Source organism: Ancylobacter sp. G4_0304 (genome assembly GCF_047501495.1).
GTDB lineage: Bacteria > Pseudomonadota > Alphaproteobacteria > Rhizobiales > Xanthobacteraceae > Ancylobacter.
Genome location: NZ_JAZDRM010000011.1, coordinates 55,896 through 112,232 on the forward strand (window position 1 = coordinate 55,896; position 56,337 = coordinate 112,232).

At 67.7% G+C, this 56,337-nt stretch carries 50 protein-coding genes (2 of these 50 running past the window's edge); 11 read left to right on the forward strand and 39 right to left on the reverse strand.

The features are described from left to right. From urtD to recJ, 13 genes are all read right to left on the reverse strand, one after another. Positions 1-178 carry the 5' end (the start) of an urea ABC transporter ATP-binding protein UrtD gene (gene urtD, locus VRZ77_RS08405; protein ID WP_414592273.1) on the reverse strand. 617 nt of this gene lie to the left of the window's left edge, so only the first 178 of its 795 coding nucleotides appear in the window; the start codon lies at positions 176-178; its stop codon lies off the left edge, out of view. Between the two features lie 26 nt (positions 179-204). Next, the gene (gene urtC, locus VRZ77_RS08410) at positions 205-1,359 is read right to left on the reverse strand and encodes an urea ABC transporter permease subunit UrtC (RefSeq protein ID WP_414592220.1); all 1,155 of its coding nucleotides are present in this window, start codon (positions 1,357-1,359) and stop codon (positions 205-207) included. After that, a complete protein-coding gene (gene urtB, locus VRZ77_RS08415; RefSeq protein WP_414592221.1) occupies positions 1,356-2,978 on the reverse strand; it encodes an urea ABC transporter permease subunit UrtB in 1,623 nt (540 codons plus the stop codon). Before urtB ends, urtC begins: the two co-directional genes overlap by 4 nt. A gap of 222 nt (positions 2,979-3,200) precedes the next feature. Further along, positions 3,201-4,511: an urea ABC transporter substrate-binding protein gene (urtA, locus tag VRZ77_RS08420; protein ID WP_414592222.1), complete on the reverse strand. Its 1,311-nt coding sequence runs from the start codon at positions 4,509-4,511 to the stop codon at positions 3,201-3,203. A gap of 254 nt (positions 4,512-4,765) precedes the next feature. Next, a complete protein-coding gene (locus VRZ77_RS08425; RefSeq protein WP_414592223.1) occupies positions 4,766-5,920 on the reverse strand; it encodes an aminotransferase in 1,155 nt (384 codons plus the stop codon). A gap of 83 nt (positions 5,921-6,003) precedes the next feature. Continuing rightward, on the reverse strand, positions 6,004-7,110 hold the full coding sequence (locus VRZ77_RS08430; protein WP_414592224.1) for a DUF1513 domain-containing protein: 1,107 nt from the start codon (positions 7,108-7,110) through the stop codon (positions 6,004-6,006). 8 nt (positions 7,111-7,118) lie between these two features. Beyond that, positions 7,119-8,243: an imelysin family protein gene (locus tag VRZ77_RS08435; protein ID WP_414592225.1), complete on the reverse strand. Its 1,125-nt coding sequence runs from the start codon at positions 8,241-8,243 to the stop codon at positions 7,119-7,121. Positions 8,244-8,256: 13 nt separating this feature from the next. Continuing rightward, a complete protein-coding gene (locus VRZ77_RS08440) occupies positions 8,257-9,471 on the reverse strand; it encodes a di-heme oxidoredictase family protein (RefSeq protein WP_414592226.1) in 1,215 nt (404 codons plus the stop codon). A gap of 131 nt (positions 9,472-9,602) precedes the next feature. Beyond that, positions 9,603-11,054, reverse strand: a complete 1,452-nt coding sequence (locus VRZ77_RS08445) for a multicopper oxidase family protein (protein ID WP_414592227.1) — start codon at positions 11,052-11,054, stop codon at positions 9,603-9,605. Between the two features lie 10 nt (positions 11,055-11,064). After that, positions 11,065-12,351, reverse strand: coding sequence for an imelysin family protein (locus tag VRZ77_RS08450; RefSeq protein WP_414592228.1), 1,287 nt, complete (start codon positions 12,349-12,351; stop codon positions 11,065-11,067). 176 nt (positions 12,352-12,527) lie between these two features. After that, positions 12,528-12,815 (reverse strand): hypothetical protein, encoded by a 288-nt coding sequence (locus VRZ77_RS08455; protein WP_414592229.1) that lies wholly within the window; start codon positions 12,813-12,815, stop codon positions 12,528-12,530. Positions 12,816-13,140: 325 nt separating this feature from the next. Then, entirely contained in the window at positions 13,141-14,433 is a 1,293-nt protein-coding gene (locus VRZ77_RS08460) for an NAD(P)/FAD-dependent oxidoreductase (RefSeq protein WP_414592230.1), read from the reverse strand. Between the two features lie 94 nt (positions 14,434-14,527). Next, on the reverse strand, positions 14,528-16,348 hold the full coding sequence (recJ, locus tag VRZ77_RS08465; protein WP_414592231.1) for a single-stranded-DNA-specific exonuclease RecJ: 1,821 nt from the start codon (positions 16,346-16,348) through the stop codon (positions 14,528-14,530). Between the two features lie 186 nt (positions 16,349-16,534). On the opposite strand from recJ, the gene VRZ77_RS08470 reads away from it, so the two are divergent. Then, positions 16,535-17,890: an esterase-like activity of phytase family protein gene (locus VRZ77_RS08470; RefSeq protein WP_414592232.1), complete on the forward strand. Its 1,356-nt coding sequence runs from the start codon at positions 16,535-16,537 to the stop codon at positions 17,888-17,890. 54 nt (positions 17,891-17,944) lie between these two features. On the opposite strand, the gene VRZ77_RS08475 is transcribed toward VRZ77_RS08470, so the two are convergent. Continuing rightward, positions 17,945-18,823, reverse strand: coding sequence for a DMT family transporter (locus VRZ77_RS08475; RefSeq protein ID WP_414592233.1), 879 nt, complete (start codon positions 18,821-18,823; stop codon positions 17,945-17,947). Between the two features lie 239 nt (positions 18,824-19,062). On the opposite strand from VRZ77_RS08475, the gene VRZ77_RS08480 reads away from it, so the two are divergent. Both VRZ77_RS08480 and VRZ77_RS08485 read left to right on the forward strand, forming a co-directional pair. Next, positions 19,063-20,136, forward strand: coding sequence for a tartrate dehydrogenase (locus tag VRZ77_RS08480; RefSeq protein WP_414592234.1), 1,074 nt, complete (start codon positions 19,063-19,065; stop codon positions 20,134-20,136). 110 nt (positions 20,137-20,246) lie between these two features. Further along, a complete protein-coding gene (locus VRZ77_RS08485; protein WP_414592235.1) occupies positions 20,247-20,936 on the forward strand; it encodes an alpha/beta hydrolase in 690 nt (229 codons plus the stop codon). Between the two features lie 62 nt (positions 20,937-20,998). Here the strand turns inward: VRZ77_RS08485 and VRZ77_RS08490 are convergent, their stop codons facing one another. The 5 genes from VRZ77_RS08490 to VRZ77_RS08510 form a co-directional block, all read right to left on the reverse strand. After that, positions 20,999-21,340 carry a hypothetical protein gene (locus VRZ77_RS08490; protein ID WP_414592236.1) on the reverse strand — a complete coding sequence of 114 codons (342 nt, stop codon included), beginning with the start codon at positions 21,338-21,340 and terminating at the stop codon, positions 20,999-21,001. Positions 21,341-21,391: 51 nt separating this feature from the next. Next, the gene (gene glpX / locus VRZ77_RS08495; protein WP_414592237.1) at positions 21,392-22,387 is read right to left on the reverse strand and encodes a class II fructose-bisphosphatase; all 996 of its coding nucleotides are present in this window, start codon (positions 22,385-22,387) and stop codon (positions 21,392-21,394) included. An 11-nt stretch (positions 22,388-22,398) separates the two neighbouring features. Then, complete coding sequence (locus VRZ77_RS08500) at positions 22,399-23,718, reverse strand: homoserine dehydrogenase (RefSeq protein ID WP_414592238.1); 1,320 nt, start codon at positions 23,716-23,718, stop codon at positions 22,399-22,401. 65 nt (positions 23,719-23,783) lie between these two features. Further along, positions 23,784-25,001, reverse strand: coding sequence for an LL-diaminopimelate aminotransferase (locus VRZ77_RS08505; protein ID WP_414592239.1), 1,218 nt, complete (start codon positions 24,999-25,001; stop codon positions 23,784-23,786). A 137-nt stretch (positions 25,002-25,138) separates the two neighbouring features. Beyond that, positions 25,139-25,513, reverse strand: a complete 375-nt coding sequence (locus VRZ77_RS08510) for a hypothetical protein (protein ID WP_414592240.1) — start codon at positions 25,511-25,513, stop codon at positions 25,139-25,141. Between the two features lie 992 nt (positions 25,514-26,505). Between VRZ77_RS08510 and phaC the strand changes: the two genes are divergently transcribed. Together phaC and VRZ77_RS08520 are read left to right on the forward strand one after the other, a co-directional pair. After that, positions 26,506-28,245, forward strand: coding sequence for a class I poly(R)-hydroxyalkanoic acid synthase (gene phaC / locus VRZ77_RS08515; RefSeq protein ID WP_414592274.1), 1,740 nt, complete (start codon positions 26,506-26,508; stop codon positions 28,243-28,245). A 38-nt stretch (positions 28,246-28,283) separates the two neighbouring features. Next, a complete protein-coding gene (locus VRZ77_RS08520) occupies positions 28,284-29,060 on the forward strand; it encodes a lysozyme inhibitor LprI family protein (protein ID WP_414592241.1) in 777 nt (258 codons plus the stop codon). 4 nt (positions 29,061-29,064) lie between these two features. Here the strand turns inward: VRZ77_RS08520 and VRZ77_RS08525 are convergent, their stop codons facing one another. Both VRZ77_RS08525 and argC read right to left on the reverse strand, forming a co-directional pair. Next, entirely contained in the window at positions 29,065-29,784 is a 720-nt protein-coding gene (locus VRZ77_RS08525) for a carbonic anhydrase (RefSeq protein ID WP_414592242.1), read from the reverse strand. Between the two features lie 98 nt (positions 29,785-29,882). Then, positions 29,883-30,938, reverse strand: coding sequence for an N-acetyl-gamma-glutamyl-phosphate reductase (argC, locus tag VRZ77_RS08530; RefSeq protein WP_414592243.1), 1,056 nt, complete (start codon positions 30,936-30,938; stop codon positions 29,883-29,885). Positions 30,939-31,160: 222 nt separating this feature from the next. Between argC and VRZ77_RS08535 the strand changes: the two genes are divergently transcribed. Together VRZ77_RS08535 and parE are read left to right on the forward strand one after the other, a co-directional pair. Beyond that, complete coding sequence (locus VRZ77_RS08535) at positions 31,161-31,445, forward strand: hypothetical protein (protein WP_414592244.1); 285 nt, start codon at positions 31,161-31,163, stop codon at positions 31,443-31,445. A 118-nt stretch (positions 31,446-31,563) separates the two neighbouring features. Further along, a complete protein-coding gene (parE, locus tag VRZ77_RS08540) occupies positions 31,564-33,615 on the forward strand; it encodes a DNA topoisomerase IV subunit B (RefSeq protein WP_414592245.1) in 2,052 nt (683 codons plus the stop codon). 15 nt (positions 33,616-33,630) lie between these two features. On the opposite strand, the gene VRZ77_RS08545 is transcribed toward parE, so the two are convergent. From VRZ77_RS08545 to VRZ77_RS08560, 4 genes are all read right to left on the reverse strand, one after another. Beyond that, positions 33,631-34,257 carry a LysE family translocator gene (locus tag VRZ77_RS08545; RefSeq protein WP_414592246.1) on the reverse strand — a complete coding sequence of 209 codons (627 nt, stop codon included), beginning with the start codon at positions 34,255-34,257 and terminating at the stop codon, positions 33,631-33,633. Positions 34,258-34,416: 159 nt separating this feature from the next. Further along, positions 34,417-34,785 (reverse strand): helix-turn-helix domain-containing protein, encoded by a 369-nt coding sequence (locus VRZ77_RS08550; protein ID WP_414592247.1) that lies wholly within the window; start codon positions 34,783-34,785, stop codon positions 34,417-34,419. Beyond that, entirely contained in the window at positions 34,782-35,228 is a 447-nt protein-coding gene (locus tag VRZ77_RS08555; protein ID WP_414592248.1) for a YtoQ family protein, read from the reverse strand. Before VRZ77_RS08555 ends, VRZ77_RS08550 begins: the two co-directional genes overlap by 4 nt. 77 nt (positions 35,229-35,305) lie before the next feature. Further along, entirely contained in the window at positions 35,306-35,791 is a 486-nt protein-coding gene (locus VRZ77_RS08560; protein WP_414592249.1) for a GreA/GreB family elongation factor, read from the reverse strand. 229 nt (positions 35,792-36,020) lie between these two features. Between VRZ77_RS08560 and VRZ77_RS08565 the strand changes: the two genes are divergently transcribed. Then, the gene (locus tag VRZ77_RS08565; protein WP_414592250.1) at positions 36,021-37,625 is read left to right on the forward strand and encodes a DEAD/DEAH box helicase; all 1,605 of its coding nucleotides are present in this window, start codon (positions 36,021-36,023) and stop codon (positions 37,623-37,625) included. Between the two features lie 80 nt (positions 37,626-37,705). On the opposite strand, the gene VRZ77_RS08570 is transcribed toward VRZ77_RS08565, so the two are convergent. From VRZ77_RS08570 to VRZ77_RS08615, 10 genes are all read right to left on the reverse strand, one after another. After that, entirely contained in the window at positions 37,706-38,533 is an 828-nt protein-coding gene (locus VRZ77_RS08570) for a mechanosensitive ion channel family protein (protein ID WP_414592251.1), read from the reverse strand. 52 nt (positions 38,534-38,585) lie between these two features. Beyond that, positions 38,586-38,954, reverse strand: a complete 369-nt coding sequence (locus VRZ77_RS08575) for a TfoX/Sxy family protein (protein WP_414592252.1) — start codon at positions 38,952-38,954, stop codon at positions 38,586-38,588. An 11-nt stretch (positions 38,955-38,965) separates the two neighbouring features. Beyond that, positions 38,966-39,352: a Fe-S cluster assembly scaffold SufA gene (sufA, locus tag VRZ77_RS08580; protein ID WP_414592253.1), complete on the reverse strand. Its 387-nt coding sequence runs from the start codon at positions 39,350-39,352 to the stop codon at positions 38,966-38,968. A 136-nt stretch (positions 39,353-39,488) separates the two neighbouring features. Beyond that, a complete protein-coding gene (locus VRZ77_RS08585; RefSeq protein ID WP_414592254.1) occupies positions 39,489-39,908 on the reverse strand; it encodes a VOC family protein in 420 nt (139 codons plus the stop codon). Positions 39,909-39,915: 7 nt separating this feature from the next. Continuing rightward, entirely contained in the window at positions 39,916-40,287 is a 372-nt protein-coding gene (locus tag VRZ77_RS08590; RefSeq protein ID WP_414592255.1) for an SUF system Fe-S cluster assembly protein, read from the reverse strand. Next, positions 40,284-41,540: a cysteine desulfurase gene (locus tag VRZ77_RS08595; protein WP_414592256.1), complete on the reverse strand. Its 1,257-nt coding sequence runs from the start codon at positions 41,538-41,540 to the stop codon at positions 40,284-40,286. Before VRZ77_RS08595 ends, VRZ77_RS08590 begins: the two co-directional genes overlap by 4 nt. 136 nt (positions 41,541-41,676) lie before the next feature. After that, positions 41,677-42,993 (reverse strand): Fe-S cluster assembly protein SufD, encoded by a 1,317-nt coding sequence (sufD, locus tag VRZ77_RS08600; protein ID WP_414592257.1) that lies wholly within the window; start codon positions 42,991-42,993, stop codon positions 41,677-41,679. A 10-nt stretch (positions 42,994-43,003) separates the two neighbouring features. Next, entirely contained in the window at positions 43,004-43,768 is a 765-nt protein-coding gene (gene sufC / locus VRZ77_RS08605; protein ID WP_414592258.1) for a Fe-S cluster assembly ATPase SufC, read from the reverse strand. Between the two features lie 124 nt (positions 43,769-43,892). Then, entirely contained in the window at positions 43,893-45,371 is a 1,479-nt protein-coding gene (gene sufB / locus VRZ77_RS08610; protein WP_414592259.1) for a Fe-S cluster assembly protein SufB, read from the reverse strand. 99 nt (positions 45,372-45,470) lie between these two features. Continuing rightward, complete coding sequence (locus tag VRZ77_RS08615; RefSeq protein ID WP_414592260.1) at positions 45,471-46,640, reverse strand: cysteine desulfurase family protein; 1,170 nt, start codon at positions 46,638-46,640, stop codon at positions 45,471-45,473. 339 nt (positions 46,641-46,979) lie between these two features. On the opposite strand from VRZ77_RS08615, the gene VRZ77_RS08620 reads away from it, so the two are divergent. Then, a complete protein-coding gene (locus VRZ77_RS08620) occupies positions 46,980-47,648 on the forward strand; it encodes an alpha/beta hydrolase (protein ID WP_241619148.1) in 669 nt (222 codons plus the stop codon). Between the two features lie 86 nt (positions 47,649-47,734). On the opposite strand, the gene VRZ77_RS08625 is transcribed toward VRZ77_RS08620, so the two are convergent. Both VRZ77_RS08625 and VRZ77_RS08630 read right to left on the reverse strand, forming a co-directional pair. Then, a complete protein-coding gene (locus tag VRZ77_RS08625) occupies positions 47,735-48,121 on the reverse strand; it encodes a hypothetical protein (protein WP_414592261.1) in 387 nt (128 codons plus the stop codon). A gap of 198 nt (positions 48,122-48,319) precedes the next feature. After that, a complete protein-coding gene (locus VRZ77_RS08630; RefSeq protein WP_414592262.1) occupies positions 48,320-49,480 on the reverse strand; it encodes an anhydro-N-acetylmuramic acid kinase in 1,161 nt (386 codons plus the stop codon). A gap of 86 nt (positions 49,481-49,566) precedes the next feature. On the opposite strand from VRZ77_RS08630, the gene tyrS reads away from it, so the two are divergent. Next, positions 49,567-50,826, forward strand: coding sequence for a tyrosine--tRNA ligase (gene tyrS, locus VRZ77_RS08635; protein ID WP_414592263.1), 1,260 nt, complete (start codon positions 49,567-49,569; stop codon positions 50,824-50,826). 249 nt (positions 50,827-51,075) lie between these two features. On the opposite strand, the gene VRZ77_RS08640 is transcribed toward tyrS, so the two are convergent. Further along, complete coding sequence (locus VRZ77_RS08640; protein WP_414592264.1) at positions 51,076-54,663, reverse strand: DUF3971 domain-containing protein; 3,588 nt, start codon at positions 54,661-54,663, stop codon at positions 51,076-51,078. 170 nt (positions 54,664-54,833) lie between these two features. Here VRZ77_RS08640 and VRZ77_RS08645 point away from each other — a divergent pair, with 170 nt between their 5' ends. Beyond that, complete coding sequence (locus VRZ77_RS08645; protein ID WP_414592265.1) at positions 54,834-55,301, forward strand: peroxiredoxin; 468 nt, start codon at positions 54,834-54,836, stop codon at positions 55,299-55,301. 91 nt (positions 55,302-55,392) lie between these two features. Here VRZ77_RS08645 and prfB read toward each other — a convergent pair whose 3' ends face one another. Further along, positions 55,393-56,337 carry the 3' portion of a peptide chain release factor 2 gene (prfB, locus tag VRZ77_RS08650; protein WP_414592266.1) on the reverse strand. 186 nt of this gene lie beyond the right edge of the window, so only the last 945 of its 1,131 coding nucleotides appear in the window; the start codon falls outside the window, past its right edge — the gene reads right to left on this strand; the stop codon is at positions 55,393-55,395.

Genomic DNA, 56,337 nt, shown 5'->3' on the forward strand with positions numbered 1-56,337 from the left:
TGCCGGCGCCGTTCGGGCCGATGATCGCGCGCATCTCGCCCGGATCGACGGTGAAGGACAGCGAATTCAGCGCGCGAAAACCGTCGAAGGTGACGGTGACGCCGTCGAGATAAAGCAGCGCCTCGGTCAGGTCCTTCTTGGCGATGGCGTCGACCGGCGCGGCTTCGGGTTCCAGCATGTCGGCAGTGCTCATGGTCGCCTCCTTCACTCCGCGGCCGTGGGTGCGGCGAGCGGCGGGGCCGCCTCATCCGGCGGGGGCCGACGCTTCTCGCGCCACTCGTAGAAGGTGCCGACGATGCCCTTGGGCAGGAACAGCGTGACCGCCACGAACAGGCCGCCCAGCATGAACAGCCAGTAGGGCGCCAGCAGGCCGGAGGTGAAATAGGTCTTGGCATAGTTCACCAGCACCGCGCCGAGCGCGGCGCCCACCAGCGTGCCACGCCCACCCACAGCCACCCAGACGATGATCTCGATCGAGTTGGCCGGCGAGAATTCGGAGGGGTTGATGATGCCGACCTGCGGCACGTAGAGCGCGCCGGCAATGCCCGCCAGCATGGCCGAGACCACGAAGGCGACCAGCTTGTAGTTCTCCGCGCGGTAGCCGGTGAAGCGCACGCGTGTCTCGGCGTCGCGGATCGCGACCAGCACCTTGCCGAAATGCGAGCGCACCAGGAAGCGGCACAGCACATAGCCGCCCGCCAGCGCCAGCGCGGAAAGGGCGAACAGCGTGGCGCGGGTGCCGTCGGACTGGATGTTGAAGCCGAGAATGTCCTTGAAGTCGGTCAGGCCGTTATTGCCGCCGAAGCCCATGTCGTTGCGGAAGAACGCCAGCAGCAGGGCGAAGGTCATGGCCTGGGTGATGATCGACAGATAGACGCCGGTGACGCGCGAGCGGAAGGCGAACCAGCCGAACACCAGCGCCAGCACGCCGGGGGCGAACAGCACCATCAGCGCGGCATAGGGGAACATGTCGAAGCCCCACCAGAACCAGGGCAGCTCCTTCCAGTTCAGGAACACCATGAAGTCCGGCAGCACGGGATCGCCATAGACGCCGCGCGTGCCGATCTGGCGCATCAGATACATGCCCATCGCGTAGCCTCCGAGCGCGAAGAACGCGCCGTGGCCGAGCGAGAGGATGCCGACATAGCCCCAGATCAGGTCCACCGAGAGCGCCAGCAGGGCGTAGGTGAGATATTTGCCCAGCAGCGAGACCACATAGGTCGGGATGTAGAACGGCGAATCCGGCGGCAGCAGCAGGTTCAGCGCCGGCACCAGCACGGCGACGCCGAGCGTGATGGCGAGGAAAATCTGGCCGCTGGTGCCGAGCAGGGCCGGCGGGCGGGTGTCGAGCGTGCTCATGATTCGATCGCCCTCCCCTTGAGAGCGAAGAGGCCGCGCGGCCGCTTCTGGATGAACAGAATGACGATAACCAGCAGCGCGATCTTGCCGAGCACGGCGCCGGCATAAGGCTCCAGCAGCTTGTTGGCGATGCCGAGCGACATGGCGCCGACCAGCGTGCCCCAGAGATTACCGACCCCGCCGAACACCACGACGAGGAAGCTGTCGATGATGTAGCTCTGGCCGAGGTTCGGCGACACGTTGTCGATCTGGCTGAGCGCCACCCCGGCGATGCCGGCGATGCCGGAGCCGAGGCCGAAGGTCATGGCGTCCACCCAGTTTGTGCGGATGCCCATCGAGGCCGCCATGCGCCGGTTCTGCGTCACCGCGCGCATCTCCAGCCCGATGCGGGTGAGCCGCAGCACGCCGAGCAGCGCGATGAACACCAGGAAGGCGAAGATCACGATCCACAGCCGGCCATAGGTGATGGCGAGGTGGCCGAGGTCGAAGGTGCCGGACATCCAGCTCGGCGCGCCGACCTCGCGGTTGGTCGGTCCGAAGGCGGTGCGGATCGCCTGCTGGATAATCAGCGAGATGCCCCAGGTGGCGAGCAGGGTTTCCAGCGCGCGGCCATAGAGGAAGCGGATCACCGTGCGCTCGATCAGCACGCCGATCAGGCCGGTGAACAGGAAGGCGATGGGGATGGCGATCAGCAGCGAGGCGTCGAACAAAGCCGGGTTGTAGGTGCGGATCAGCTCCTGCACCACGAAGGTGGTGTAGGCGCCCAGCATCACCATCTCGCCATGGGCCATGTTGATGACGCCCATCACGCCGAAGGTGATGGCGAGGCCGATCGCGGCGAGCAGCAGCACCGAGCCGAGCGAGACGCCGTACCAGACATTCTGCGCCGCGCCCCAGATGGCGAGATTGCGCTCGATCCCGGCAATGGCGTCGGCAGCGGCCTGCTTCACCTCGGGGGCCGCGCTGTCGGGCACGCTGCGCAGGATGGCGAGCGCCTCCTGATTGCCTTCGGCGCCTACCAGTTCCACGGCGGCGATGCGTTCGGCCGGCGGGATGCCTTCCTTGGCGATGACGATCGACGCGCGCGCCAGCGTCATCGCCGACTTCACGCGCGGATCGGTCTCCTTGGCCAGCGCGGTTTCCAGCGCCGGCAGCGCCGCCTCGTCGCGGGAGCGCCCGACCGCCAGCGCGGCGTCGAGCCGCTTGGCCGGGTCCGGGCTCACCAGCGAGAGCGCGCCATTGGCGGCGTCGATCGCGCGGCGGACGCGGTTGTTGACGCGCACGGGCTTCACCGCCGGAGCGTCGGCCACCGGCTGCAGGGTCACCGGGTCGAGCAGCGCGCCCTGCGCGTTGCGGATGAAGACCTGCCGGGTCGACGTGCTGAAGACGAGATTGCCATCGGCGAGCGCGGCGACGATGCCCGCGGCGGCGGGGCTGCCGCTGAGCGCCAGTTCGCCGAGCGCGGCTTCCGTGTTGCCGTAATTATCGGTCGCAAGCTGGCCGAGCGGGCCGCTCAGATCCTGTGCGTGGGCATGCGTGCCCGGCAGGCAGAAGGAGGCGACCGACAGCATAAAGGCCAGCGCGCAGCAGAAGCTACGAAATCGAGCGATGGAGGTCATCGTCATCCGTCGATGTGGCGCGTGGAAGAGGCCGGAGCAGGTCCGGCGGCGATCGGGAGACGGCAGCCGCCGTCCCGGCATGTTTCGTCACGTGGAGGGGGAACCGGCCGCCCGCAGGACTGCCCGCGGGCGGCCGGTTCGGATGTTGAGGCGCAGATCAGCCCGGCATCATCTGCCGAACATCACTTGCCGGCATCACTTGCCGGCATCACTTGCCGAACATCACTTGCCGGCGCCGCCGCACTTGCCGGTCTTCACGTTGAAGTTGCCGCAGTTCATCGGCGAGCGCCAATCCGCGATCAGGTCCTTCGACCCTTCGAGGTAGGGCGACCACTCTTCGGCGACGATCAGGCCGGGGGTCTGCTCGACCACGTCGAACTGGCCGTCCGCCTTGATTTCGCCGATCAGCACCGGCTTGGTGATGTGGTGGTTCGGCATCATGGTGGAGAAGCCGCCGGTCAGGTTCGGCACGGAGACGCCGATCAGCGCGGGGATCACCGCGTCGGGATCGGTGGTGCCGGCCTTCTCGACCGCCTTGACCCACATGTTGAAGCCGATGACGGTGGCTTCCATCGGGTCGTTGGTCACGCGCTTGTCGTTCTTGATGTAGCCGCGCCACTTCTTGATGAACTCGGCGTTCTCCGGCACGTCGACCGACTGGAAGTAGTTCCAGGCGGCGAGGTGACCGACCAGCGGGGCGGTGTCAATGCCAGCGAGTTCTTCCTCACCCACCGAGAACGCCACGACCGGAATGTCGGTCGCCTTGATGCCCTGGTTGCCGAGTTCCTTGTAGAACGGCACGTTGGCGTCGCCGTTGATGGTCGAGACGACGGCGGTCTTCTTGCCGGCCGAGCCGAACTTCTTGATGTCGGCGACGATGGTCTGCCAGTCGGAATGACCGAACGGCGTGTAGTTGATCATGATGTCCTCGGCGGCGACGCCCTTGGACTTCAGATAGGCTTCGAGGATCTTGTTGGTGGTGCGCGGGTACACGTAGTCGGTGCCGGCGAGCACCCAGCGCTTCACGCCTTCGTTTTCCATCAGGTAGTCGACGGCGGGAATCGCCTGCTGGTTCGGGGCGGCGCCGGTGTAGAACACGTTGCGCTCGCTCTCCTCGCCCTCGTACTGGACCGGGTAGAACAGGATGCTGTTGAGCTCCTTGAACACCGGCAGCACCGACTTGCGCGACACCGAGGTCCAGCAGCCGAACACCACCGCGACCTTTTCCTTCTCGATGAGCTCGCGCGCCTTCTCGGCGAAGAGCGGCCAGTTCGACGCGGGGTCGACGACCACGGCTTCGAGCTTCTTGCCGAGCACGCCGCCGGCGGCGTTCTGCTCCTGAACCATGAACAGCACGGTGTCCTTCAGCGTGGTTTCGCTGATGGCCATGGTGCCGGAAAGAGAATGCAGCACGCCAACCTTGATGGTGTCCTGCGCCATCGCAGGCACGGCGGCCCCGGCCATGGCGAGCGCAGTCGCGCCAAGCAGCGCGCGGCCGGCCACGGCCCGCGCACGGGTGAACAGGTTCGACATTTCTTGTCCCTTCTGGAGTTCGCACGCAGGACCCCCGTCCGCGTGCCAGCGACAGGTGTCTGCAACGGGCGTGCCAACACTGGGAAACCATGGCGGGCGCGACAGATCCCGACCTCACCCTCAGTCTAATGGCCGATATGCCGAATTTCGCGCCATATGCTCAGAGATTGTACGCAAAATGGAAATTGTCTGCATTCCGTCGTAATGTTGGCATACAAACTAATGGGGTATGCCCGGAATATCCGGATTCTGCCTCAAACCTGGACAGTGGCCCGCGCCAGGCGGTCGATGGCGGAGTCCAGAGTGGCGTCGGTCTTGGCGAAACAGAACCGCACGACGCTTTCCACGCGGTCCTGCGCATAGAAGGCGGAGACCGGGATCGCCGCCACGCGGTCGCGCGTCACCATCTGCCGGCAGAACGCCTCGTCCTTCAGGTTGATGCCCTGCGCGTCGAGATCGACATTGAGGAAATAGGTGCCGGATGACGGCAGAACCCGCATGCCGATCCCGGCCAGCCCCGCGCTCAGCCGGTCGCGCGAGCGCTGCAGCCCGGCGCGCATGGAAAGGAACCAGTCGCGCTCCTTCCCCAGCCCATAGGCCACCGCCGCCTGCAGCGCGGGCGGCGTGGTGAAGGTGAGGAACTGGTGGGCCTTGGAGAGCACCTGCATGAGTTCCGGCGCCGCGCAGACGAAGCCGACTTTCCAGCCGGTCATGCCGAAGATCTTGCCGGCCGAGCCGATCTTCACCGCGCGCCCGCGCATGCCGGGCAGCGCCAGCACGCTGGTGTGTTCCAGCCCGTCGAACACGACATGCTCCCACACCTCATCGCTCACCAGCACCGCGCCGTGGCGCACGCAATAGCTTGCGAGCAGTTCCAGCTCCTGCCGGTCGAACACGCGGCCGGTGGGGTTGTGCGGGTTGTTGAACAGCACCAGCTTGGTGCGCGGCGAGAAGGTCTCCGCCAGCGCCGCCTCGGTGATGCGCCAGGCCGGCGGCACGAGGCGCACCAGACGCGGAATGCCGCCCGCACGCTGCACCAGCGGCAGATAGGCGTCGTAGAGCGGCTGGAACAGCACCACCTCGTCGCCCGGCTCGATCAGCGCCAGCAGCGCCCCCGCCAGCGCCTCGGTCGCGCCGGAGGTCACCATCACCTCGCGCTCGGGATCGAGGTCGAGCCCCTGCCACAGCGCATAGTGATCGGACACCGCGCGGCGCAGCTCCGGCGTCCCCATCATCGGCGGGTACTGATTCCAGCCGTCGAGCACCGCCTCGGCCGCCTTCTCGCGCACATCGCGCGGGCCCGGATCGTCCGGGAAGCCCTGCCCGAGATTGACCGCCTCATGCTCGCGCGCGAGCCGCGACATGGTTTCAAACACGGTGGTGGGCAGCGAGGCGAACAGGCGGTTCATTTACAGGAAACCTGAGTACATAAAGGCGAAAGACGGACTGAGCCTGTTCTTATCCTCCCGCGCCTGGCAAAAGGAAAGAGCCCCTACCCCGCAAGCACCGCGTGATTGTCGAAGCGTGGCCCCCCCGAGCGCCGGGCGACCACCCCCACACCCTCGCTATCGGTCGCGATCAGCACCACCTCGCCGAGCCCGCTGGTGGCGAGGAACTGCCCCGCCTCGCGCGTGGGTGCGAGGCCGCAGCCGTCGACCAGCGGGATCGAGCCGAGGAAACGCCCATCGGCCCTCCACAGCATGACACGGTTGCCGCGCGGGCTGGCGGCGGCGACATAGCCGCCGGAACGGTCATAGGCGACCGAGCCGACATAGCTGCGCAGGCCCCGCCATTCCGCGTCCGGCGCGTCGAAGGCCCGCAGCCGTTCTCCCTCGACGGCGTAGAGCAATGGGCGAGCGATCTCGTCGGTGATCAGGTCCTGCGCGGCGACCGCCACCTGCCCGTCCGGCCCGCGCGCGAGATGGCGCAGCGACAGCGAAGCCAGATCGTCCGACAGCTCCGCCACCGAGCGCAGCTTTCCCGTCTGCGCATCCAGCAGCGCGATACTGGCGCCCGCGACCTCGGCGCCGATCGCTTCCGGCGTGTGCGGTTCGATACCGCCATTGGCCACCACCAGCGCGCCGCCCGACGGCAGCATGTCGTGCGGGCCGATCCCTGAGGATGCCCATTCGGCGACGATGGCAAACCCGGCCTCGACATCGCGCAGCGACACCACGCCCTCCCCGCCCGGCACCTCGATCTCCACCGCGAGGAAACGCCGCCCGCCCTCGATGAAGCGGCCATGGCCGGAGAAGACGCGGCCTCCACCCGGCTCGAAGGTCGCGAGCACCAAACCGTGCCGGCGGTCGAACAGCACCGCCATGGTGCCGGGCCGGCGGGCGACGGCGATCGCGGTCACCCCGTCGGGGCTCGGCTCCACCCAGTGCAGCCGCTGCATGCCGGCGCCCACTTGCGTCGCGCCGTAATCCGGCGCCAGCACGACAGGCGCGAATCCGTCCGCTACGCCGGCCGTCGCCAGCCACTCGGCCTCCAGCAGATGATCCTGCGCATGCGCGGTGCCGAACAGCACGCGCGGTGCGCTGGCAAGACCGCCGACAGCGGCCAGCAGCGAGCGGCGGGAGAGGTCGAACAGGCCCATGATGTGCCTCAATCGCCGTCGAGCGCATTGAAACCGAGCGGCACGCCGAGCCCGGAGGCCAGCGGATCGGCGACCTTGGCCTGCGCGGCCTTGAAGGTCGCGGCCGCGCTCTCCAGCGCCTTGCGACCCTGCGACGTGGTGGCGGCGGTGCCGATATCATCGGGCAGAGCCTGCGCGGCCTTGGCCGCGGCCTCGGTGGCGGCTGCGATCACGGCCTGCCCCTTGGCGTCGATGCCCTTGGAGAGCAGCACAGCGAGGTCGTCGGCGCTGGTAATCATCACGGCGATGGTCGCCTTCGACAGGCCGCTGCGCCGGCGGTCCGCGATCAGCGGCTTGGCCTCGTCGGGCGACTTGCCGAGCACCGCCAGCAGCCGCTGGTCGACCACGCGCTGATAGGCGCCGGCAAGGTCGGTGACGATCTGGCTGAGCAACGCGGACGGATCCGGAAAGAACACCGGGTCGGTCTTGCCGGCGAGGAGCTGGGCGAGCAGGCCGTGGCTCCGGTCGCCCCAGCCCTGCCGGATCTCGCCGGCCATAGTGTCCAGATTCACGCCGATCGCCTGGCCGATCTGGCAGCGCCTCGCCGCTTCCGGGCCGGCGAGCAGGGCCTGCGCCGCGCCCTCGTCATACAGAAGGCGCTCCAATGCCGGCAGCCCCTGCGCGGCGGCGCTCAGGCGCGCGAAGCGCTGCGGCGCCAGCCGCTCGTCGGTCGGGTCGGCAATCAGCTCGGTTAGCGAACGCCCGACAGCGTTGCGCCGTTCGGGAAACAGGTTGAAGCGGTCCGGCCGCAGCGACAGCATGACCGGGCCGAAGGTGATGAACTCGACCGAAGCCCAGGCATTCGACGTCGCCGCGAAGCGCTGCTTCAGTTGCTCCAGTCCGGCGGCCGAAGGGCTGGCGCAGAAAGCGTTCCATGCCTCTTTCTGCGCGCTGGTCGCGGCAAGCAGCGCGTCGTAGCGCGGTAGCAGCCATTGCTCGACCACCTCCGGCGCGGCGACCGGCGCGGCATGGGCGCGGACGCTGAAAAACTGCGCCACCAGCGTCGCCACCGTGGCGACGGTCGGCACGCCCAGCGCCGCCTGCCCGATCTGCGAGGCGAGCGCCAGAGCCATGGCGATGGGAGAGCGGGACATGATGGGCCTCGGATCAGAGAGAGGAAACATAGTCGAGCAGAGCGCGGCGCTCGCGCATGTCCAGCGCGTCGAAGCGGGCACGGGCGCGGGTCGCCTCGCCGCCATGCCAGCGCACCGCCTGCGCGACGTCGGCCGCCCGGCCATCATGCAACAGCCCCGCGCCGCGCGCGAGACCGCGCGACAGGCCGGCAAGCGGGGCCGTACGCCATTCGCCCGCCGCTGCACCCGGCACGCCGGCGGGATCGGCAAGGCCGTCGCCCATATCGTGCAGCAGCACGTCGGTGAACAACGCCACTGTTCCGCCGTCGCGCAAGGGCAGCTCCGGGCGATGGCAGGTTGCGCAGCCGGTCGAGGCGAACAGCCGAGCGCCGCGCCTGTCGGCGCCGCTTTCCGGGACCTTCAGCGCGGCGAGATAGGCGACGATGCGCCGGACGATGGCGTCGCCGATTTCAGGTTCGCCCTCGGCGTCGCGGCCATGGGGCGCGTTGCGGCAGGCCGTCTGCGCCTCACTGCAGTCGCCCCAGGGCTCCGGGCGCTCGGGGGTGGAAAGGCCAAGATCGAGCGAAAAGGCTTCGGCGGCCTGGCTGGCCAGCGTGGCATGGCTCGCCTTCCAGCCGAAACGGCCGATGGCCGAGCCGCCTTCGGCATGGTCCAGCCGCCGCGCACGGCCGCGCACGCCGTCGCCGTCGCGGTCATCCGGGTCCTCCAGCGCGAGGATCGCGGCGTCGTCCACCTGCTCCAGCAGGCCGCGTCCGCGCAACTGGGGAGCGGCACGCAGCGAGATGAAGGTGGCGGGGTCCAGCGGCCCATAGCCGGCATTCTCGATGCGCGGCACGCGGCGTCCCTGCTCGACGGCGACCGCGATCTCGCCTTCCGCCGGGACGCCGGGCAGAGTCATGGTTTCCATCCGACGGCCATAGACCGGATCGGCCGCGCCATCCTCCCGGATCAGCGACAGCACCAGGCCGAGCCCCTCCGGCCGTCCGGCGGCGTCGAGCGCGGTGGCGCCGCGCCCGGCGCCCGCCGGGTGGCAGGCAGAGCAGGAGCGCGCGTCGAACAGCGGACCGAGCCCATCATTGGCGCGGGTGGATGAGGGCGCGGGCACCCAGGGCCGTTCGAACAGCGCCTTGCCGATCGCCCGGTCGAGCCCGGCTTCCTCGGCATGGGCGAGCGCGGGAAGCAGCGCGAGCCCCGACAGCACGCCCCCCGCGACCGCGACCAACGTCACAACTCTCCGCCACACGGGGAAGCCGGCCGCGCGGCTTCCGGGCAAGGGCGCCGGCGCGGCGGGCCGACGCGGCCTCGTCCCGCCCCCTCGGGGAGAAGGAGCATGCCGCGTAATCTGCTCCGCGCGCGCCATCATACCACCCGGAAATAGCCCATCATGCCGGTCTCCATGTGCTCCAATATGTGGCAATGGAACACCCAGTCCCCCGGCGCGGCAACGAAGGCGATCTCCACCGCCTCCCCCGGCTGCACCAGCACGGTGTCCGCCAGATGACGCGGCAGCCGGTCGAGGCTGGAGGAGAGCACCTCGAAGGCATGGCCGTGGAGGTGCACGGGATGGGGGAACCGCGTCTCGTTCTTGATCTCGACGCGGTAGCTGGCATCGGCCTTCATGGTCGCGAGCGGCGGCGGCACGCTGCGGCGCTCGCCGGTCGGCCAGCTATTCTGATTGATGCCCCAATAGGTGGTCGAGCCGACGCACAGGCTGTCGAGCAGAGCCTTCGCCAGCGGATCGTCGGGCGGGAGGCTGAGCTCCTTCACCGCGCTGTCGGTCGCCTGCTGCAGCGTGAAGGAATGGCGCGTTGCCTTTTTGAGGTCGGCGCGCGGAATGTTGGCCTTGGGCAGGGCATAGGCCGGCTTGCCGCGCTTCACCCGGCCTTTCGCTGTCAGCGTGGCGAAGCTGTAGACCTTCGCGGCGCGATAATCGCCGATCGTCACCGGCGAGCCGTCCGTCGGCATGCGCAAAGCGAGGTCTATGCGCTGGGCCGGACCCATGCGCCAGACGCCATCCGGCAGCGAATCCAGGCTCACCGGCGGCAAGGCATGGCCGTCGACCGCGATCAGCATCGCCTCGGCACCCTCGACGCCGATATCCATGATGCGGGTCGAATCGACATTCAGGATGCGCAGCCGCACATCTCCACCCGCCGGGGCGGTGAGCGCAAGCGAGGGTGCGCCGTTCACCGAACGCGTGGCGCCGAAGGTGCCGGCCTTGGAGGCGCCGTCCGGCTCGGACAGATTGAGGAAGCTGCCGTCCTGCGCGAGCCGCCAGTCCTTCAGCGACAGCACATGCTCGGCGTCGAATTCGGGATCGCGCGGGTCCTCGACGACCAGCACGCCGACCAGCCCGCGCCCGGCCTGCCCGGTCTCGTCGCAATGGGGATGGAAGAAGAACGTGCCGGGATCGTCCAGCGGGATGCGGTAGACGAAGCGACCGCCGGGCTGAATCAGCGGCTGGGTGATGGTCGGCACGCCATCATATTCGTTCGGCATGCGGATGCCGTGGAAATGCACGGTCGAGCCCTCATCGAGCCCGTTCTCGAACGTCGCCTCAAGCCGCGTGCCGCGCGGCAGGCGCAATTCCTGAAAAGGGATTCCGTCATAGGCATAAATGCGCGTGGCGGGTCGGTCGGCGCCGAGCAGGCGGAAATCCATCTCGCCGGAGGCCAGCGTCAGGGTCTTCGTCGGCACGAAGGCGGCCGGCGTGCGGGCGACGCTGATGCGCGAGGGAGCCAATGCCGCCCCCGCGCCCAGTGCCGCCGCGCCGAGAAAGGCGCGGCGCGAGAGGCTCGCGCCGCGGGTCACGACCGGGCGCTCACTGGCCGACCTTGGAGGGATCGTCCAGGCTGTCGGAACCTTCCACCTTGATCTTCAGCTTGAGCGCGGAGACCACGCCTTCGATGGCGCGGGTCTGGGCGACGAGGGAATCGACGCCCTTCTGCACAAGGGCGTTGCCCTCAGCATTGCCTTCGGCGATCTGCTGGTCATAAGCCTGCTTGCCGCTGTCGGCCTCGTCCTTGATCGCCTTGAGCGCGGCGAGCGCGGCGTCGATCTTGGCCTCCGCCTCGTCATTCGCCTTGGGCGCCAGAGCGGCGGCATAAGCGGCGACCGACGGCCCCTCGACCACCGAGCCGTCCACGCGCGTGTACTTGCCGCGATAGATCGAGGCGATGCCCAGCTCGTCGTAATAATGCGAGTTGTGGGTGTTGTCGGAGAAGCAGTCATGCTCCTCCTCGGGGTCGTGCAGGATCAGGCCGAGCTTCATGCGCTCGCCCGCCAGCTCGCCATAGGAGAGCGAACCGAGGCCGGTGAGGATGGTGCCGAGCGCGGCCTTGCCCTTCTGGTCCAGCACCGCCTTGCGGGCCTTGCCCTTCGGACCCCACCACTTGGTCATGTCGGTGAGGTCGGTCACCAGCAGGTCGGTCGCGGCCTTGAGATAGGCGGCGCGGCGCTCGCAATTGCCGCCGGTGCAGTTCGAGGTCGAGTAATCGGTGGCAGGACGCTTGCCCGCGCCCGGCCCCGTGCCGTTCAGGTCCTGACCCCAGAGCAGGAATTCAATGGCGTGATAGCCGATGGCAACGTTGGATTCGACGCCACCCGCCTCCTGAAGGCTGTCCAGCAGCTTCGGCGTGATCTTCGAGGTGTCGATCGTCTTCTTGCCGATGCGCACCTTGGTGTTGGCGATGATGTTCGCGGTATAGAGCGGGTTCTCATCCGACGTATCGCCGTAGCTCTTGTCGACATAGTCGATGAGACCTTCGTCGAGCGGCCAGGCGTTCACGCGGCCTTCCCAGTCGTCGACGATGGCATTGCCGAAGCGGAATCCCTCCGTCTGCTGATAGGGAACCCGCGCGGCCTTCCACGCGGCCTTGGCGGCGTCGAGATTGGCCTCGGTCGGCGCGGCGATGAGGGCATTGACCGCGGTCTGGAGCGCCTTGGCGGTCGTCAGGCTGTCGCCATACATCGCCTCGGCGATATTGGCATAGGTGACGGCAATGTCCTTGGGCTTCGGCGCGGTATCGGCATGCGCCGGGGCGGCGACGACCGCGCCCAGCGCGAGGGCCGCGAGCAGCGGCGCGGCGAATGTCATTCGGGCTCGCATGGATGTCTCCTCCGGGCACCTCCGCGGCACCCCTAGCGAAGCATTCCTACGCCACCGGACGAAGAACCCGCAAGTCTTCACGCCTACATTAGAATGTTTATACGGTGAATGCTACGCTGCGTCAGGTTTGCTATTGACCTGGATCAAGCCGAATACTTTATGAAACGGCCCGCGTTTCACGCTCTAGAACTCGCCAGTGTTGCCAGCGCCTCTTGCAGGTCCTCGTCCGTCACGCTGGCCAGCGGGCGCAGCACCTTGGCGGCCTCGGTCTTGCGGCCGGGGCGCATCACGAGCACCACGGTCTCGGCGCCGCCACAGGCCGGATCGCCGCAGGCGATCTCGGTAATCGAGAGCGTGGTTTCCTCGCCGACGCCGAGTATCGCCCGCGCCTTCTGCGCCAGTTCGCGCGCGGCATCGGGCGCCGCCTCGCTGCCCTGCCCCCGGCGAAAGAACAGCCGTGCCATGCCTCAATCCTCATGCCAGCCGCGCGGGCGCCTGTGCACCAGCTAAGCGCGCCGCGTCCCCGGCGCAAGTCGCCGCAGCGGCCGGCAGTTTTGTCGAAGTAAAAACAATCAGCCTTCTTTAGAAATATAATAACAATCAAAGATAATCGTTGTGACGCTCGTCATGACGGAGTATTCATCTCTACGAAGTCGGTGACCGCGGCGCAACCCGGCAGCCATCGACCACCCTGACAGGTTCGCGAGACCGTTTTCCCGGCTGGTCTCGTGATCCCGCGCGGGACGGCGGCACGCGCTCCCTCAGCCGTCGTCCCGCGCTTTCAGGTCGTTATCCCGCGTCCGCCGCGCTCCACGGCCCGGTCCAGGGCGTCGGCTCCGCGAGCCCGAGATGGCGCAGCGCCCCGCAGGCCGCCGCATAGCCGGTCGCGAAACAGCCCTGAAGCAGATAACCGCCGGTCGGCGCCTCCCAGTCCAGCATTTCGCCGGCAACGAACTGGCCCGCGAGCGCATTCGACATCAGCTCCGGCCCGAGCGCGGAGCGGGTGACGCCGCCCGCCGAGGAAATCGCGCGCTCCAGCCCGGCGAGTCCCTCGACCGCGAGCGGCACCGCCTTGATGCGCGCCGCCAGCGCCTGCGGCTCGGCCGGCAGGTCACGCCCGGCCTCGCGCAGCAGCGCGCTCGCGGCCGGAGAGAGCGCCGCGGCCTTGCGGAGCCGGTTCGCCATGGATTCGCCCTTGCGCGTCGCCGCCAGCCGGGCGGCGAGTTCCGCCTCGTCGAGGTCCGGACGCAGGTCGACGGTAAGCTTAGCGGTGCCGTCCCACTCCGCCTCGTCGCGCAGGCGGGCGGAGAGCTCATAGACCGCCCCGCCCTCCAACCCGCTGTCGGTGATCATCGCCTCCCCGCGCACGCGCACGCCGCCGGCAATGAGCGCGATGCGCTTGAGCGGCTGGCCGGCATGGCGGGTGCGGAAGAACTCGCTCCATAGGATGCGCGCGCCGCTGTTCGACGGGCGCAGCGGGATGACACTCACCCCCGCCTCGCGGAACGGGGTCACCCAGCTCCCGTCGCCGCCAAGGCGCGGCCAGCTTGCCCCGCCGAGCGCGAAGATCACGACGTCAGCCGACACCACATGCTCGCCCTGCGGCGTGGCGAAACGCAGCCCGCCCTCTAGCGTCCAGCCGCACCAGTCGTGCCGCGTCTCCAATGTGACGCCGAGCGCACCAAGCCGGCCGAGCCAGGCGCGCAGCAGCGGGGAGGCCTTGAAGCTTTTCGGGAACACCCGGCCGCTGGTGCCGATGAAGGTCGGCTCGCCGAGCCCCTCGACCAGCGCGCGCAGCCGGGCCGGCGGATAGGCGTCGAGCATCGGCGCCAGCCAGTCGCGCGCGCCACTGTAGCGGGCGAGGAAAGTCTCGCGCGACTCGGAATGCGTGATGTTCAGCCCCCCACGCCCGGCGATGAGAAACTTGCGGGCTGGCGAGGCCATGCGCTCATACACGCTCACCCGGCATCCAGCCTCCGCCAGCACCTGCGCGGCGATGAGGCCGGCCGGGCCGGCGCCGATGATGGCGACGTTTCGCCTCCCGGCGGTGAAAGCCGAGTCGTCTCCGATGCTTGCGGTCACGGCTTCACTTCCTGATTCTGGGCGCCTCCGCGCTGAGAAGGCGATTCAACTTGCCGCCATTCCGATTCCGCTGCTGCGCGCATGTCGTTGTTTCTCAAGCCTGATCCGGGTCGGCGACATCGCTGATGCGCAGGCTGGCCTGCGAACGGCCCTGCCAGCTGTCGATGTCGAGCGTTCCGGCGACATGCATCTGCCGTCCCCGGGCCTCCAGCAGCGCCCGGCCCAGCGGCGCATTGGCGGCGCGGAAGGCGACGGCGGAGAGCGTCGCGCCGTCCGAGCCGCGCAGTCGCACCCGCACCTGATCAGTGCTGCCGACCTCCGCAAACACCACGCGATGGGCGGGAAAGGCGAAAACGGGCTGCGGGTTGCCCGCGCCGAACGGCCCGGCGCGCTCCACCGTCTCGATCATCTCCGGCGTCGCCCCGCCAGCCGAAAGCGCGCCGTCGATCGCCAGTTCGTCGACCGCGCGAGCGACATCCACCGCGCTGGAGAGCACCTCCTCAAGATAGGCACGCAGATCACCCAGCCGCTCGCGCTCGATGGTCAGTCCCGCCGCCATGGCGTGGCCGCCGCCCTTCACCAGAAGGCCGCGCTCCACCGCGCCGCGCACGGCGCGCCCGACATCGACGCCGGGGATCGAGCGCGCCGAGCCCGCGCCGGTGGCGCCGGTGAAGGCGATGGCGAAGGCGGGGCGTCCAAACTTTTCCTTCAGCCGCGCCGCCACCAGCCCGACCACGCCGGGGTGCCAGCCCTGCCCGCTGGACAGGATCACCGCCCCCTCCCCCGACAGGCCGAGCGCGGCCTCCGCCTCGGCTTCGGCCTGCGCGACGATGGCGCGTTCCACCTGCTGGCGCTCCGCATTGAGCCGGTCGAGTTCCACCGCGAGCGCCGCCGCCTCGATCGGGTCCTGGCAAAGCAGCAGGCGGGCGCCGAGCGCGGCATCGCCGATGCGCCCGCCAGCATTGATGCGCGGGCCGAGCAGGAAGCCGAGATGCCATGCCTTGGGCGGGCCGGAGAGCCGCGCCGCGTCCATCAGCGCCGTCAGCCCCGGCCGCTGGCGCTTGCGCAGCTGGATAAGGCCCTTGGTGACATAGGCGCGATTGAGGCCGACGAGCGGCACCACATCCGCCACCGTGCCGAGCGCCACCATGTCGAGCGCGGCGAGCAGGTCCGGCTCCGGCCGCGCGGCATTCCACCAGCCGCGACGGCGCAGCTCGCGCACCAGCCCGACCGCGACGACGAACACCAGCCCGACCGCACAGAGATGGCCGAGCCCGGACAGGTCGTCCGCCCGGTTCGGGTTCACCAGCGCCGCGACCTGCGGCAGTTCCTCGCCGGTCTGGTGATGGTCGATCACCACCACGTCGAGGCCGATCTCATGGGCACGGGCGAACGGCTCGAAGCTGGCTGTGCCGCAATCGACCGTCACCAGCAGTGTTGCGCCATTGGCCGCCAGCGCCTCGATGGCGGGGATGTTCGGGCCGTAGCCCTCGAAGATGCGGTCCGGGATGTGGAACGCCGGATCGAGCCCGCCGGCACGCAACACCTCCACGAGCAGCGCGGTCGAGGTGGCGCCGTCGACATCGTAGTCGCCGAACACCGCCACCTGCTCACCCGTCACTACCGCTTCGGCGAGCCGCGCGACGCAGGGCTCCATGTCGGTGAGCGTATCGGGATCGGGCAGCAGGCGCTTGATGGTCGGGTCGAGCCAAGCGTCTACCTCGTCGAGGCTAACGCCGCGCCCGGCGAGCACACGCGCCAGCAGTTCCGGCACGCCATGGCGCTGCACGATCGCCATGGTCGCCTGCGCGCCGCGCACGTCGAGGCGTTCGCGCCAGAAGCGGCCGGTCGCCGAGCGGGCAACGCCGAGGAACGGCCGGGGCGCCGGGGCGGCGGTGGGAAGAACGAGACTCATGGGGGAGAGATAAGCCTCAAGCGCGCGCCCGCGTCGAGCCCGGCGCGACGGGAAGCGGCCACATTCCGCGCCTGCGGGCCGGGAGACGTCATCGAGGGGTCACCTAGACGTAACGCAACGGACACGGATGACGGTCAGGAAAGCGGCGTCGGCCGATCGGTCGACCGTCGACAAGGAGAACCGCTGATGTCCCGCACCCGCCTGCTCGCCGGCGCCGCCCTCGCGCTGATAGCCTTCAGCACCGGCGCGATCGCCGACCAGACCTATCCGGCCACGCTCGCCGGCCATGCCGTGCTTTCGGCCGCGAGCTTCATCGAGATGCCGGCCGATGCACCCGAGGACCTGAAGACCTCCGGCAAGTTCACCACCGGCACCCGCGTCGAGGCCCTCGGCACGGTGATGGGCAAGTCGGCGGGGCGCCCGACCGGCATCTCCCTGCCGTTCAAGGGCCAGCCGCGCCAGGGCCATTCCGGCATCAAGACCATGCCCGACGGCTCGTTCTGGATCATCACCGACAACGGCATGGGCGCGAAGGCTAACAGCCCGGATTCCGCGCTCTACCTCAACCGGTACACCATCGACTGGAAGGCCGGCAGCTTCACCCCGGTCGAAACAGTGTTCCTCACCGATCCCGACAAGAAGGTGCCATTCCGTATCGTCCACGAGGGCACGGAAAAGCGCTACCTCACCGGCGCCGATTTCGATCTCGAAAGCTTCCAGATCATCGACGGGAATTTCTGGATCGGCGAGGAATTCGGCCCCTTTCTGATCAAGGCCGACATGAGCGGCAAGGTGCTCGGCGTGTTCGAGACCGTCGCGGGGGAAATGCCGGTGCGCTCGCCCGATCATTATGCCGTCGCCTCGGCCGGCGCGCCGAACGCCCCCGCCAGCTTCAATGCCCGCCGCTCCAAGGGGTATGAGGGCATGGCTGCCTCCAAGGATGGCCGGTTCCTCTACGCGCTACTCGAGGGCCCGCTCTGGGACACCGACAAGAAGGACTGGCAGAAGACCGCCGACGGCCGCGAGTTCCTGCCGATCCTCGAATTCGACGTGGCCGCGGAGAAATGGACCGGCCGCATGTGGCAGTACGTTCTGGAGCAGAACGGCAACGCCATCGGCGACTTCAACATGATCGACGGCACGACGGGGCTCATCATCGAGCGCGACAATGGCGAAGGCACCGCCGACAAGGCGTGCGCCGAGGGCACCAAGGGCCCGGACTGCTTCCACGACCTCGCGAAGTTCAAGCGCATCTATAAGATCGAGCTGACCGACACCAATGCCGGCGGCCCGGTGCGCAAGATCGGCCATATCGACCTGATGAAGATCGCTGACCCTTCCAGCCTGGCGCGCAAGCCGCTCAATGACGGCGTGCTCACCTTCCCGTTCTTCACCATCGAGAATGTCGACGTGGTCGACGCCAACCATATCGTGGTCGGCAACGACAACAACCTGCCGTTCTCCTCCTCGCGGGACCTCAAGCAGGCCGACGACAACGAGCTGATCCTGCTGGAAGTCGGCGAGTTCCTGAAGGCGAAGTGACGCCCGCACCAAGACGACGGCCTCCCCGGTGTGTCCGGGGAGGTTCGCGCCGTCTCAAGCCGTGTCGGGCAGGGTCGGCGCAGCCAACTTACCTGCCGGCCGGCGCAGGATCAGGGCGACGCCGACCAGCATGACCAGCGCCCCGGCGATCTTCACCGGCGAAGGCACGTCGCCGATCAGCACGATGCCGAGCAGCACGGTGAGCAACGGGTTCAGCATCGAGAACGGCACCACCGCATTGATCGGATAGCGCTGGAGCAGCCAGTACCAGGCGCCGTAGGCGATGATCGACGAGCCGATAGCGCTGTAGACCACGGCGAGCCAGCCGAAGGGGCTGGCATAGTTCGCGGTGAACCAGCGCTCGCCCTCCAGCAGCCAGGAGGCGGCGAGCAGTTGCGGGATCGCGAGCAGCGACGACCAACCCATCATCGCCATCGGCGAGACGCCGGGTATTGATTTGATGATGAGATTGGTCACCGCCCAGGCGGTGGCGCTGATTACTAGCAATGTGAAGGGCATAGGCGACGGCATGGTCGGCCCGGCCGCCAGTAGCGCGATGCCCGCGATTGAAATTGCGAGCCCCAGCAGCCGCAGCCGCCCCAGCCGCTCCTTGAGCACGAGGCAGGCGAGAACGGTGGCGATCGGCGCGCCGAGCTGGATCAGGATCGCGCTCGTGCCCGCCTCGGCCCGTTCCAGCGCCAGGAACAGCACGCCGAAATGCAGCGTGCCGAATGTGAAGGACACCAACACCACGCCCTTCCACTGGTCGCGACGGATGCGGGTGAACGGCACCACCAGAGCCGCCACCAGCACGAAGCGCAGCGCGCTCATCAGGATCGGCGGAAACGCGGCGACCCCAAGTTTGATGACGATCATGTTGAGCGCCCAAAGCAGGACGACCAGCAGGGCGAGGAGCTTGAACCGGAAGGGCATCGGGGACCGAAAGGACGGGCCGCGCCGCCAGAAACGGCGAACGGCCGGAAAGGCTGTGAGGGAAGCGTTCCGTGGCCGAATAGCCCCGATCCCCGCCGCTGCCTAGGCATTTCCCGTTCGAACGGCACATCCCGCAGCCGACCGTGCAAGACACGCCTTGCCGACGCCGACGCGCGGCTGGAAAGTGCCGCCAACCGCCCTGCGCGATGTCTAGGCCGGGCGTCACCAGGAGACGAGACATGCGTACGTACCGCATCGCGGTGATCCCCGGCGATGGCATCGGCAACGAGGTGGTGCCGGAAGGCCAGAAGGTGCTGGAGGCGGCCGCCCGTCGCGGCGGTTTCGCCCTTGAGTGGCGGCATTACGATTGGTCCTGCGAACGTTTCGTCAAGACCGGATCGATGATGCCCGCCGACGGGCTGGACCAGATTCGCGACACCGACGCGATCTATCTCGGCGCCGTCGGCTTTCCCGGCGTGCCGGACCATGTGTCGCTGTGGGGCCTGCTGATCCCGATCCGCCGCAGCTTCCACCAGTACATCAACCTGCGCCCGGTGAAGCTGCTCAAGGGCGTGGAAAGCCCGCTCAAGGGCCGCGAGGCCGGCGACATCGATTTCTATGTCGTGCGCGAAAACAATGAGGGCGAGTATTCGTCCATTGGCGGCCGGCTGTTCGAGGGCTCGCCGGAAGAGCTGGTGATGCAGCAGTCCATCTTCACCCGCCGCGGCTGCGACCGGGTGATGCGCTATGCCTTCGAGCTCGCCGGCACGCGCAAGAAGCATGTCACCTCGGCCACCAAGTCCAACGGCATCAGCCACACCATGCCGTATTGGGATGAGCGCTTCGCCGCCATGGCCGCGCAATATCCCGGCTTCCGGACCGACCAGTTCCACATCGATATCCTGACCGCGCATTTCGTGCGCAACCCGCATTGGTTCGACGTGGTGGTCGGCTCCAACCTGTTCGGCGACATCCTCTCCGATCTCGGCCCCGCCATCGTGGGCTCGATCGGCATTGCGCCGGGCGCCAACATCAACCCGGAGCGGGACTACCCGTCCATGTTCGAGCCGGTGCACGGCTCGGCGCCGGACATCGCCGGCAAGGGGCTGGCGAATCCGACCGGCCAGATCTGGTCCGGCGCGATGATGCTGCGCCACCTCGGCGAGGAGAAAGCCGCGCTCGCCATCGAGGAGGTCATCGAGGAGGTGCTGGCCGAGCGCATCTGCCTCACCCGCGACCTCGGCGGCACCGCCTCGACGACAGAGGCCGGCGACGCCATCGCCGCCGCCGTGGCTGGACGCGACATCGGGTAATCGACCATCAAGTCAAGGCGCGGGACGGTCGCACGCCGCGCGCCTTTGCCGGGGCATGGGGGACGCAGACGGGCGTTTCCTTTTTCGATCCCTGTTCTATGGTGCGCGCCATGCAAGACCTCTCGCTCCTCGGCCGCCTCGCCTTCCGACACACGCCCCCCACCAAGCCCGCCTTGCCGCCCGGCCGGCACGATCTCGGCCTGTTCGAGACGCGCGATTACGTGCTGGTCGTGCCCGAGGGCCTCGATCCGGCGCGGCCAACGCCGTTCGTCACGCTGTTTCATGGCGGGGGCGGCAGCGCCGAGAAGATCATGCCGATCCTGCGCCGGCATGCCGAAGAGCGCGGCTTCCTGCTGCTGGTGCCGCAATCGCTGCTGCCGACCTGGGACATCGTGATCGCCGGCAACGGGCCGGATCGCGAGCGACTCGACATCGGCCTCGCCGAGGTCGCCGCGCGCTTCACGCTCGATCCCGCTCGCTTTGCCTTCGCCGGGCATTCGGATGGCGGCAGCTATTCGTTGTCCACCGGGCTCAGCAATGGGCGCTTCGTGACCCATATCCTCGCCTTCTCCGCCGGGTTCATGACCGTGCTGGCGCAGGAGGGCTCGCCCAAGGTTTTCATCGCCCACGGGCAGAACGACACCCAGACCCCGATCGCCACCGCCGGCCGCTCCCATGCCGCCAAGCTGCGGGCGGCGGGCTATGAGCTGACCTATGTCGAGCACCCCGGCCCCCACGCCTCGCAGCCGGCGATGGTGCAACTCGGGGTCAATTACTTCCTGAGCCATCCCGCGCTCTGACCGCGGCAAACAAAAAGGCCGGCGCAAAGGCCGGCCTTTCGTTCGGGGGATAGGCCGGAGCGTCAGCTCAGCGGCTTGACGCCCTTGGCGATCTCGGCCACGTCGGCGTCGATCTTGGCGAGGGTCGAGGCGAAGGCCTCCGGGCCGTCCTTCAGCGCCTTCTTGATGTCCGACGCCCAGGTCGGATGGCGCAGGGTGAAGGTGGTGGTGGCGGACGAGCCATACTTCTTCGACAGGTACACGTTCACCTTGAACGGCACCGGCTCGGAAACCATGTAGCTGGTGGTCGGGTGCTCGGCGACGAAGCTCTTATAGGCTTCGGCGACCGCGCCGTACTTGCCGGCTTCGATCAGGGCAGTGTTGCTGTTGATCAGCGCGACGAGAGCGGCATCTCCGGTGAACATGGCGTCTTTCCTTCCCGTTGGTTGAGCAAGCGAAACGGCCGAGGCGATGCCTCAGCCGAGGTGGAACTTGGACAGGTCGCGGTGCTCGGCCTCGATCCAGCGCACCGTGCCGGTCGCGGAGCGCATCACGACGGTGTGGGTCTTCACCACGCCCTTCTCGTACTTCACGCCCTTGAGCAGGTTGCCGGTGGTCACGCCGGTGGCGGAGAACAGGCAGTCGCCGCGCACCATGTCGTGGATGGTGTAGATCTTCTTCGGGTCGGAGACGCCCATCTTCTTGGCGCGCTCGCGCTTCTCCTCGGTGTCGAGGATGAGGCGGGTGTACATCTCGCCGCCGATGCAGCGCAGCGCAGCCGCGGCCAGCACGCCCTCGGGCGCGCCACCGGTGCCCATATAGATGTCGACGCCGGTCTCGTCGGGGTTGGCGGTGTGGATCACGCCGGCGACGTCGCCGTCGGTGATGAGCTGAACCGAGGCGCCGGTCTTGCGCACGGCCTCGATGATCGCCGCGTGGCGCGGACGGTCGAGGATCAGCGCGGAAATCTCATGCGGCTTCACGCCCTTCGCCTTGGCGAGGGAGTGGATGTTGTCGGCCGGCGAACCGTCGATGTCGATGGTGCCCTTCGGGTAGCCCGGACCGATCGCGATCTTGTCCATGTAGACGTCGGGCGCATAGAGCATGGTGCCGCCCTCGGCCATCGCCATGGTGGCGATCGAGCCGGGCATGTTCTTGGCGCAGAGCGTGGTGCCTTCCAGCGGATCGACGGCGATGTCGACGGCCGGGCCCTTGCCGCTGCCGAGTTCCTCGCCGATGAACAGCATCGGCGCCTCGTCGCGCTCGCCCTCGCCGATCACGATGCGGCCGGCGATCGGCAGCCGGTTAAGCTCGCGGCGCATGGCGTCCACCGCCGCCTTGTCCGCCGCCTTTTCGTCCCCGCGCCCGCGCAGCGCCGCCGACGCCACCGCCGCGCGCTCGGTCACGCGCACCAGCTCCAGTGTCAGAATGCGTTCCAGCAACTGATCGGGTTTGACCGTAATTTCCGCCATCGTCCCAGCCCTCAATCCTTCTCGATACGTATAACCTGCGGGGGCGAGGCGATCACGCCATCGATCTCGATGGCGGCGATCGCGCGGCGCACCGCGTCTTCCGTCGTCGCATAGGTAACCAGCACCACCGGCGCGGGGTCTTCCGCGCTGTCGGCCCGATCCCCGCCATGCGGCCGGCCACGCCGGTGCTGCATTATGGACTCAAGAGAAATATTCTGCTCGGCCATATGGCGGGCAATCGCTGCCGCCGTTCCGGGCCGATCGACCGCGGCGAGACGGATATAATACCCACCTTCATGACGCTGGATTGCAGGCTTGCCCGCCGGACGCAAATTGACCGCCGGCCAGCCGAAAACCGCGCGAGGCCGCGCCGCTGCAAGGTCGCACAGGTCGCCGACCACGGCCGAGGCGGTAGCATCGCCGCCCGCGCCGGGGCCGACCAGCGTCAGCGCCACCGCATCACCATCCACCGCCACCGCATTGGTAACGCCGGAGACCTGCGCGATTGGCCAATGTTTAGGCACCATGGTCGGGTGAACCCGCAGTTCCACCGCCTCGCCGGAACGCGCGGCGACGCCCAAAAGCTTGATTCGATAGCCGAGTTCGTCGGCGGCATCGAGATCGGCAAGGGTGATGGAGCGGATGCCCTCGACATGGATCGCCTCGGGGTCCGGCTGCACGCCGAACGCGAGGCTGGCCAGCAGCGCGAGCTTGTGGGCGGTGTCGAAGCCGTCGACGTCGAAGGTCGGATCGGCCTCGGCATAGCCGAGCTGCTGGGCCTGGTCGAGGCAGCTCTCGAAGGAGAGGCCCTCATCCTTCATGCGGGTAAGGATGTAGTTGCAGGTGCCGTTGAGAATGCCCGAAACCCGCTCGACGCGGTTACCGAGCAGCGCCTCGCGCAGCGTTTTGACGATCGGAATGCCACCGGCCACCGCCGCCTCGAAGGCGATACCGACACCCTTCGCCTCCGCCGCGCGGGCCAGCGCGACGCCGTGATGGGCGAGCAACGCCTTGTTGGCGGTGGCCACGTCATGGCCGGCCTCGATAGCGGCCTCGACGGCTGCCTTTGCGATGCCATCCGAGCCGCCGATCAGCTCGACGAAGACGTCGATGTCAGGATCGCGGGCAAGGGCGAGCGCATCGTCGAACCAGCGCACGCCGGAAAGGTCGCAGTCGCGATTACGGTTGCGGTCGCGTGCGCTGACCGCCACCACCTCGACCGTGCGGCCGGTGCGCGTGGCGATGTCATCCTTGCGGCGGGCCAGCATGCGCACGACACCTGCACCGACCGTACCTAGGCCGGCGATGCCAATTCTGAGCGGCGGCGCCATGAGTAATGTCCGAACACAACGAAAAAGCAGGAAACGGCACGGGCCCGGACGTAAGGTCCGAGCCGTCAGCGTACCGCGGCGAGAGGGACGACGTTGTGCAATGTTTCGGCGCCGGTTTCAAGGAAGCGCCGGACATTGCGCGCCGCCTGCCGAATGCGCTGCTCGTTCTCCACAAGGGCGATGCGCACATAGTCGTCGCCATGTTCGCCGAAGCCCACGCCAGGAGCGACCGCGACATCCGCCTTTTCGATCAGCAGCTTGGCGAATTCCACGCTGCCAAGCGCGCGGAACTTCTCCGGGATCGGCACCCAGGCGAACATCGAGGCGCTCGGCGAGGGAATGTCCCAGCCGGCCTTGCCGAAGCTGTCGACCAGCACGTCGCGGCGCTTCTTGTAGACCGCGCGCATCTCGGCGATGCAGTCCTGCGGGCCGTTCAGCGCCGCGGCCGCCGCAACCTGGATCGGGGTATAGGCGCCGTAGTCGAGATAGGACTTCACCCGCGCAAGCGCCGCGATCAGCCGCTCGTTGCCGACCGCAAATCCCATGCGCCAGCCGGCCATGGAGAAGGTCTTGGACATCGAAGTGAACTCGACAGTGACATCCATCGCGCCCGGCACCTGCAGCACGGAAGGCGGCGGGTTGTCGTCGAAATAGACTTCCGAATAGGCGAGATCGGACAGCACGATAAGGTCGTGCTTCTTCGCGAAGGCCACGACATCACGGTAGAAATCGAGATCGGCGACGCAGGCGGTCGGGTTCGACGGGTAGCAGATCACCAGCGCCAGCGGCGAGGGAATCGAGTGCATCACCGCGCGCTCCAGCGCGTGGAAGAACTCCGGTCCCGGCTCGCAGGGCACGGAACGGATCGCCGCGCCCGCCATCAGGAAGCCGAAAGCGTGGATCGGATAGGACGGGTTCGGCACCAGGATCACGTCGCCCGGGGCGGTGATCGCCTGCGCCATGTTGGCGAAGCCTTCCTTAGAGCCCAGCGTCGCCACGACCTGGGTGTCGGGGTTCAGCTTCACGCCGAAGCGGCGTTCATAATAGGCCGCCTGCGCGCGGCGCAGGCCGGGAATGCCCTTCGACGCCGAATAGCGATCGGTATGGGGCTTGCCGATGGTGTCCTTGAGCTTCTCGATGACGTGCGTGGGGGCGTCCAGATCGGGATTGCCCATGCCGAGATCCACGATGTCGGCGCCGGCGTTACGGGCGGCGGCCTTCACACGGTTGACCTGCTCGAACACATAAGGCGGCAGCCGGCGGATACGGTGGAAATCGGTCATCGGTCTCAAGCTCCAAGCCGCCTCTTTTCCTCACGAGGTCGGCGCATCGGGCGCTTCATATCATTGTTCGCGCGCCCGCACAGCGAGGGATCTCAGTCTAAAGTGGCAGTAGCATGGCCCTGCGGTATCCTGTGGCGCTACTGCCCGGCGCTGCCGTCGTCCTGCCCGCCATCCTGCTCAATGTCGTTGAGCAATTGCTGCTCGCGCTGCTTGGCGAGGGTTTCGAGGTCGGTCTGCATTTTCGCGCGCGCGGCGGCGTCCATCACCGGGCGATCGCCGATCTGCGCGGGGGCGCCGAAGGTCGGGTAGGCGGGCTGGGGGGCGTTGGGATCGGCCTTCTTGCCCTCCTCCGGCCATTTGGTCACATCCGGCATCAGCGATTCCGCGACGCCGGCGCAGCCGCCCAGCGCAAGGCCGGCGGCCAGCAGGGTCGCCGCCGCAAGCAGACGCTGGCGCGCAGAAGGCCGCGTCCAAGCGTCGCGCGCCGGTGTCAGATCACCATGTCTTGCCACGTCCATCCTTCCACACTCGGGCTGCCGGAACGGCAGAAACGCTCGCTACTCCCGAACGGCACGTCTATGATGACTTCACCTATGAACGCACGCACCCTTGGGGACAAGCGTTGAGTGACCGAGACCCGACCCGGCGGACCGTCCGGCGCGCCGCCAAAGTCAGCAACAGCCGCGAGCCGCGCGTCGCCAGCCCGCCGGCCAGCGCAGCGCAGGAAGCGGGAAGGAACGCGGCAGGCGCGGCCCCCTCCCCCGAATCATCGGCCACGTCATCGGCGAAATCTTCGGCCAAACCGGCGCGGCCTTCGGTGAAGCCGGCAAGGTCCTCGGTGAAGCCGGCGCCTCCGGCCGCCACGGCCAAGGTCGTCGCCAAGACCGTCGCCACCAAGACAGCTGTCACCAGGACCGCGGTCGCTCCTGCGAAGACGGTCGCCGAGCCGGCCTCCGCTGCGCCATCCCGCACCCGCGGGCGCAAGCCCGATGCGGTCGAGGCGGCCCGGCCTGCCGCCAGCAAGGTGTCCGCGGCGCGCATCGCCGCCGCCAAGCAGGCTCTGGCCAGGGCCAAGGCCGCGCTGCCGCACGAACCGGAACCACCGGCCGCTCCGCGCGCGGTAAAGGCGAAGGTGAAAGCAGGCTCCGAGGTGCCCGCCGCCTCCGCGCCGGCAGCGCCCAAGACCGCGAAACCGAAGACGGCCTCCACCGAGACCGCCGCCCGCAAATCCGCCGCCCGCTCTGCCGGTGTCGGCACGGCTGCCGCCAAGCCTGCTCCCGCCAAGCCCTCTCCCGCCCAACCTGCTCCCGTCAGACCCGCTGCCGCGCCCCCGGCCTCCGCCGCACCGAAGGCCCCCGTCCTCGAAACGCTGGCGACACCGGCACCCAGGCAAGCTCCCGCCCCTGCCACAGCCGCGCCCGCCGCGAAATCCGCTCCCGAGCCGCAGGAAACGTCCTCGCCGGTTTCGATCGATTTCGAGGCCTTCGCCGGCAACCTTGCCCGGATGATCGAGGAGGGCGGCAAGGCGATGGCCGCCTATCTGCGCCCGCGCGAGGACGGCACCATCAAGGATGACGTGGCCGAGGACATCGCCGACGTCATGAAGACGCTAGGCAATGTCGCGGAATACTGGATGATCGACCCGCAGCGCGCGGTCGAGGCACAGTCACGGCTGATCGGCGGCTATCTCTCATTGTGGTCCTCGACCCTCAAGCGGCTCGGAGGGGAGGAAACAGCTCCCGTCGTCGCCCCACCAGCCCGCGATGCCCGCTTTATCGATCCGGAATGGAGCAGCAATCCGTTCTTCGACACGCTGAAGCAGACCTATCTGCTGACCGCCAACTGGGCGGAAAAGATGGTCGACGAGGCCGAGATCGACCCGCACACCAAGCACAAGGCGGAATTCTATGTCCGCCAGATCGCCGGTGCGGTCTCGCCCTCCAATTTCGTGCTCACCAATCCCGAATTGCTGCGCACCACGCTGGCTTCCAACGGCGACAATCTGGTGCGCGGCATGAAGATGCTGGCCGAGGATATCGAAGCCGGCGGCGGTGAGCTGAAGATCCGCCAGACCGACCATTCCAAGTTCAAGGTCGGCGAGAACCTCGCCACCACGCCGGGCAAGGTGATCTTCCAGAACGAGCTGATGCAGCTCATCCAGTATGCGCCCGCCACCGAGCAGGTGCTGCGCACGCCGGTGGTAATCGTGCCGCCCTGGATCAACAAATATTACGTGCTCGACCTCAACGCCGAGAAATCCTTCGTCCGCTGGGCGGTGGCGCAGGGGCTGACCGTGTTCATCGTCTCCTGGGTGAACCCGGACGCCTCGCTCGCCGCCAAGGGTTTCGGCGACTACATGCATGACGGCGTGCTGAAAGCGATCGAGGTCGCCCGCAAGGCGGCCAATGTCGAGGAGGTGCACACAGTCGGCTATTGCGTCGGCGGCACCATGCTGTCGATGACGTTGGCCTGGCTGGCGGCGGGACAACCCGGCGGCATCGCCGAGGCCGGCATCCGCTCGGCGAGCTTCCTCACCACCCAGGTCGACTTCACCTATGCCGGCGACCTGAAGGTGTTCATCGACGAAGAACAGATTTCCAGTCTCGAACGCCGCATGCTGGAATCCGGCGTGATGGAAGGCGGCAAGATGGCCCGCGCTTTCAACATGCTGCGCGCCAATGATCTGATCTGGCCCTATGTGGTGAACAATTATCTCAAGGGGCAGGCGCCGTTTCCGTTCGACATCCTGCATTGGAACTCGGATTCCACGCGGCTGCCGGCGGCGAACCACTCGTTCTACTTGCGCAATTGCTACCTCGATAACCTGTTCGCGAAAGGCAACCTGCACCTTGAGGGGCGGCAGCTCGATCTCTCCAAGGTCACGCTGCCGATCTATTCCCTCGCCACCCGCGAGGACCACATCGCGCCCGCGCAATCGGTGTTCCTCGGCATGCAGCTGTTCGGCACGCAGAGCCGCTTCGTGCTGGCGGGCTCCGGCCACATCGCCGGCGTGGTCAATCCGCCCGCGCGCGGCAAGTACCAGTACTGGACCGGCGCGACGCCCGCCGGGAAGCTGGAGGACTGGCTCGACAACGCGCAGATGCATCCCGGCTCGTGGTGGCCGGACTGGATGGCCTGGATCGAGGCGCAGGACGGCGCCCGTGTTCCCGCCCGCATCCCCGGCGATGGTCCGTTCCCGCCGTTGGAGGACGCGCCCGGCAGCTATGTGAAGGTGAACGCGTGAGGGGCACCGCCGGCCGGGCATTGCACGCCGCCTGTGGCATGATTTGGCTCGCCGCCCCGGCGGTGCTGCTGTGCCTCGCCGCCGCGCCGGCCGGCGCCGCCAGCTTCGACTGCGCCAAGGCGCGGCTTTCCGACGAGAAAGCCGTGTGCGCCGACCCCAATCTTTCCGCCCTCGACAGCGAGATGGGCGGGCTGTGGTTCGCCTATGAACGCATCCCGCTCCTAATGGGCGGCAGCGCGGCGCGGCGCGACGAGGCCCACGCCTTCCTGAGCGAGCGCGGACGCTGCGCCGGCGACATCGCCTGCCTCACCCGCGCCTATGAGACCCGCATCGCCGCGCTGCGCAAGAACCTCGCCGGCGCGCTCGACGCGCTGACGCGGCAGGCCAATTCCGATGGCGCCCCCGCGCCGCAGCCGGTGACCGACCAGGTAAGCAGCTATCTCAAGCAGTGCCGCACGCTGGGCGGCACGCCGCGCGGCAACCAGTGGCCGTTCATGATGAGCGCCGACCTCGACCGCGATGGGCAGCCCGACTATGTGCTGAACACGCAGAACCTGGCCTGCGACGGCGCAGCCACCGCCTATTGCGCCAATGACGGCTGCGACATCGCGGTCAGCCTCTCCACGGCTGGCTACCGGCCGGAGGGGCTGCGCGGCAGCGACCCGGTGCTGGCGCAGGACGCCAAGGCCACCGTGCTCGAACTCTGGGTCGACCGCTTCCAATGCCCCGACGCCGCGCCGGAGGCGGCCTGCTGGGGCACCTGGAAATGGGACGGCGCCAAGCTGAAGGCGAGCTACGCGGTGCGGGCGCGGTAGGCGCTCACGCCTGAAAGTCGACGACACCGCTCGACAGGTCGTAGACGCCGCCGACAAGACGCACCTTCCCGGCCTTTTTCGCTTCCGTGACCATGGCGCTGCCATTGCCGATCGCGCCGAGGACCAGCCGGACATTGGTGGCGATAGCGTTGCTCAGCAGGTCGCCCGGCTGCGTCTGCGCCTTCAGCACCGCCGGCAGGATCGGTTCCACCATGGTGGCGATGGCGCCGGGATACTCGGCCCTCTCGGTCACCATCTTCACCGCCGCCTCCACCGCGCCGCAGCCGCTATGACCCAGCACCAGAACCAGCGGCGCGCCGAGAACCGCGACGCCATATTCGATCGAGCCGAGCGCCGTCTGGTCGACCGTGTTGCCGGCCACGCGCACGACGAACAATTCGCCGAGGCTGGCATCGAACAGGAGCTCGGGCGAGGTGCGCGAATCCGAGCACGTCACCACCACCGCGAAAGGCGCCTGCCCGCCAGCGAGCGCGGCAATACGCTCCACGCCGCCGACCACCACGCAGGAAGCGCCCTTCACAAAGGCTTCGTTGCCGGTTTTCAGCCGGGCGAGCGCCTCGTCGCTGCTCAGCGTGGTCTTGGCCTTGGGGTCCGCTGCCAAAGCGGGCGCAACGCCCATGCGCACGCCGAGGCCGGCAGCGACACAGCCGCAGGCCAGCGTCCGGAACAGGCCGCGACGGGATAATATTCCTGACGTCGACATGACGGCTTCTCCCTCTTGTCTTGTTATGAAGGGAGAAGCTCCGGCACACTGATACCCAAGGTCAAGCTTTGCTCAGAATGCGGAGGTAAGCCGCACGCTCACGGGAACATGGCCACCTGTTCCAGCCCCAGCGTCTCGGGGAAGCCGAGCACCAGGTTCATGTTCTGCACCGCCTGGCCGGAAGCGCCCTTCACCAGATTGTCGAGCGTCGAGATGATGATGACCCGGCCCGGCTGGCGGTCCGCCACCACGCCGAGGAAGGTCATGTTCGAGCCCTTGACGAAGCGCGACTGCGGCACCTGGCCGAGCGGGAGCACATGCACGAACGGCTCGGCCTTGTAGAAGTCCGCCAGCACGCGATGCACGCCCTCCGCCCCGATGCCGGCGCCGGTCTTCACATAAATGGTCGCGTAGATGCCGCGGCTCATCGGAATGAGGTGCGGGGTGAAGCTCGGCACGATGGAGCGGCCAGCGGCCTTGGAATATTCCTGGTCCAGCTCCGCCATGTGCCGGTGGCCACCAACGCCATAAGCGTGCATGCCGTCGGTCACTTCGGTGTAGAGCAGGCTCTCCTTGGCCGAACGCCCGGCCCCGGTGACGCCGCTCTTGGCGTCGATCACGATATGGTCCGGCTCGATGGCGCCGGCCTCGATCAGCGGCACAACGGGCAGAATCGCGGTCGTGGTGTAGCAGCCGGGATTGGCGACGAGGCGCGCCTTGCGGATGTCGGCGCGATACAGCTCGACAATGCCGTAGACCGCCTCCTGCTGCAGTTCCAGCGCCTGATGCGGGTGGCCGTACCACTGCTCATAGGCGCCGGGGTCGCGCAGCCGGAAATCGGCCGACAGATCGACCATTTTGATATGCGGCGCGGTCTCGAAGACCTTCTTGATCACCTGCTGCGTGGTGCCGTGCGGCAGGGCGCAGAAGGCAAGGTCCACCTTGCTCCAGTCCACCTCGTCGATGGTGGTGAGCACGGGCAGGCTCAGCGGGGCGAATTGCGGGAACACCTCGGCCATGCTCTGGCCGGCCTTGCGGTCGGCGGTGAGCGCGACGATGTCCACGCGCGGATGACGGACCAGAAGGCGCACCAGCTCAGCGCCGGTGTAGCCCGAAGCCCCGAGTATCGCGATCCGCGCCCTGCTTTCCGTCATCTCACCGTCTCCTCGATGTCCCGCGCGCGTTCGGCGGGAAACGCGCATCTACACCCGATGGGTGTCGGACGGAAGACGGCGCGCCGCATGCCACCTTCCCGTTTGCCGGGATGGCGCGGTGGCGCGGGCAGGAGCCATGCGGCCGCCCGGCTTGCTGCCTGGCGCATAAAGGCCGATATAGAACACAGGTGCCGGCTCACGGCTGCCTCCAGGAAGCCGGGAATGATGACACCTAATGCCTTTCTGACCCTGGGCGTGCGCATGGCGCGTCTGGGCCTCGACTCGCAGATCGTGGTTGCCGAACGCCTGTCGCGCTTTGCCCGTGGCGATCTTGATTCCGGTATGGAAGCGATGCGCATGATCACCGAGAAGGCGCTGGCGCTCGCCGAGGTCAATGCCCGGATCGCCACCTCCGCCGCCACCGGGCGGCTGGAGCATGCCGGCCCGGAAATCGTCGCCATGTATGGCCGCAAGGTGCGCGCGAACCGGCGCCGCCTCAAGGGTTAGTTCAGATGGCCGGCCGCCGCGCGGGGTGACGCGTTCACGACCTGTTCCCCACGGGGAGACGGCCTGCCATAGTATCGTCTGATCGAATCACTCCAGCAGTTGCGAGCTTTCCTCAGCAATGTCGAATTCCGACGACCTGTTCGCCTCCGTACCCCCGCCCGCCCCGCGCCCGACGCCCGCAAGGGCCGAGCGTAGTCCGGCGCGCGCGCCGGCGGCAGGCAGCGGGGCGGAAGCGGCCTATACCGCCGCCGATATCGAGGTGCTGGAAGGGCTGGAGCCGGTGCGGCGCCGGCCCGGCATGTATATTGGCGGCACCGACGAGAAGGCGCTGCACCACCTCTTCGCCGAGGTGATCGACAATTCCATGGACGAGGCGGTCGCCGGCCATGCCAGTTTCATCGAGGTGGAACTTACCGCCGACGGTTTCCTCGCCGTGACCGATAACGGGCGCGGCATCCCGATCGAGAACCACCCGAAATATCCCGGCAAGTCGGCGCTGGAGGTCATCCTGACCACGCTGCATGCCGGCGGCAAGTTCGACAGCAAGGTCTATGAGACCTCGGGCGGCCTGCACGGCGTCGGCGTCTCGGTGGTGAACGCGCTCTCCGACCTCTTGGAGGTCGAGGTCGCGCGCGGGCAGGTGCTTTACCGCCAGACCTATTCGCGCGGCGTGCCGCAGGGCCCGATCGCGGAAGTCGGCCGGGTGCAGAACCGGCGCGGCACGCGCGTGCGCTTCCATCCCGACCCGCAGATCTTCGGCGCCGAGGCCCGCTTCAAGCCGGCGCGCGTGTTCAAGATGGCCCGCTCCAAGGCCTATCTGTTCGGCGGGGTGGAAATCCGCTGGAACTGCGATCCGTCGCTGGTGGCCGGCACCGACGTGCCGGAAAAGGCGATTTTCCGCTTCCCGGGCGGCTTGAAGGACTACCTCGCCGCCGACATCGCCGGGCACACGCTGGTGCATGGCGATATATTTGCCGGCAAAACATCCCGCCCCGGCGGCCACGGTTCGGCGGAATGGGCGGTGGCGTGGCTGGGGGATTCCGACGGCTCGGTCGCCTCCTACTGCAACACCATTCCCACCGCCGAGGGCGGCACCCATGAAGCGGGGTTCCGCGCGGTGCTGCTCAAGGGCCTGCGTGACCATGCCGAGCGCACCGGCAACGCCAAGCGCGCCGCAATCATCACCGGCGACGACGTGATGGCGGGCTGCGCGGCCATGCTCTCGGTCTTCGTCCGCGAGCCGGAATTCCAGGGCCAGACCAAGGAAAAGCTCGCCACGGCCGAGGCTGCGCGCATCGTCGAGGCCGCGATGCGCGACCCGTTCGACCATTGGCTCGCCGGAAACCCGGTGCAGGCCGGGCGGCTGCTCGACTGGGTGATCGAGCGCGCCGACGAGCGGCTGCGCCGCCGGCAGGAAAAGGAAGTCTCGCGCAAGAGCGCGGTGCGCAAGCTGCGCCTGCCCGGCAAGCTGGCGGACTGCTCCAATAATTCCGCAGCCGGCTCAGAACTTTTCATCGTCGAAGGCGATTCGGCCGGCGGCTCGGCCAAGCAGGCGCGCGAGCGCCAGAGCCAGGCGGTGCTGCCCCTGCGCGGCAAGATACTGAACGTCGCCAGCGCCACCCGCGACAAGCTCGCCCAGAACCAGCAGCTCGCCGACCTGTTGCAGGCACTGGGCTGCGGCTCCGGCGCGCATTATCGCGACGAGGATCTGCGCTATGAGCGCGTGATCATCATGACAGACGCCGATGTCGACGGCGCGCATATCGCCTCGCTGCTGGTGACCTTCTTCTTCCGCCAGATGCCCAAGCTGATCGAGAACGGGCACCTGTTTCTCGCCGTGCCCCCGCTCTACCGCATCACGCAGGGCGCCAAGACGCTCTATGCCCGCGACGAGGCGCATCGCGACGAACTGCTCCGGAAGGAATTCTCCGGGCGCGGCAAGGTGGATATCGGCCGCTTCAAGGGCCTCGGCGAGATGATGCCGGCGCAGCTCAAGGAAACCACGATGAACCCGAAGACGCGCACCCTGCTGCGCGTCACCGTCGCCGATGCCGAGCGCGCGACCACCGCCGACACGGTGGAGCGGCTGATGGGCAACAAGCCGGAAAGCCGCTTCGCCTTCATCTCCGAACGCGCGGCCTTTGCCGGCGAGGAACTGCTGGACATCTGAGCGGCGGGCCCGCCCTCACCGCCGCTCGAACGCGATCCTCGCCGCCAGCATCAGGAAAATGCCGCCGGTCGCGATCTGGAACGCGCGGGCGATCCGCGCCCGGCTCATCAGCCAGCCGCCGATGCGGCCGGCGAACAGGCCGACCGCGAGGTTCACCACCGTTCCGCCGATGTTGAACACCAGCCCGAGCAGCAGGAACTGCAGGAAGGTCGAGCCGCGCGCGGGATCGACGAATTGCGGCAGGAAGGCGAGGATGAACACCGCAACCTTGGGGTTGAGCACGTTCACCACCACCGCCTCGCGGAACGCCCGCCCCGGCGTGGTGCGCCGCGCCCCTTCAGCCGACAGAGGCAGTGCCGGCGAGCGAAAGGCCTGCACGGCGAGCCACACCAGATAGGCGACGCCGGCCCAGCGGATCGCCTCGAAGGCGCCGGGATGGGTGGCAAGCAGCGCCGCCAGCCCCAGCGCGGCGGCCAGCGTGTGCACCATGCCCCCGGCCGCGATGCCGAAGCTCGCCGCCACCCCGGCGCGCGGGCCGGACTTCATGCCCTGCCCGAGACAGAACAGCATGTCGTTGCCCGGCGTCAGGTTCAGCGCCAGCGCGGCGGGGATAAAGACCAGAAGCGTCTCGACGGGGATCATGGTTTGCCCTTGCCATCATTGCGAGGCGGTGGGTGCCCGCAGTGGGACACGGCAACAAGCCGCTAGTGATGAAACATCAGCGTTCAATCCCCAGCGTTTGGATATGGCGGCTGCCGGCGCAGTCGTTAGTCCCTGCACAGTCCGCCAGCAACCCGCCGACTACTCCCCAGGTATCTCAATGGAGGGCCCCAGTACGAGATCGTCTGGCGTGTAGCGCTCGATCCGACCGGGGAGATAATAGATGTCGGACACTCGATCATGCTCGGCTACGGTCCACTCGGTGTTGCCCGCCTTTCGGACCCACAAGAAGGACGTCGCAGCCTCCCCGCTTTGCCGCTTCTCTCTGACGTCGGGCGTTATCCCGTTGACCAGCATGTCGGAAATGCGAGCTGCCACCGTGTCGGGAATCGGCTTGCCGCCCGTCGCCCATCGACGAGCCGTGCGAACATCGACCCCCAGCAGCTTCGCCAACGCCGCGGGCGAGAGGTTGAGTTTTGCGAGAGCTGCCTGAAGTTCGGCGAAGGTCATGGCAGTACACCTGTCAGCACATAGCGCAGGATCTGCACGACCTGCTCTGGTTGCTCGGCGACCGCGAGAGCTGCGGCATCGACCTCTTTCAGCGCATGCTGGTGGTCGGGCCCATGAAGTATGATCAGCGACTTGCCCAGGCCGGCGGCCATGCCGGCATCAAAGGCGGCGTTCCATTGCTTGTACTTCTCGCCGAACCGAACAACCACGACGTCCGCCTGCTCGATCCCACGGCGCGTTCGAATGGCGTTGATCTGTGCGCCCTTGCGATCGTGCCAGAACTTGTTCGGCTCCGCACCGAGGATAGCGACGCCGCAATCATCACTCGCCGCGTGATCGGTGACGGGGCCGTGGAAGGCGACGTCGAGATCCTTCGCGCCATCGATGATCTGCTCGCGCCAGTCGGTGTGGATTTCGCCGGACAGGTAAACTTGCAGCGTCATGACATGCCTCTCGCACTGTGCGTTGGTGCGGGATGTAGCAAACCGAGCCGCCTTTGGCACCCGCCTGAGCCTAAACCTTACACGGCTGGCGGTGCTTCGGGCTCGGGATCGACGGCGACAATCTCCATTGTGCCGGCGGGCAGCTCCACCTCGTCGCCGATCCATTTGCCGAGCAGCGCGCGCGAGACCGGCGCGTTCCAACCGATGCGCCCAAGCTTCGGATCGGCCTCGTCCTCGCCGACGATGCGGAAGCTGCGGCGGGCGCCGCGCGCATCCTCCAGCGTCGCCGCCATGCCGATGGCGATGCGCTCCTCGCCCGGCACTGGCTCGACCATTTCGGCGCTGGCGCGGCGCTGCGTCCAGTAGCGCAGGTCGCGCGCGGCGAGCGCGGCGGCGTCGAGGTCGCCGCTCGCCTGTGCCGCGCCCCTCGCCTCGCGCAGCCGCGCGATCTCGGCGTCGATCAGCGCGAGCCCGCGCCGCGTCACCAGGTTGCGCGCGGTGCTCACCGGCCGCTCGGGCGGCGCCTCGGGGCCGCCATCCTCCTTCACGAAAGCCCGGCTCATGCCACCAACCGTCCTCCCAGCGTCCTCATTGTGCAGCCCGCGGGCCACACCGGCCCGCAAACTCTTGACAGCCGCGAAATCCATTGACTTTCGGGGCTTTGTCCCTATGTTGCAACGCGTCGTCTTAACCTGTCCGAACGATGCGCCCCGCGCGAAGACGATGCAGCCCGTCCCCGGTTACGGCTCGAGGGATCCGGTGAGCGGTGCGCTGCCGCAGAATTGATCCTAGATGCCTTTTAACGAACTGGGCCTGAGCGACAAGGTGCTCGCGGCTGTCGAGGCCACCGGCTATACCGAGCCGACGCCGATTCAGGCGCAGGCCATCCCGCATGTGCTTGCGCGCCGCGACGTTCTGGGCCTCGCCCAGACCGGCACCGGCAAGACCGCCGCCTTCACGCTGCCCATGCTGACCCTGCTGGAACAGGGCCGCGCCCGCGCCCGCATGCCGCGCACGCTCATCCTTGAGCCGACCCGCGAGCTGGCCGCGCAGGTGGAGGAGAACTTCACCCGCTACGGCAAGAACCACAAGCTGAATGTCGCGCTGCTGATCGGCGGCGTCTCGTTCGGCGACCAGGACGCCAAGCTGGTGCGCGGCGTCGATGTGCTGATCGCCACACCCGGACGCCTGCTCGATCATGTCGAGCGCGGGCGCCTGCTGCTCTCCGGCATCGAGATCCTGGTCATCGACGAAGCCGACCGCATGCTGGACATGGGCTTCATCCCGGACATCGAACGCATCTGCAAGCTGGTGCCGTTCACCCGCCAGACGCTGTTCTTCTCCGCGACGATGCCGCCGGAAATCCAGCGCCTCGTCTCGCAGTTCCTGTCCAACCCGGTGCAGGTCGAGGCGTCCCGCCCCTCCTCCACCGGCGAGAACATCACCCAGCTGCTGGTGGCGACCGGCCGCGAGGATTACGAGAAGCGCGAAAAGCTGCGCGAACTTATCGACAGTGCGGAAAACCTGCAGAACGGCATCATCTTCTGCAACCGCAAGAGCGAGGTCGCGGTCGTTCACAAGTCGCTGCTGCGCCACGGCTACAAGGCGGTGTGCCTGCACGGCGACATGGACCAGCGCTCGCGCATGCAGGCGCTGGACGCGTTCCGCACCGGCGAAGCCAACCTGCTGGTCGCCTCCGACGTCGCCGCGCGCGGCCTCGACATTCCGGCGGTGAGCCACGTCTTCAACTATGACGCGCCCCACCACGCCGAGGATTATGTGCACCGCATCGGCCGCACCGGCCGCGCGGGCCGCTCCGGCGCGGCGTTCACGCTCGTCGCCCATGCCGACACCAAGTCGCTGGCGGCGATCGAGAAGCTGATCGGCAAGTCCATCGACTGGAAAGACGGCGTGGAACTCGGCGAGGCTCCGCCGCGCGAGGCGCGCTCCGGCCATGGCCGCTCCGGCAGCTCGCGCGGGGGCGAATCCCGCTCCTCGGAGCGTGGTTCCGGCGAGCGCGAGCGCAAGGGCGCCCGTCCCGCCCGCCGCCGCGACGGCACGGAGCGCCCGGCCGCCCCGGCCGAGATCGAGGCCGCCGCGCCCGAGCTTGTTCAGGATAGCGAGCCGGTCGCCAAGCCCGCCCGCAGCCGCAGCCGCCGTCCGGCCAAGGACGCGGCTCCCGCCGAAGCCGCCGCGCCCGCCAGTGAGCCGCGTGCCGAACGCGCCCCGCGCCCGGCCGGCAAGGACGGCTCGGCCAAGGCCAGCCCGGCCCGCGCGCCGGTGACGCCGATCACGCCGCGCCGCAATGAGGATCGCCCGTCGCGTCACGACGAGCCGGCGGATACCTCGCACCTCCCGGCCTTCCTGCTGCGCCCGGTGCGCATCAAGGCCGGCTGACAAACGCCTCCGGCCCGCGAATGCACGCGGGCCTTGGCCGCCGGGCGACGCGGACGGGCGACACGGAGCGCTCCTGCCCGTTAAACGGCCACCCCGGCCTTGGCCGTGCTGCGCTTGGGCCGCGCGGGCACCTCGGCCTCCGCGGCCGGCGGCGGCGCGGGTCGCAGCAGCGAGCGTACATGCGTGGTGAGCGCGGTCTTGATCGCGCCGGCATCGCTTGGAGCTGCCCAGCCCGACATGGTGATCTCCACCCGATCGAACCCCATTTTGGTGATGGCGACAGACGGTCCCGGCTGCGTCTTCACGCGCGCGTCGCCTTCCAGGAACGCCTTGGCCCGCGCCAACAGGCCTTCGACATCGCTATCCGGCTTCACCTCGACCACCAGATCGAAGCGGCGCAGATCGTAGGCGGATTTGTTGACGATCGGCGAGCCCCAGACCTTTCCATTCGGGATCAGTACCTGAACATTGTCGCCGGACGCGATCTCGGTGGTGAACAGCGAGAGGCCCTTCACCGTCCCCGACTCGCCGCCGACCTCCACCGCATCGCCCACGCGGAACGGGCGGAACAGCAGCAGCATCACCCCGGCCGCCAAATTGGTCAGCGTGCCCTGCAGAGCGAGGCCGATGGCCAGCGAGGTCGCGCCCAGCACCGCGATGATGCTGGTGGTCTGGATGCCGAAGCGCTGGAGCACGGCGACGCCGACGAACACCAGCACGCCATAGCGGCACAGATTGGCGAGGAAGCCTGCCACGGTGGGATCGACCCGGTGCGTCGCGGCCAGAGCCCGCAGCACCATGCGCTCAAGGACGCTCGCGATCCACCATCCCGCGACCAGCAGGCCGAGCGCATAGACCACGTTCAGCCCGTAAAGGACGAACAGATTGCCGAGTTCTTCGAGGTTCATGCCGTGCTCCGTCATCGCCATCCAAGGCGTAACGGATGAGAGCGGCGCGGGTTCACTCGCCGCGCGGATTACCGGGCCGCATGCGCCGGCGCGGCAGGGTGCGCGCCACCGCCGCCGCCCGCGCCACGCCGAGAGCCTGCCGGGCCAGCGCGGCGAGTTGCTCGCCATCGTCCAGCGCGCTCTCGGGCAGCGACCAGAAACCCATGGTCACCGGCTTACCCTGCTTTTCATAAGTGAAGGCACGGCCGCCGGCCGCGCGCAGCGTGCCCGCCAAAGCGGCATCGGCTTTCAGGAAAATCTGACCGTCGACGCAGATCGCGATCATCAGCCCGTCGGCATAGATGCCGCTGCCGCCGAACATCGCGCGCACGCGCACGGGACCGAAGACGGCAAAAACATCTTCGATCGCCGCCGCGTCCATGGGGCGTGGCCTCAGGCGCGCGGCTCGAAACCCTCGGCGCGTACCGGGGTGATGGCCACGGATTCGCCGCAGCCGCAGGCCGAGGTCTGGTTCGGATTGTTGAACACGAACTGGGCGGACATCTTGTCGGCCTTGAAGTCCATCTCGGTGCCGAGCAGATACATGATCGCCTTGGGGTCGATCAGCACCTTCACGCCCTTGTCCTCGACCACCTCGTCGAAGCGCCCGGCCTCCTCGGCGAACTCCATCGTGTATTCCATGCCGGCGCAGCCGCCATTCTTCACGCCGACGCGCAGGCCCACCACCGGCTTTTCAGAGCGGGCGATGATGGAGCGCACGCGCTCGGCGGCGGCGTCGGTGAGCCGCATGACGGGCGGACGGGAGCGGGGAAGGGCCATGTCGTTCATCTCCTAATCGACGCCGGTTCAAGGCCGGCGGATCGGTACGCTCAAGATGGGGTATCCGCGTGGCGCAGGCAAGGGCGCAAGCGGCGGGACTGCCCCGCTCCCTCGTCATTGCGCCGCCTGGCCGTCCTCAGTAGTTCGGCCACAGCCCCGGCGTCGCCAGCTCCACCAGATGGCCGTCCGGGTCGCGGAAATAGAGGCTGACGCCGCCGCCCTTCCAGTCGACCCTGCCCTCGACCGCCACCTGCGCGGCCGCCAGATGCGATTCCCAGGCGGGCAGCGCCTCGGCGGGGATTCCCAGCGCATAGTGCAGCGGGCCGTGGCCGTCATGGGGCGGGATGGTGCCTTCCGCCATAGTCACCGGTTCCAGCGTCGCCCCGCGCAGGAACAGCAGCAGCACGCTGCCGGGACCGGCGTCATAGGCCGCAATTCGGTCATCGGCGATCATCGGCTTCAGGCCGAGCACGTCCTCATAGAAGGCGCGGGCGCGGGGGAGATCGTCGACATAGAGCCCGGTCTCGACCACACCGGAGATCGGCGGCGCGGACATGGGCGGCCTACCAGAGGTTCAGCGTCAGCCGCGCCTCTTCCGACATCCGGCCCTGGTCCCACGGCGGATCGAAGGTGAGGTTGACGTTGACGCCGGCCACGCCGCCGACGCTCGCCACCGCGCCTTCCACCATGCCGGGAAGCTCGGCGGCGGAGGGGCAGTTCGGCGTGGTCAGCGTCATCTCGACAGCCACCTGCCGATCATCGGTGATGTCGACCTTGTAGATCAGGCCGAGCTCATAGATGTCGACCGGGATTTCCGGGTCGTAGACGGACTTCAGCGCCGCGACGATATCGTCGGTCAGGCGTTCGAGTTCGTCGGCCGGAATCGACGAGTCGATGGACGGCACGTTCGGGCCGTCGGTTGCAGTCTCGCTCATGCGAACAGATCCTGAGCCTTGATGAGGGCGTCGGCGAGAATGTCGACCTCCTCATGCGTGTTGTAGAGCGCGAACGACGCCCGGCACGTCGCCGTTACACCATATCGCCCCAGAAGCGGCATTGCGCAATGGGTGCCGGCGCGGACGGCGACGCCGGCGCGGTCGATGATGGTGGCGATGTCGTGGGGATGGGCGCCCTCGATATCGAAGGCGAAGATCGCGCCCTTGCCCGGCGCGTCGCCATAGAGGCGCAGCGAATTGATCCGCGACAGGCGCTCGCGGGCATAAGAGGCGAGCGAGGCTTCATGCGCGGCGATGCGCTCGCGCCCGAGGCTCTCCATATAGACCAGCGCCTCGCCGAGGCCGATGGCCTGCACGATGGGCGGGGTGCCGGCCTCGAAGCGGTGGGGCGGCTCGCCATAGGTGACGCCCTCCTCGGTGACGGTGCGGATCATCTCGCCGCCGCCCTCGTAAGGCGGCATTTTCTCCAGCAGCGCCCGCTTGCCATACAGCACGCCGATGCCGGTCGGTCCGTAGAGCTTGTGGCCGGTGATGCCGTAGAAGTCGACATCGAGGTCCTGCACGTCGACCGGCATGTGCACGCTCGACTGAGCGCCGTCGACCACCACCACGGCGCCGACCTCATGGGCGAGGCGGGCGATCTCCTTGATCGGCGTCACCGTGCCGAGCACGTTGGACATATGGGTGATGGCCACCACCTTGGTGCGCTCGGTCAGCAGCGCCTTGAAGGCGTCGAGGTCGAACGCGCCGTCTTCCGTCACCGGCGCCCATTTGATCACCGCGCCCTTGCGCTCGCGCAGGTAGTTCCACGGCACGATGTTGGAGTGGTGCTCCATGATCGAGAGCACGATCTCGTCGCCCTCGCCGATCGACTGGCCGAGCGAGGAGGCGACGAGGTTCAGCGCGCCGGTGACGGAGCGGGTGAAGATCACCTCTTCCAGCGACGGCGCGTTGAGGAAGGCGCGCACGCGCTCGCGGGCCTGCTCATAGGCTTCGGTCATCGCATTGGCGAGGAAATGCAGGCCGCGATGGACGTTGGAATATTCGTTCTCATAGGCGTAGCGCATGCGGTCCAGCACCTGGACCGGCTTCTGCGCCGAGGCGCCGTTGTCGAGATAGACCAGCTTCTTGCCGTAGACCTGCTTGGACAGGATCGGGAAATCCTGCCGCACCAGATTCACGTCATAGCGGTCGCCGGAAACCGCGGGGTGTAATGCGACAGGCTCACTCATCGAGTGCCCCTCCAAAGGGCGTCATCCCGGCCGTCGCGACGCGCGGAGCCGGGATCGCGGGCCGATAATGGCCCTCATTCCTTGAGAGCGATCCCGGATCGCGGCAGTGCCGCGTCCGGGATGACGACATCGGGTATCAGCCCCGCGCCTTGAGCCAGCTTTCCGCGCGCTCGACCAGCGCCTCGCGCAGCACGTCGTTCTCGACCGTCTCGATGGCCTCGCCGACGAAAGCCTGCACCAGAAGGCTCTGCGCCTCTTTCAGCGGAATGCCGCGGGCGCGCAGGTAGAACAGCAGATCCTCGTCGATCGCGCCGCAGGTGGCGCCGTGGCCGCAGGCGACGTCGTCGGCGAAGATTTCCAGCTCCGGCTTGTTGTCCATCTCGGCATCGTCGCCGAGCAGCAGCGCGCGGCTCATCATCCGCCCGTCGGTCTTCTGGGCGGCCTGACGGACCACGATCTTGCCCTGGAACACCGCGCGGGAATTGTCATCCAGCACGTGCTTGAACAGCTCCCGGCTCTCGCAGCCCGGCACGGTGTGGTCGACGAACAGCGTGGAATCCACATGCTGGCGCCCCTTCACCAGCACCGCGCCGTTGAAGGCGACATGGCTGTCGGCGCCCGAGAGCGTCGCGTAAAGCGAGGTGCGGGCGACCGCCGCGCCGCTGGAGAAGCCGAAGGCATGAAGCTGCGCATTGCGGCCGACATCGAACAGCAGCGTGGCAAGGTGGATCGCCGCGGCGCCCTCCTCCTGAAGCCGCACCACGTCGAGATGGGCCTCGTCGCCCACCACGAACTCGGTCGCCACATTCGCCTGATAGGCGAGGCCATCCGGCCCCTCGAAGCTCTCGGCATAGGTGAAGTGCGCGCCGGCGCCGACGATCACCAGCGAACGGGCGAAGCTCGCCGCCGCGATATCCCCGGCGAAGACATGCGCGATATGGACCGGACGTTCGATCTGAGCGCCCGGCGCGACCGTGATGACGAGGCCATCGCTCGCCAGTGCTGTGTTCAGGGCCAGCGCCGCGTCGTAGCGCGCGGGCACGATGCCGCCGAGCTGGCCGAGCACCGCATCCCCGCTCGCAAGCGCGTCGGCGAGGGTGGAGATGGTCAGGCCGCTCTCAAGGGCGTCGAGATCGGACAGCTCGCGCACCACCGCGCCATTGGCGACGACGATGCGGCGCACCTCCGCGCCGTTCAGCAGCCGCGCGCGGGCGTCCGCCTGCGCCACCGTGGCGGGCGACGCCAGCGGCACCGCCTCGCGCATCAGATTGCGCAGGTCGGTGTACTTCCATTCCTCGACACGCCGGTGCGGCAGGCCATTCTCGACGAAGGCGCGGGCGCTGGCGCGGCGCAGATCGGCGAGCCGGCCACCGCCGGCCTCGGGCAGCGTGCCGAGCGCGCTCACCAGCGCCTGCTCGGCCGGGGTCCTTATCGGACGGATGTCAGCGTTCATCTCAGCCACCTCACGCCGCGTCCTGCTGGTACTCGGCATAGCCATTGGCTTCGAGCTCAAGGGCGAGCTCCTTGCCGCCGGAGCGCACGATGCGGCCCTTGTTCATGACATGCACGAAGTCCGGGACGATGTGGTTGAGCAGGCGCTGATAATGGGTGATGACGATCATGCCGCGATCGGGCGAGCGCAGCGCGTTCACGCCTTCCGACACCACCTTCAGCGCGTCGATGTCGAGGCCGGAATCGGTCTCGTCGAGGATGCAGATCTTCGGCTCCAGAATGGCCATCTGGAGGATTTCCATCCGCTTCTTCTCGCCGCCGGAGAAGCCGACATTCACGCCGCGCTTGAGCATGTCCGGGTTGATGCCGAGCGCGCCGGACTTGGCCTTCACCAGGCGCAGGAAGTCCGGGGTGGAGATTTCCGCCTCGCCGCGCTTCTTGCGCTGGGCGTTCAGCGCCGCGCGCAGGAAGGTCATGGTGGCGACGCCGGGCACCTCGATCGGGTACTGGAAGGCGAGGAACACGCCCTTGGCGGCGCGCTCGTCGATTTCCATCTCCAGCAGGTCTTCGCCGTCGAGCGTCACCGAGCCGTCGGTGACCTCATAGTCCTCCTTGCCGGCGAGGATGTAGGACAGCGTGGACTTGCCGGAGCCGTTCGGCCCCATGATGGCGTGGACTTCGCCGGGGTTCACCTTCAGCGAGAGACCCTTGAGGATTTCCTTGCCCTCGTCGCCGTCGATCTTGGCGTGGAGGTTATCGATGTCGAGCATGGCCATGACGTTCATTCCATCGTGACGCGCGGTATCCCGGCCGGTGCCGGAGCGCGCTGTAATCCTAGGAGACGATCCCGGCTCGCGGCGCCGCCGCGTCCGGGATGACGATTGCGTGTTCAGGCCGCCGTCAGCCCACCGAGCCTTCGAGGCTCACCGAGATCAGCTTCTGCGCTTCCACCGCGAACTCCATGGGGAGTTGCTGGAGCACATCCTTGACGAAGCCATTCACGATCAGCGCGGTGGCTTCCTCGGGATCGAGGCCGCGCTGGCGGCAGTAGAACAGCTGGTCCTCGGAGATCTTCGAGGTCGTCGCCTCATGCTCGAAATGCGCGCTGGCGTTCTTCGATTCGATATAGGGCACGGTGTGCGCCCCGCACTTGTCGCCGATCAGCAGGCTGTCGCAGTTCGTGAAGTTGCGCGCGCCGGTGGCCTTCTTGTGCGCTGTGACGAGGCCGCGATAGGTGTTGTCCGAGTAGCCGGCCGCGATGCCCTTGGAGATGATGCGGCTCGACGTGTTCTTGCCGAGATGGATCATCTTGGTGCCGCTGTCGACCTGCTGGCGCCCGTTGGAAATCGCGATCGAGTAGAACTCGCCCTGCGAGTTGTCGCCGCGCAGGATGCAGCTCGGGTACTTCCAGGTGATCGCCGAGCCGGTCTCGACCTGGGTCCAGGAAATCTTGGAACGATCGCCCCGGCAGTCGCCGCGCTTGGTGACGAAGTTGAAGATGCCGCCCTTGCCGTCCTTGTCGCCGGGATACCAGTTCTGGACGGTGGAGTACTTGATTTCGGCATCGGCCAGCGCCACCAGCTCGACCACCGCGGCGTGGAGCTGGTTCTCGTCGCGCATCGGGGCCGTGCAGCCTTCGAGATAGCTCACATAGGCGCCTTCATCCGCGATGATCAGCGTGCGCTCGAACTGGCCGGTATTGCGCTCGTTGATGCGGAAATAGGTCGAGAGCTCCATCGGGCAGCGCACGCCCTTGGGCACGTAGACGAACGAGCCGTCGGAGAACACCGCCGAGTTCAGCGTCGCGAAGAAATTGTCGGTGACCGGGACCACCGAGCCGAGATACTTCTTCACCAGCTCGGGATATTCGCGGATCGCTTCCGAGATCGGCATGAAGATCACGCCGGCCTTGGCAAGCTCCTCCTTGAAGGTGGTCGCCACCGAGACGGAATCGAACACCGCGTCCACGGCCACCTTGGAGCCGCCGGTGCTCTCGATGCCGAGCAGCGCGTCGCGCTCGCGCAGCGGGATGCCGAGCTTCTCGTACGTTGCAAGGATCTCCGGGTCGATATCGTCGATCGACTTCGGCCCATCCTTCGCCTTGGGCGCGGAATAGTAATACAGGTCCTGATAGTCGATGGCCGGGTAGCTCACGCGCGCCCAGTCCGGCTCGCGCATGGTCTGCCAGCGACGGAACGCCTCAAGGCGCCATTCCAGCATCCATTCCGGCTCGTTCTTCTTGGCCGAGATGAAGCGAACGGTGTTCTCGTCGAGCCCTTTCGGCGCCTTCTCCGACTCGATATCGGTGAAGAACCCGTATTTGTACTGATCGACGTCGATGGAGCGGACCTGCTCCACTGTCTCCTGTACGGCCGGCATCGTCTCTCTCCTCTCCCACGCGGGTTCAAGGCCCGCGGGTCAGGTCAACAAGTCTTCGACACGGGCGCCGTATGAAAGGTGCGCCCGGATGGCTTCGCCCTACGCCGCGCGCGAGCGGCGCAGCAGGCCCGGCATCACCCGGCGGAACACGCCGAGCGCCCGGTCGACATCCTCTTCCCCGCTCGACCAGCCGAACGACAGGCGGAAGGCCGAACGCGCGATACGCTCCGGCACCCCCATGGCGGACAGCACATGAGAGGGGCCGACCTTGCCCGACGAACAGGCCGCACCGGCGCTCACCGCCAGCCCCGCCAGATCGAGCGCGATCACCATGGTCTCCGCCGGCACGCCCGGCAGCGACAGGCTTGTGGTGTTCGGCAGCCGGTCGACATCGCCGACCAGCAGGACAAGCTCGGGAAACTCGCACCTTAGAGCGCTTTCAAGCCGATCGCGCAAGGCAGCGATACGTATTTGTTCTGATTCTAAACTGACCCTCGCCACCTGCGCCGCCGCCCCGAAAGCGGCAATCGCCGGCACGTTCTCGCTGCCCGCGCGCAGCCCGCGCTCCTGCCCGCCGCCACCGATCAGCGCGGCCGGGCGAAGCTCCTCGTCCACCAGCACAAGGGCGCCGGCACCGGGCGCGCCGCCGATCTTGTGCGCGGACACCGAGAGCAGGTCGACGCCGAGCGCGCGGGCGTCGACATCGATGCGTCCCGCCGCCTGCACCGCGTCGCTATGCACCAGCGCGCCATGGCCATGCGCACGGCGCGCGGCTTCCGCCACAGGCTGCACCACGCCGGTCTCGTTATTGGCCAGCATCACCGAGACCAGCGCCCGGCGGCCGGCGGCGGCATGACGGGAAAGCGCAGCCTCCAGCGCGCCGAGGTCCAACCGCCCGCGCGCGTCGACCGGCAGCACCTCGACCTTCTCCGGCGCGAAGCGATGGCCGCGCAGCACGGCGGAATGCTCCACCGCGCTCACCAGTAGCACGTCGAGCGGGACGTCCTCGCCGCCGCGCTGATAATGCGGCGTCAGCGCCAGCACGTCGGCCTCGGTGCCGCTGGAGGTGAACACCACCCCGCGCGCGCCCGCCCCGACCAAAGCGGCGACATGGGCCCGCGCGGCCTCGATCTCCTGGCGCGCGCCGCGCCCCTCGCCATGGATCGACGAGGGGTTGCCGGTCACCGCGAAGACGTCGGCCATCGCCCGCGCCGCCTCGGGGCGGATCGGCGAGGTCGCATTGTGATCGAGATAGACGCGTTCGTTCATGTCATCCACGGGCTCGAAATCCGGACGGCCCACCCTATATAGGGAAAAGCCTCGCCGAGGGGGCCGGCCTTTCGCAATGCTTGCAAAAAAGGGCCATCTCCTTCATAGCTTGGCCAACTCTTCTGCTGCTGGAAGATATCGTGTCGCACAATTGAATCTGCAACCGATGCAATCCAGCGTAGAATATTAGAATTATTCTAATAAGTTAAGGTCCCTACCCTGTGTCGTCAAGGCGCCGGCGGTAATCAGGAGCCCGGAGGGGACGAGCGCGGATCATCCGCCGCTGTTTCCAAAGGACCACGATCCGGCCCGCGCCGCACCCCCAAGGTCACGAACTTCATGCCTGAGGTCATTTTTACCGGCGAGAAGGGGCGGCTCGAAGGCCGCTACCAGCCGGCCAAGACGCGTCGCGCGCCGATCGCCATCATCCTGCACCCGCACCCCCAGTTCGGCGGCACGATGAACAACCCGGTCGTCTACAACCTCTATTACCAGTTCGTGAACCGGGGCTTCTCGACCCTGCGCTTCAACTTTCGCGGCGTCGGCCGCTCGCAGGGCTCGTTCGACCATGGCCAGGGCGAGCTGGCGGATGCCGCCGCCGCGCTGGACTGGGCACAGTCGATCAACCCGGACGCCCGCGCCTGCTGGATCGCCGGCTTCTCCTTCGGCGCCTGGATCGGCATGCAGCTTCTGATGCGCCGCCCCGAGGTGGAGGGCTTCATCTCCATCGCCGCGCCGGCGAACCTGTATGATTTCTCGTTCCTCGCCCCCTGCCCGTCCTCCGGCCTGTTCGTGCACGGCGACAAGGACGCGGTGGTGCCGTTCTCCGCCGTCACCGGCCTCGTCGAGAAGCTGAAGACGCAGAAGGGCATCGTCATCGACCAGCAGACCGTCCCCGGCGCCAACCACTTCTTCGACGGCAAGACCGAGGATCTGATGGAAGTGATCGGCGGCTATCTCGACAAGCGCCTGCCCGGCACCGCGATCAAGAAGATCACCGCGGCCTGAGCCTTCGCGCCCCTTCGGGGCGTCTCACATACGAAAAGCCCGGCGCTCATCACGCCGGGCTTTTTGCTGTGCGGGGGTCTAAAAGCTCAGTTGAAGACGAGCTGGGCCGGGTTGGTCACGGTCACGCGGTCGCCGCGCCGGGCGATCTCGACCACGCTCGGGGAGGTTTCCACCGCGCCGGGAACCGAGAAGCTCACCGCCTGCTCCGGCTGCAACGTGGCCGCGACGCGGATCGGGGCGCCGCCGGCGACGCTCAGCGTGGCGACGACATGGTAGCCGTCCGCTTCGTCGGTGTAATAGGCCACGCCGTTGACGTAGCCGATATTGATGACCTGCGCCGCCTCGGGACGAAGGCCGGACGACCTCTCCTCGGCGCGGGCGGGAACGAGCAGGGCGATCGCGAGAAGGGCGGCGATCAGGCCGAGCGGAATGAGGTCGCTTAACAGCTCAAGCGGGCGAAAGGTCGTGCGCATCGAAGGCTCCACAAGGTTCTGTCCAGGCGTGTTAATCGGGAAGCTGCCTGCCTGGCGAGCCGGACTTCCGGGAGCCCTCAAGATAAGCGAATATTGTTGCAGCGCATCATTCGTGTATGCATTGCACCATTGCGTTTCAGGAATATTGGGGCGACTTGTCGCAATATTCAGCTTTCCTGAATGCACGATTCAGATGAACTATGCCGATCCCGATACTGTCCGCTCGTTCGCAACGATGACCCCGCCGGTCATCGGCGCCGGCACCCCGGTGGTGCCGGGAAAGCTCAGCGGCAGGCCGCGCAGGCTGCGCACCGCGAGGAAGGCGAAGGCCTGTGCCTCCATATCGTCGGACGACCAACCGACCTCATCGGCGGTCTCGGTTTTGATGCCGGTGCGCTCGCCAAGCATGCGCAGCAGCGTCAGGTTATGCGCACCGCCGCCCGCAGCGATCAACCGCTCCGGCCGAGCCGGCAGGAAGCGCAGCACGGCCCCGACACAGGCGGCGGTAAGCGCGGTCAGCGTCGCCGCGCCATCCGCCGTGCTCATGCCGGCAAGGCCGCCGTGCTCCTCGACCCAGCCACGGAAATCGTTGCGATCGAGCGACTTCGGCGGCGGGCGGTGAAAGAACGGGTGGCCGAGCAGCCGTTCGATCGCCGCCTCGTCCACCATCCCGGCTTTGGCGATGGCGCCGTCCTCGTCGAAAGGCAGGCCGGTGCGGGATTTAACGAAGTCGTCGACCAGCGCATTGGCCGGCCCGGTATCGCAGGCGATGGGATCGCGCATGCCGTCGATGTAAGAAATGTTGGCAACACCCCCGAGATTGAGCACCAGCAGCGGCTTGGCCGGTCCGAGACCACGCGCCAGCGCCCGATGATAGACCGGCACCAGCGGTGCACCTTGTCCGCCGGCGGCGACATCGGCGGCGCGCATGTCGTAAACCAGCGTCGTCTTGCCGGTCGTCAGTCCTCGCGCCGCCCGCGCCAGTGCCGGACCGTCGCCGATCTGCACGGTCAGCGCGATTTCCGGCCGGTGCAGCACGGTCTGGCCGTGATAGCCGATCACGTCGACGTCGCGATAGGCTGGGAACTCTTTGAGAAAACTGGCCAGCGCCTGGGCATGGCGCTCGGTCGAGAGTCGCTCGGCGCGCGCCAGAATGCCCGGCCGCGCGTTCCGGTCGGTCACCTCCCGCGCATCGGCAATCGCGCGGAACAGCAATTCCCGCGTTTCGGAAGCGTAGACATAGGTCCGCCCCGGCCCGAACAGGTGAATGTCCTCGCCGTCGGTCTCGATCAGCGCGACGTCGATGCCGTCCAGTGACGTCCCGCTCATCAGGCCGATGGCTTTGCGGATGGCCGACATCTGCGTTCCTCGGGGTGCTTTCGCCGCGTGAAACTGGTACATCACCCGCCCGCTCCTAAGATCGCGTTGATGATACCGGGCCCGCCATGACCAAGTTCCGTTCCGACTTCCTCCGCACCATGCATGAGCGTGGCTTCATTCATCAGGTTTCCGATGAATCCGGCCTCGACGACCTGCTCGCCAAGGAAAGCGTGACGGCCTATATCGGCTTCGACCCGACCGCGCCCTCGCTGCATGCCGGCGGGCTGATCCAGATCATGATGCTGCACTGGCTTCAGGCGACCGGCCACCAGCCGATCTCGCTGATGGGCGGCGGCACCGGCATGGTGGGCGACCCCTCCTTCAAGGAGGAGGCGCGCAAGCTGATGACGGTGGAGACCATCGAGGACAACATCGCCTCGATCAAGCGCGTCTTCACCAACTATCTCGACTACGACAAGGGTCCCAAGGGTGGCGCCCTGATGATCAACAACGCCGAATGGCTGCGCGGACTGAACTATCTGGAATTCCTGCGCGACGTCGGCCGCCACTTCTCGGTCAACCGCATGCTGTCCTTCGACAGCGTGAAGACCCGGCTGGAACGCGAGCAGTCGCTCTCCTTCCTCGAATTCAACTACATGATCCTGCAGGCTTATGATTTCGTGGAGCTTGCCAAGCGCTATGACGTGCGCCTCCAGATGGGCGGCTCCGACCAGTGGGGCAACATCGTCAACGGCATCGATCTCGGCCACCGCATGGGGACGCAGCAGCTTTACGCGCTGACCTCGCCGCTGCTCACCACCGCCTCCGGGGCGAAGATGGGCAAGTCGGTCAACGGCGCGGTGTGGCTGAATGCCGACCTGCTCGGCCCCTACGAGTTCTGGCAGTACTGGCGCAATACCGAGGACGCCGACGTGCCGCGCTTCCTCAAGCTCTACACCACGCTGCCGATGGACGAGATCGCCCGGCTGTCGGCGCTGGCGGGCTCGGAAATCAACGAGGTGAAGAAGATCCTCGCCACCGAGATCACCGCCATGCTGCACGGCCGCCCGGCGGCCGAGGCGGCGGCGGAGACCGCGCGCAAGACCTTCGAGGAAGGCGGTGTTGCCGCCGACCTGCCGAGCGTCGAGGTGCCGGCAGGCGAACTGGAGGCCGGTATCGGCGTGCTCGCAGCCTTCGCCGAAAAGACCGGGCTGGTCGCCTCCAATGGCGAGGCGCGCCGGCAGATCAAGAGCGGCGGGCTGAAGGTGAACGACGCCACCGTCACCGACGACAAGGCCGTGCTCACCGCGCGCGACCTGACGCCGGAAGGCGTGATCAAGCTCTCCTTCGGCAAGAAGAAGCACGTCCTGCTGAAGCCGGTCTGAGCACATCGGCGGCGTCTCGTAGCAGCGGGGCGGCAGGCTGAGCGGCCTGCGTGCTTCCAGAAGCGCGGCCCCGCCGCGCTTCTCAGCATGATGGGCGTTGTGAAGGCATTGCGTCCCAGCGCGCCATCGGGCTCAGGCACAAGCGGAAATCGGCCGCGCAATACGAATACCGTCACGGCCTGAGCGCCAGCGAGCCTCCAAGGAGGCCCGCCTCGCGCCCTCACCGACCGGCCGGCGCCTTCCCGCCGCCTATCGCGTGGGGACCAGCGCGGGCGGGCTCGGATCGGGCGCCTGACGGTACTCGAAGATCTTGCGCAGGAAGCCCGGCGCCACGGCGGAGATCGGGTTCATCCGCAAGGTCGGACCGCTCATCGGACCGACAATCTCGTAGGTCACCCCGACCAGGCCCTCATTGGGGCCGCCGCCGAGAAAGAAGCCGAGAACGGGGAGCTTGCTGAACAGGTTGTTCAGCCCATAGGCCGGCACATAGGTGCCCTGCACCGACATCCGGTCATTGGCGAAATCCAGCGCGCCGTCGAAGGTCGAGCCGATCTGCGGCCCCCAGATCGCGCCCTCGCGGATGTTGAGCTGCTCGGCCGAGCGCTGGAACGTCACCTGAAGCTTGTTGAACGCCACCGCCGAGCCGGGCTGGAGCGAGCCGTCGCGCCCGCCGGAGGGCGCGGCCGCGATCAGCCGATCGAGGCCGGGTTCGCCGCGGATCACGAAATCGCGCATGTTGACGACGCCGCTCTGGGGCGAACCGTCGCCGCTCGGCGCGTCGACGTCGATCCACAGATCGCCATTATAAATGCGGGCATAGAGGTTGATGAAACGCAGCAGCGCCCCGGCATCCGAGGTCGCGACGCGCAGGCGCGGCCTGCCATTGCCGCCGGGGGTCAGCGTGCCCAGCACCTTGCCGCCGCGCCCGACCAGGGCCGCGAGATCGAAGGCGCGCAGGTCGCCGTTGCGGCGCGACATCTTCAGGGTCGCCTGCCGCATCGCCTCGCCATTATTGCCGGTGACCACGCCGAGCTCGACATCGAGGTCGATGTCCATCGGCTTCTCGTCCTTGCGCCCGGCGATCGGCGCCTCCAGCAGGTTCTTCAGATAGGACCGCGCCTCGATCACCTCGCCGCGCACCACGATGTTCATCACGCCGGAGGCGTTGGACACCTTCACGCTCGCCTTGTCGCCGTCGGAGAGCGCGAAGGTCGGCAGGTTCGCGCTGATCAGGGCGGCCTTGGAATCCAGCTCCACCGCGCCGCGGATATTCACGCCGCTGCCGGTCACCACGAGGTCGTCGAGCTTCGTGCCGGTGCTGGTCACGGTGGCGCGGGCGGTCAGCCGCGCGGGCTTGCCGGCCGGCTTCGACCAACCCGGCACCAGCTCGGCGAGCCGCGCGGCGGTGAGGTCGAGGTCGACATCGGCGGTCTTGCCCTTGGGCGTGATCGTGCCGGTGAGCTTCACCCCGACCACGCCGGAAAGCCCCGCCAGATCGAGATTGAGCTTGTTGCGCGCGGCATCGTCGAGCTTGGCCTCGACCACGAAGGCGACGTCGCTGCCCGAGCTGTCGCGGGTGTATTCGAAGCTCGCCGGCGCGCCGCCGAACTTGCCCTGCCCGCGCAGCACGGTCGCCGCCGGGGTGACGAAGGCGCGCACCGTGGCATCATCGAGGCGCTGGCCGAGGAACACCTTGTCGGCGCTGAAATCGGTGAGGTCCGCGTCGAACGCGTAGTCGACGTCTCCGGCGGTGATGTGGTCGGACAGGGTGATGTTGATCTGCGCCACACCCTTGATGGTGCCGCGCACCATGTCGGGATCGAACTGGTCGCCGGCCGGGCCGCGCAGCGGCGGCATCGAGGCGAGTTCGAGCGCGGCGGCGGCCGGGCCCTCGACGCCGATCCTGAGCTTGGCGGCGGGCCGTTCCGGCGCGGTGTCGGGCACGTCGAACACGCTCTCCGGCAGGCTGACGCGCCGCCCGTCCGGCGTCTCCATCGCGGCATTGCTGGCAACGACATGGGCGGAGCGGCCGGTGATCTCGACCGCGACGTTGGCGCCCTGGATCGCCGGAAGCTGGGGAACCGGGCGGAACACGCCGTTGCTGCCGGCAATGTTGATGGTGAGCTGGTCGCCCTCCAGCGGGCGCTCCTTATTGCCGATCGAGGCCAGCGGGGCGTGAACCTTGATCTCCGCCTTGGAGACGTCGCCCGAGATGAAATGGTCATAGACCCAGCGGCGCACCGGCGGGGCGGCGACCACCGGCCAGAGCCGCAGCAGAGAGGTCGCCGACATCGGCGTCGCGGCGAGCGACAGGCCGAGGAACGGCTCCTGCGCGCCGAGATCGAGCTCGACGCCGAGATTAAGCCCGCCCTGCGGCCCCTTGAGCACCGCGTTGTCCACCGTCAGGCGCTGGGCGCGCGGATCGAAGCGGACATCGAGCGCGATGTCGTCGAGCACCAGCGGCGGCACCTTCTCGGCATGGGGCCCGCCGCCGGAGAAGCTGGCATTGGCCTTGGTGACATGCAGCGTCCAGTCGCCATCGGCGGTGTCGGGAGCGTCGACGATGGCGGACAGGTCGAGGTCGAACGGCCCGGCCTGAATGGCGAGCGGGCTGAGCGTCAATTCGCGGCGGGTGGGATCGACGCTGAAATCGACCGACACCTCATCGACGATCATGCGCCCGTCAGCGTCGGCGCCGAGCTGCAACTCGCCCGCGCCAGCCACCAGCCGGCCCTGCGTGGCCAGCAGCACGCCCTGCGCGTCGATTGCCGACTTCACCTGGAACGAAAGCGGCGAGGTGGCGATCAGGTCGGCATCGGCCTTGCCGGCCGCGATCATCAGGTCGCGCGGGGAAAGATCGCGCACCTCGAAGCCGAGGCCCCGCTTTCCGTTCACCAGCGCGCCAACGGTCGCGCGCGCCGACCACGGCCCATCGGTGCCGCCTGCCGTCATGTCGAACGTCACGCCGCCTTCGGCCGGGCGGGACAGGCTGAGGTCGATGTCGTCGAAGGTCCATTGCTGGCCGCTGACCTCGCTGCGCACCACCAGCACGCCTTCCTTGAGGCCGATATCGGTGAGATCGCCGCCGTCGAGGCCGCCGCGGTCGATATTGGCGGCGAGCGCGGCGAGCGCATCGAGCCGCAGCGGACCGAGCGGCGCGGCGTCGGCGAGCGGGGTGCCGGAGGGCGTCGCCGGCAGCGTCTGGACCGCCACATCCGGCGCCGCCCCGGCATCGGCCGGCGCGGGCGCTGCCTTCTGCTCCAGCGGGGTGGCGACGGACGGCGTGTGCAGCGGCTTGCTGCCCTCGCCGGTCGAAATGGTGAGTTCGCCCCGGGCGTTGATCCAGACCGTGAGCTTGACGCCCACAAGGTCGATACGCCGGGGCGTCACCGTCCACGGAATCAGCCGGTCCTGAAGCTGCACCTCGGCCTGCGGGGCGGTGGCGATCACGTCGCCAGAGCTGTCACGTACCATGATGTCGCTGGCGCGCAGCACCATGCCGCCCTCGCTGGCGCGATCGGAGACGATGGAGCCGATCTGCACGGTGCGGCCCTCGCCGAGCCGGGCTTCGAGCGCGCGCTCGACATAGGGCCGCGCGATATCGACGGTGACGGTGCCTGTCACGAACAGGAGATAGACGGCGAGGACGCCGAGCGCGATGAGCGCGCCAAATCCGCCGAAAGACCAGCCGCAAACCCGCAGCCAGCGGCGGCGACCGCGCACCGGCACATCGCAGACGGCCCGAGCGACGCGCCGCAGCCGCGGACGCTTCGCGCCGGCCGGCCGGGCGGCATGCTTAGGATGGGCGGCAGCCTTGGGCGTCGTCACCTCCTTCATCGACAGCTTGATTCTCCTGCGAGCCACGCCATTCTGCCCGCTCCCCTGGCGGACGGCGACACCTATCAATACGACGCTACTGACAATTAGCTGACGAAAGCCGGCTTAAACCGGGACCCCGCATTCCGGCACACAGCCGATCACCTCAAAAACCGACGAAAGGAAGGCAGATGGCAACGATCGAGGTGGGCGCGCCGGCTCCCGATTTCACGCTGACCGGCGACGACGGCCGCGAGATCACCCTGTCGGCCCAGGCCGGCCACAAGGTGGTGCTGTACTTCTATCCGAAGGCGGGCACCGAGGGCTGCACGCTGGAAGCCCATGATTTCAACAGGTTACATGAGGAATTCGCGGCCGCCAACACGGTCGTGATCGGCATTTCCGCCGACCCGGACAAGGCGATCGCCCGTTTCCGCGCCAAGAACGGCCTCGCCTTCCCGCTCGCGGGCGATGGCGAGCATAAAGTTCTGACCGCCTACGGCGTCTGGGCGGAAAAATCCATGTATGGTCGCAGCTTCTGGGGCGTGGTGCGCACCACGCTGCTGATCGGCCCCGACGGGCGCATCGCCCGAATCTGGCCCAAGGTGAAAGTCGCCGGCCATGCCGAAGAGGTGCTCGCCGCCGCGAAGGCGCTGTAAGGCGGCCCCCTTCCCGATGTCATCCCGGACGGCCGGAGGGCCGGTCCGGGATCGCATGACCGGCGTGAAAGAGCGATCTCCGCTCTTTCGATCAGTCCACGTCGTCTATGCTGGCCGGGCCGCCGCCATAGGCGCGCTGGGCGAGTGCGGCTTCCATGAACGGGTCGAGGTCGCCGTCGAGCACTTCCTGCGGCGTGCCGGAGGTCACGCCGGTGCGCAGGTCCTTCACCAGCTGATAGGGCTGGAGCACATAGGAGCGGATCTGGTGGCCCCAGCCGATGTCGGTCTTGGCGGCCTGGTCGGCGGCGGCCTGCGCCTCGCGCTTCTTCAGCTCCATCTCGTAGAGCTTGGCGCGCAGCATTTCCCACGCCGTTGCGCGGTTCTTGTGCTGCGAGCGGTCGCCCTGCGCCACCACGGCAATGCCGGTGGGAATGTGGGTGAAGCGCACCGCCGATTCGGTCTTGTTGACGTGCTGGCCGCCGGCGCCGCCCGAGCGCATGGTGTCGATGCGCAGGTCGCTTTCCTTGATGTCGACCACGATGCGGTCGTCGATCACCGGATAGACGTCGACGCTGGCGAAGGAGGTCTGGCGCCGCGCGTTGGAATCGAACGGCGAGATGCGCACCAGCCGGTGCACGCCGCCCTCGGTCTTCATCCAGCCATAGGCGTTGTGGCCCTTCACCAGAATGGTCGCGGATTTCAGGCCGGCGGTCTCCCCGGCGCTCTCCTCGATCAGCTCGACCTTGAAGCCGCGCCGTTCGGCCCAGCGCGTGTACATGCGCAGCAGCATCAGCGCCCAGTCCTGGCTGTCGGTGCCGCCGGCCCCGGCATGGACTTCGAGGTAGCTGTCATTGGCATCGGCCTCGCCCGAGAGCAGAGCCTCGAGCTGGCGGCGGGCGACCTCGCCCTTGAGCTTGGCGAGCGCGCCGGCGGCCTCGGTGACGATGCTCTCATCGCCCTCCATCTCGCCGAGTTCGATCAGTTCCACATTGTCGTTGAGTTCGCGCTCGATGCGCTCCAGCGAATTGAGCCCGTC

Coding starts and splice junctions, on each gene's coding strand:
- urtC (WP_414592220.1), bottom strand. CDS start 1,359: ATGAGCACGCTCGACACCCGCCCGCCGGCCCTGCTCGGCACCAGCGGC.
- urtB (WP_414592221.1), bottom strand. CDS start 2,978: ATGACCTCCATCGCTCGATTTCGTAGCTTCTGCTGCGCGCTGGCCTTT.
- urtA (WP_414592222.1), bottom strand. CDS start 4,511: ATGTCGAACCTGTTCACCCGTGCGCGGGCCGTGGCCGGCCGCGCGCTG.
- VRZ77_RS08425 (WP_414592223.1), bottom strand. CDS start 5,920: ATGAACCGCCTGTTCGCCTCGCTGCCCACCACCGTGTTTGAAACCATG.
- VRZ77_RS08430 (WP_414592224.1), bottom strand. CDS start 7,110: ATGGGCCTGTTCGACCTCTCCCGCCGCTCGCTGCTGGCCGCTGTCGGC.
- VRZ77_RS08435 (WP_414592225.1), bottom strand. CDS start 8,243: ATGTCCCGCTCTCCCATCGCCATGGCTCTGGCGCTCGCCTCGCAGATC.
- VRZ77_RS08450 (WP_414592228.1), bottom strand. CDS start 12,351: ATGCGAGCCCGAATGACATTCGCCGCGCCGCTGCTCGCGGCCCTCGCG.
- VRZ77_RS08455 (WP_414592229.1), bottom strand. CDS start 12,815: ATGGCACGGCTGTTCTTTCGCCGGGGGCAGGGCAGCGAGGCGGCGCCC.
- recJ (WP_414592231.1), bottom strand. CDS start 16,348: ATGAGTCTCGTTCTTCCCACCGCCGCCCCGGCGCCCCGGCCGTTCCTC.
- VRZ77_RS08470 (WP_414592232.1), top strand. CDS start 16,535: ATGTCCCGCACCCGCCTGCTCGCCGGCGCCGCCCTCGCGCTGATAGCC.
- VRZ77_RS08475 (WP_414592233.1), bottom strand. CDS start 18,823: ATGCCCTTCCGGTTCAAGCTCCTCGCCCTGCTGGTCGTCCTGCTTTGG.
- VRZ77_RS08480 (WP_414592234.1), top strand. CDS start 19,063: ATGCGTACGTACCGCATCGCGGTGATCCCCGGCGATGGCATCGGCAAC.
- VRZ77_RS08485 (WP_414592235.1), top strand. CDS start 20,247: ATGCAAGACCTCTCGCTCCTCGGCCGCCTCGCCTTCCGACACACGCCC.
- VRZ77_RS08490 (WP_414592236.1), bottom strand. CDS start 21,340: ATGTTCACCGGAGATGCCGCTCTCGTCGCGCTGATCAACAGCAACACT.
- glpX (WP_414592237.1), bottom strand. CDS start 22,387: ATGGCGGAAATTACGGTCAAACCCGATCAGTTGCTGGAACGCATTCTG.
- VRZ77_RS08500 (WP_414592238.1), bottom strand. CDS start 23,718: ATGGCGCCGCCGCTCAGAATTGGCATCGCCGGCCTAGGTACGGTCGGT.
- VRZ77_RS08505 (WP_414592239.1), bottom strand. CDS start 25,001: ATGACCGATTTCCACCGTATCCGCCGGCTGCCGCCTTATGTGTTCGAG.
- phaC (WP_414592274.1), top strand. CDS start 26,506: ATGATCGAGGAGGGCGGCAAGGCGATGGCCGCCTATCTGCGCCCGCGC.
- VRZ77_RS08520 (WP_414592241.1), top strand. CDS start 28,284: ATGATTTGGCTCGCCGCCCCGGCGGTGCTGCTGTGCCTCGCCGCCGCG.
- VRZ77_RS08525 (WP_414592242.1), bottom strand. CDS start 29,784: ATGTCGACGTCAGGAATATTATCCCGTCGCGGCCTGTTCCGGACGCTG.
- argC (WP_414592243.1), bottom strand. CDS start 30,938: ATGACGGAAAGCAGGGCGCGGATCGCGATACTCGGGGCTTCGGGCTAC.
- VRZ77_RS08535 (WP_414592244.1), top strand. CDS start 31,161: ATGATGACACCTAATGCCTTTCTGACCCTGGGCGTGCGCATGGCGCGT.
- parE (WP_414592245.1), top strand. CDS start 31,564: ATGTCGAATTCCGACGACCTGTTCGCCTCCGTACCCCCGCCCGCCCCG.
- VRZ77_RS08545 (WP_414592246.1), bottom strand. CDS start 34,257: ATGATCCCCGTCGAGACGCTTCTGGTCTTTATCCCCGCCGCGCTGGCG.
- VRZ77_RS08550 (WP_414592247.1), bottom strand. CDS start 34,785: ATGACCTTCGCCGAACTTCAGGCAGCTCTCGCAAAACTCAACCTCTCG.
- VRZ77_RS08555 (WP_414592248.1), bottom strand. CDS start 35,228: ATGACGCTGCAAGTTTACCTGTCCGGCGAAATCCACACCGACTGGCGC.
- VRZ77_RS08560 (WP_414592249.1), bottom strand. CDS start 35,791: ATGAGCCGGGCTTTCGTGAAGGAGGATGGCGGCCCCGAGGCGCCGCCC.
- VRZ77_RS08565 (WP_414592250.1), top strand. CDS start 36,021: ATGCCTTTTAACGAACTGGGCCTGAGCGACAAGGTGCTCGCGGCTGTC.
- VRZ77_RS08570 (WP_414592251.1), bottom strand. CDS start 38,533: ATGAACCTCGAAGAACTCGGCAATCTGTTCGTCCTTTACGGGCTGAAC.
- VRZ77_RS08575 (WP_414592252.1), bottom strand. CDS start 38,954: ATGGACGCGGCGGCGATCGAAGATGTTTTTGCCGTCTTCGGTCCCGTG.
- sufA (WP_414592253.1), bottom strand. CDS start 39,352: ATGGCCCTTCCCCGCTCCCGTCCGCCCGTCATGCGGCTCACCGACGCC.
- VRZ77_RS08585 (WP_414592254.1), bottom strand. CDS start 39,908: ATGTCCGCGCCGCCGATCTCCGGTGTGGTCGAGACCGGGCTCTATGTC.
- VRZ77_RS08590 (WP_414592255.1), bottom strand. CDS start 40,287: ATGAGCGAGACTGCAACCGACGGCCCGAACGTGCCGTCCATCGACTCG.
- VRZ77_RS08595 (WP_414592256.1), bottom strand. CDS start 41,540: ATGAGTGAGCCTGTCGCATTACACCCCGCGGTTTCCGGCGACCGCTAT.
- sufD (WP_414592257.1), bottom strand. CDS start 42,993: ATGAACGCTGACATCCGTCCGATAAGGACCCCGGCCGAGCAGGCGCTG.
- sufC (WP_414592258.1), bottom strand. CDS start 43,768: ATGGCCATGCTCGACATCGATAACCTCCACGCCAAGATCGACGGCGAC.
- sufB (WP_414592259.1), bottom strand. CDS start 45,371: ATGCCGGCCGTACAGGAGACAGTGGAGCAGGTCCGCTCCATCGACGTC.
- VRZ77_RS08615 (WP_414592260.1), bottom strand. CDS start 46,640: ATGAACGAACGCGTCTATCTCGATCACAATGCGACCTCGCCGATCCGC.
- VRZ77_RS08620 (WP_241619148.1), top strand. CDS start 46,980: ATGCCTGAGGTCATTTTTACCGGCGAGAAGGGGCGGCTCGAAGGCCGC.
- VRZ77_RS08625 (WP_414592261.1), bottom strand. CDS start 48,121: ATGCGCACGACCTTTCGCCCGCTTGAGCTGTTAAGCGACCTCATTCCG.
- VRZ77_RS08630 (WP_414592262.1), bottom strand. CDS start 49,480: ATGTCGGCCATCCGCAAAGCCATCGGCCTGATGAGCGGGACGTCACTG.
- tyrS (WP_414592263.1), top strand. CDS start 49,567: ATGACCAAGTTCCGTTCCGACTTCCTCCGCACCATGCATGAGCGTGGC.
- VRZ77_RS08640 (WP_414592264.1), bottom strand. CDS start 54,663: ATGAAGGAGGTGACGACGCCCAAGGCTGCCGCCCATCCTAAGCATGCC.
- VRZ77_RS08645 (WP_414592265.1), top strand. CDS start 54,834: ATGGCAACGATCGAGGTGGGCGCGCCGGCTCCCGATTTCACGCTGACC.